General features: G+C 40.2%; 35 protein-coding genes, 1 tRNA gene and 3 pseudogenes. 35 read left to right on the top strand and 4 right to left on the bottom strand.

All coding sequences use genetic code 11. The features are described from left to right. The 3 genes and pseudogenes from B5D46_RS07195 to B5D46_RS07185 form a co-directional block, all read right to left on the bottom strand. Positions 1-180 (bottom strand): annotated as a pseudogene (locus B5D46_RS07195) (hypothetical protein); the annotation flags it as partial. 187 nt (positions 181-367) lie between these two features. Beyond that, a complete protein-coding gene (locus B5D46_RS07190) occupies positions 368-1972 on the bottom strand; it encodes a C69 family dipeptidase (protein ID WP_078928887.1) in 1605 nt (534 codons plus the stop codon). 12 nt (positions 1973-1984) lie between these two features. Beyond that, entirely contained in the window at positions 1985-3625 is a 1641-nt protein-coding gene (locus B5D46_RS07185) for a C69 family dipeptidase (protein ID WP_159443048.1), read from the bottom strand. 514 nt (positions 3626-4139) lie between these two features. Here B5D46_RS07185 and B5D46_RS07180 point away from each other — a divergent pair. From B5D46_RS07180 to B5D46_RS07105, 17 genes and pseudogenes are all read left to right on the top strand, one after another. Continuing rightward, entirely contained in the window at positions 4140-4955 is an 816-nt protein-coding gene (locus B5D46_RS07180; protein WP_078928885.1) for an nSTAND3 domain-containing NTPase, read from the top strand. After that, positions 4952-5371 carry a Holliday junction resolvase RuvX gene (gene ruvX, locus B5D46_RS07175; protein WP_078928884.1) on the top strand — a complete coding sequence of 140 codons (420 nt, stop codon included), beginning with the start codon at positions 4952-4954 and terminating at the stop codon, positions 5369-5371. Before B5D46_RS07180 ends, ruvX begins: the two co-directional genes overlap by 4 nt. After that, entirely contained in the window at positions 5364-5699 is a 336-nt protein-coding gene (locus tag B5D46_RS07170) for a YqcC family protein (RefSeq protein WP_078928883.1), read from the top strand. The genes ruvX and B5D46_RS07170 overlap by 8 nt, the downstream gene beginning before the upstream one ends. A gap of 170 nt (positions 5700-5869) precedes the next feature. Then, the gene (gene flhA, locus B5D46_RS07165; RefSeq protein ID WP_078928888.1) at positions 5870-7954 is read left to right on the top strand and encodes a flagellar biosynthesis protein FlhA; all 2085 of its coding nucleotides are present in this window, start codon (positions 5870-5872) and stop codon (positions 7952-7954) included. Positions 7955-8264: 310 nt separating this feature from the next. Then, the gene (gene flhF / locus B5D46_RS07160; protein ID WP_078928882.1) at positions 8265-9740 is read left to right on the top strand and encodes a flagellar biosynthesis GTPase FlhF; all 1476 of its coding nucleotides are present in this window, start codon (positions 8265-8267) and stop codon (positions 9738-9740) included. 31 nt (positions 9741-9771) lie between these two features. Continuing rightward, positions 9772-10611: a MinD/ParA family ATP-binding protein gene (locus B5D46_RS07155; RefSeq protein WP_078928881.1), complete on the top strand. Its 840-nt coding sequence runs from the start codon at positions 9772-9774 to the stop codon at positions 10609-10611. Between the two features lie 57 nt (positions 10612-10668). Beyond that, positions 10669-11409: an RNA polymerase sigma factor FliA gene (locus B5D46_RS07150; RefSeq protein ID WP_031492287.1), complete on the top strand. Its 741-nt coding sequence runs from the start codon at positions 10669-10671 to the stop codon at positions 11407-11409. Between the two features lie 108 nt (positions 11410-11517). Beyond that, complete coding sequence (gene cheY, locus B5D46_RS07145) at positions 11518-11901, top strand: chemotaxis response regulator CheY (RefSeq protein ID WP_031492288.1); 384 nt, start codon at positions 11518-11520, stop codon at positions 11899-11901. A gap of 8 nt (positions 11902-11909) precedes the next feature. After that, a complete protein-coding gene (locus tag B5D46_RS07140; protein ID WP_078928880.1) occupies positions 11910-12668 on the top strand; it encodes a protein phosphatase CheZ in 759 nt (252 codons plus the stop codon). Positions 12669-12687: 19 nt separating this feature from the next. Then, positions 12688-14748 (top strand): chemotaxis protein CheA, encoded by a 2061-nt coding sequence (locus B5D46_RS07135; RefSeq protein ID WP_078928879.1) that lies wholly within the window; start codon positions 12688-12690, stop codon positions 14746-14748. Positions 14749-14757: 9 nt separating this feature from the next. Then, positions 14758-15993: a protein-glutamate methylesterase/protein-glutamine glutaminase gene (locus B5D46_RS07130; protein WP_078928878.1), complete on the top strand. Its 1236-nt coding sequence runs from the start codon at positions 14758-14760 to the stop codon at positions 15991-15993. 21 nt (positions 15994-16014) lie between these two features. Next, positions 16015-16770: a flagellar motor protein gene (locus tag B5D46_RS07125; RefSeq protein WP_074942625.1), complete on the top strand. Its 756-nt coding sequence runs from the start codon at positions 16015-16017 to the stop codon at positions 16768-16770. Between the two features lie 20 nt (positions 16771-16790). Beyond that, positions 16791-16920: pseudogene (locus B5D46_RS12365) on the top strand (flagellar motor protein MotB); the annotation flags it as partial. Beyond that, entirely contained in the window at positions 16899-17993 is a 1095-nt protein-coding gene (locus tag B5D46_RS12440) for an OmpA/MotB family protein (RefSeq protein ID WP_412556293.1), read from the top strand. The pseudogene B5D46_RS12365 and the gene B5D46_RS12440, both read left to right, overlap by 22 nt. 21 nt (positions 17994-18014) lie before the next feature. Then, positions 18015-18920: a ParA family protein gene (locus tag B5D46_RS07115; protein WP_078928876.1), complete on the top strand. Its 906-nt coding sequence runs from the start codon at positions 18015-18017 to the stop codon at positions 18918-18920. Positions 18921-18937: 17 nt separating this feature from the next. Next, positions 18938-20260 carry a chemotaxis protein CheW gene (locus B5D46_RS07110; RefSeq protein WP_078928875.1) on the top strand — a complete coding sequence of 441 codons (1323 nt, stop codon included), beginning with the start codon at positions 18938-18940 and terminating at the stop codon, positions 20258-20260. A 109-nt stretch (positions 20261-20369) separates the two neighbouring features. Further along, positions 20370-20876 (top strand): chemotaxis protein CheW, encoded by a 507-nt coding sequence (locus tag B5D46_RS07105; protein ID WP_031492296.1) that lies wholly within the window; start codon positions 20370-20372, stop codon positions 20874-20876. 156 nt (positions 20877-21032) lie between these two features. On the opposite strand, the gene B5D46_RS07100 is transcribed toward B5D46_RS07105, so the two are convergent. Continuing rightward, a complete protein-coding gene (locus B5D46_RS07100; RefSeq protein WP_078928874.1) occupies positions 21033-22115 on the bottom strand; it encodes a porin in 1083 nt (360 codons plus the stop codon). A 768-nt stretch (positions 22116-22883) separates the two neighbouring features. Here B5D46_RS07100 and B5D46_RS07095 point away from each other — a divergent pair. The 18 genes and pseudogenes from B5D46_RS07095 to B5D46_RS12355 all read left to right on the top strand — a co-directional run. Continuing rightward, on the top strand, positions 22884-23954 hold the full coding sequence (locus B5D46_RS07095) for a substrate-binding domain-containing protein (RefSeq protein WP_078928873.1): 1071 nt from the start codon (positions 22884-22886) through the stop codon (positions 23952-23954). 68 nt (positions 23955-24022) lie between these two features. After that, a complete protein-coding gene (gene mmsA / locus B5D46_RS07090; RefSeq protein WP_078928872.1) occupies positions 24023-25597 on the top strand; it encodes a multiple monosaccharide ABC transporter ATP-binding protein in 1575 nt (524 codons plus the stop codon). A 5-nt stretch (positions 25598-25602) separates the two neighbouring features. Then, entirely contained in the window at positions 25603-26766 is a 1164-nt protein-coding gene (gene mmsB / locus B5D46_RS07085) for a multiple monosaccharide ABC transporter permease (RefSeq protein WP_078928871.1), read from the top strand. A 105-nt stretch (positions 26767-26871) separates the two neighbouring features. Continuing rightward, positions 26872-29049 carry a xylulokinase gene (gene xylB, locus B5D46_RS07080; RefSeq protein WP_078928870.1) on the top strand — a complete coding sequence of 726 codons (2178 nt, stop codon included), beginning with the start codon at positions 26872-26874 and terminating at the stop codon, positions 29047-29049. A 76-nt stretch (positions 29050-29125) separates the two neighbouring features. After that, positions 29126-30160: a LacI family DNA-binding transcriptional regulator gene (locus B5D46_RS07075; protein ID WP_078928869.1), complete on the top strand. Its 1035-nt coding sequence runs from the start codon at positions 29126-29128 to the stop codon at positions 30158-30160. 215 nt (positions 30161-30375) lie between these two features. Next, positions 30376-30642, top strand: coding sequence for a 30S ribosomal protein S15 (gene rpsO / locus B5D46_RS07070; protein WP_412556292.1), 267 nt, complete (start codon positions 30376-30378; stop codon positions 30640-30642). A 574-nt stretch (positions 30643-31216) separates the two neighbouring features. Then, complete coding sequence (gene pnp, locus B5D46_RS07065) at positions 31217-33472, top strand: polyribonucleotide nucleotidyltransferase (RefSeq protein WP_078928867.1); 2256 nt, start codon at positions 31217-31219, stop codon at positions 33470-33472. A gap of 70 nt (positions 33473-33542) precedes the next feature. Further along, positions 33543-34934 (top strand): sodium-dependent transporter, encoded by a 1392-nt coding sequence (locus tag B5D46_RS07060; protein WP_078928866.1) that lies wholly within the window; start codon positions 33543-33545, stop codon positions 34932-34934. 23 nt (positions 34935-34957) lie between these two features. Beyond that, the gene (locus tag B5D46_RS07055) at positions 34958-36346 is read left to right on the top strand and encodes a sodium-dependent transporter (RefSeq protein WP_078928865.1); all 1389 of its coding nucleotides are present in this window, start codon (positions 34958-34960) and stop codon (positions 36344-36346) included. Between the two features lie 26 nt (positions 36347-36372). Beyond that, entirely contained in the window at positions 36373-37758 is a 1386-nt protein-coding gene (locus tag B5D46_RS07050) for a sodium-dependent transporter (protein ID WP_078928864.1), read from the top strand. Between the two features lie 101 nt (positions 37759-37859). Then, positions 37860-40124 carry a transglycosylase SLT domain-containing protein gene (locus tag B5D46_RS07045; protein ID WP_078928863.1) on the top strand — a complete coding sequence of 755 codons (2265 nt, stop codon included), beginning with the start codon at positions 37860-37862 and terminating at the stop codon, positions 40122-40124. A 72-nt stretch (positions 40125-40196) separates the two neighbouring features. Continuing rightward, a tRNA-Leu gene (locus tag B5D46_RS07040) sits at positions 40197-40281 on the top strand. Between the two features lie 331 nt (positions 40282-40612). Beyond that, on the top strand, positions 40613-40966 hold the full coding sequence (locus B5D46_RS07035) for a helix-turn-helix domain-containing protein (protein WP_078928862.1): 354 nt from the start codon (positions 40613-40615) through the stop codon (positions 40964-40966). Further along, entirely contained in the window at positions 40966-41505 is a 540-nt protein-coding gene (locus B5D46_RS07030) for an ImmA/IrrE family metallo-endopeptidase (protein WP_078928861.1), read from the top strand. Before B5D46_RS07035 ends, B5D46_RS07030 begins: the two co-directional genes overlap by 1 nt. A 165-nt stretch (positions 41506-41670) precedes the next feature. Further along, positions 41671-41823 (top strand): hypothetical protein, encoded by a 153-nt coding sequence (locus tag B5D46_RS12155; protein WP_159443047.1) that lies wholly within the window; start codon positions 41671-41673, stop codon positions 41821-41823. A gap of 1 nt (position 41824) precedes the next feature. After that, positions 41825-42016 (top strand): hypothetical protein, encoded by a 192-nt coding sequence (locus B5D46_RS07025; protein ID WP_078928860.1) that lies wholly within the window; start codon positions 41825-41827, stop codon positions 42014-42016. Next, positions 42016-42300, top strand: coding sequence for a hypothetical protein (locus tag B5D46_RS07020; RefSeq protein WP_078928859.1), 285 nt, complete (start codon positions 42016-42018; stop codon positions 42298-42300). Before B5D46_RS07025 ends, B5D46_RS07020 begins: the two co-directional genes overlap by 1 nt. A gap of 555 nt (positions 42301-42855) precedes the next feature. Beyond that, positions 42856-43094, top strand: a pseudogene (locus tag B5D46_RS12355) (hypothetical protein); the annotation flags it as partial.

The following is a 43094-nucleotide window of genomic DNA, read 5'->3' as shown; positions in this document are numbered from 1 at the left end:
ATGATAACTGGTAGTGCCACCACCTTTGTAATCTTTAAGAATATTGGAGATATCAAGTTTATCAACAATTGTACTTACGAGTCTGACGGGATCTGAAGGGGAGATAAAATCACCAATACAAGGAGGAAGTAAGGCTAAATCATCTTGAATATAGGGTTTGAAAAGATCTTCTTTATCCATAACTATATTACCAATAATATAACTCTTTATATTATTAAGTATAGTATATTAACTTTGTATATCAAGGAAATAGATAAAGTTTTAATATAAAAATATTATCAATAATGTTAATAAAACCACAAAATTTAGGTAAAAATAGAGGGCGACCTTTTTAGTCACCCTCCTTCCCGATATCTTTTCAAATAATCTAATTCTCAATTTTCTCGTATGAGGTTGGAGCATAGTTCCTTGGGATGTGTCCCTTCTGATACTTTAGGCTATCTGTATCTAAAATAGCTAAAAGTCTATGATAGAGAGTAATCCACTCCTCACGATTGGCCTTAGCATTCTCCAGCAGGACTTTATTAAATTCCTCACCGGAAAGACCAAGAGAGCTTTCAATCAGATCCTGTGATGCTTTTTCAATTCTATGAGCTGTATTCTTTACCTCTGGAGCCAGAATTGAATAATATGCACGAGTCAGATTTCCAACATTTGAAACGTTCCAGTAGAACTTGGAGTCATCATACTGTTTTCTGTTTACTCTGCTGTAAAGTTCTGTAATAGGTGCAACAGGCAGAGGAACGTAAAGACTCTCAGCTGGTGATGTATATGCAAGCCATGAAACAGGTGCTGGCAGTCGGTCATTATTTTGGTTAATCCAGATATATGAAATAGCAGGGGTACTTAAGACTCTTTCCTTATCATAAGCTGCATGACAGTATGGGAATCCATACAGTCCACCTGTAGCCTTGGTAGCGAACTCAAACTCTGTACCAGCATATGAATCTCTGTGGATCTCCATAATCTGATTTAGTGTAATTGGCTTGTCAGGTTTTACAGAGAATGGATAAGCCTTGGTGTCATATCCTTCAACCCATGCAGGATAGTGTTTTGATGGAGCCACAAGATCCATTGCTCTCCAGACTCGACGCAGGCAGTAGTATGGGTGAAGATGTTCAATTGATTTAATTGAACGCAGCCAGTCAAGTCTGCCATCCTTGTCAAAGGCGGCCCAGCCGATGGCTTTTAAATCTTCAATCAGATGATCTGAGAAGATCTGATCGGGATTATTTGCATCAAGTTCTCGGATTCTGAACTGATTTGCTGCAATAAAGAATTCTCCGTCAGGAACCTTCTGTGCAACCCAGAAGCCACCTTTTCCAGATGGATTTGGCATCATCTCCAGAACCCAGCCTTCTTCCTTATCTCCTACGATAAGGGTTTCAGCGGTTCCCCACAGACCATATTCATCAATAAGTTCTCCCATCAGAAGAACAGCTTCCTTTGCGGTAGTGCAGCGTTCTAAAGCAACACGACCTAGCTCTGAGGAGTAAAATAGACCGGTACCTGCATCAGGTCTTACATAACCCATGTACTCAGAATTATCTGTACATTCACCAAGCATCAGACCCTTTTCATTGATAATACCGTAGTTACTGTCCAGATATGCGTAGGTATGTTCAACCTGAGGTATCTCTCCTAGAGATTCGGTAATAGGAACACCGGAGAATGAATAGTCAGGACCTCTTCCTTTTACATTTAGTCTTGGAGTATAGTCGCAGTTGTAGTCTGGATATGCCTCTCTTGCACAGGCAGAAGGGTAGACCTGACGCATTTCTCCTTTTCTGTGGTCTGCAGCAGGAACATAAACAACAGAAGTATCTCCTGTATAACCGTCATTCGAATGGGTTATATAAAGTGAGCCATCTGCAGATGCTCCCTTGGTAATAATCATTGTGGTGCATGCATATGATGAATTTATAGCGCATGCAATAAAGCCTGCAATAACTGAAACTATATATTTCTTCATATCAATCCCTTTTTATTTATTCTTTTGGTCTTTTTCGTTCTGTTTTTTCAGATACTCTGAGGTTGTGCTTATAATCTTTGAGAAAACATTCATATCAATCTTGTCTGGCATTTTCTCAAGACCGATTGCGTTGTAGAAAGGAATTCCTCCTTTCTTTGCACTGGTGGTAGATTCAGTCTTAACCTGAGTTTCAACCTCTGCTTTTTCCTTTTCTTTATCTACGTGGACAACCTCATGCTTCTTATAGCTGTCTACAGGTATGAATTTAGGATTATGACCTTCTGCGTAACGGAGCATATATCCACCGTCATGTTTTTCCAGAAGGTTTTCATACAGTTTCTGCATTCTATTGAAGGCAGTTCGTGAATTGTTGGCAATAACTTTATTGAATCTCTCCTTAGGAAGTCCCTTGGAATGATTGATTAGAGTAAGAGAATGCTGCTCCTGCTCCAGGACTCTGGTTTTGAGCATATCCGAAAGACTTGAGTAGTAGCCTACAGTCAGATAGGAAATACGTTTGGAGAGCCACCACATTTTTCGTTCGTCATATTCTGTTCTGCTTGCATCAGCATAGACTGATGGAATTTTATCGACACAAAGCGGAACATAGGTTCCTTGACCAGAAGGACCTAAAGACAGCCAGGTGATGGCAGAAGGTGTAAGCTTATTTGCCTGACTTATGAATGTATAGGTTGTATTCTCATTTGAAATAGATCTTTCACCGTAATTCTCATGAGTGTAAGGTGTTGCAAAAAGACCACCTGTTCCTTTTGTTGCATTGTCAAACTGTGTACCAGTATAGGTATCTCTGGTTAATGAGATTAAATCTAAAAGAGACACTTTATTATCTGGCATTACAGAAAAAGGATAAGCTGTGGTAGCCCAGCCGCTTACCCAAGGAGAAAAGTTCTTGGATGGGGCGACATTAGCCATAGCTCTCCAGACTCTGCGCAGAGAATAATAAGGTCTAATCTCGGTACCTTTTACTGAACGCTGCCAGTTAAGATTGCCTGAAGTAAGCTGCGCAATCTCCTCCTGCTTCATTCTTGAGACAAGATTTTCATTGAAGATAAAATCGCTGTCATTCTTATCTACAGCCTGAATTCTGAACTGATCTGCAGCCACAAAGAAATGTCCCTGTGGAATTTTTCTTGCTACATGGTAACCGCCGGCTCGAGTTATTCCAGGCATAAGCTCAATAACAAAACCTTCTTCCTTATCAGCTACAACCAGGGTGGCTGGTGATCCGTAATATCCGTAGGTATCAATCATCTGGCCAATCATGGCAATAGCATCTGCAGCTTTTACGCATCTCTCAAGAGTCAGTTTTGTAATCTCCTGCAGAGAGAGAATTGCTTTTTCAGATGGTTTTGAATTTACCTTGAGCGCGGTTGTGTTTTCACATAACCCCACCATCAGCGAGTTTTCATTGATGATTCCGTATTCGGTCTTGATATAGGCAAAAGTATGATTAACCTGAGGAATCTGTCCTAGAAACTTGAGAGAAGGATCTCCGTTCTCATAAATCTCTCGCATTTCATCTGATTCGTGATCTGCTGCTTCAACGTATAGAACATTTGGAGAAACCTTTTTGTCTATACTGAATGAAAGATATGCTGTACCGTTGTCACTTGCCTGAGGTGACACATACATAACTGTTCCTGCGGAGGCTGTGCTGAGGATAGAGGTTGTTGAAAGTACAAGTGCCGTAAATAATTTATTTAACTTAATCATATGCTGTGAATATATTTTTCTTTTTCGTATTTTTAATAAGACTAGAATAAGTTTTCTTGTAAAAAAATCATATTCAAAGGTGAAAATACTGTGACTTAACACAGCATGAATTTTTTATTTTTTGATATATATCAGCCTTGGCGACTATCAAATTTTTCCTAATGCGAAAATAAGTCACCTGGACTAGCCTATAATCATCTCTTAAAGTACAATTTCCAGTTGTTCAATATAGGATAAACTTTTTTCGACTTTAATGTTAAAACACCTGCTCGGACACGGTGATACATCACGAAAAAATATATAATCTGTTACACTTGTGATAGAGATTCTCAAAAAACAGGCAGGATTTATGAAAGAATTGATCCTGGCGTTAATATCAGTTTGTAGTTAATACTCTGGAACGCGGCAGAATACACAGAGCAAAGAGTAGTCTATGTCAGATTTAAAAAAGAAAGGTACCGTTAAAAACGGTTTTAAAACTTTAGTAAATGCAATTGAGCAACTGTCAGGTCAGCATTTTGACTTTGACTCAGTTGACAATTCTGATCTTGATATCAGAGAGATTCGTAGAAGGGAAGCAATTGAGGCCAGTAAAGAGATTGCCCAGAGAAGATCTGAGAATCACAGAAATTTTATAAATTCTGTATATGAGTCTCACAGAGTCAATCCTGAATACACTTTTGACAGGATTCAGATGGACCAGTTCAATAATCAGGCTGTAACAACCGCTCAAGGCTTCTGTGCTTCATCTTCACTTGCAGTTCAGCTTGACTCGGAGCCTCAGCTGTTTCTTCTGTCAGGAAATCCTGGTTCGGGTAAGACAGTGCTTTCAAACTGTATAGCCAACTATTACCTGAACAAGTTATGGAAGGATGTTGAGATCTGTTCCTATCAGGAGATAAAGCGCTGCAGAACTCCAAGTTCCACTGATACAACTGTTGATGTGGAGGAGAAGTCTACAAGATGGGATCGTCTGAGCTCAGTTGATCTTCTGATTATCGATTCTCTGTGTCAGAACAATGAGAAGATTACAGCATTTGATAAGCAGGTTATTCCTGATCTTCTAAGAACACGCCGTGCCAGAAGACTACCTCTGGTTATCACTACTACGGTTGTTCCTAATGCTCTGCATGGAATGCTTGGAGATGAGATCTTCGAATCACTAAAGGAATACAACGTTATGGGAGCAGCCCTTTTCGGTAACTCACGCAGATCACCTATATCCTTTGCAGGAGCGAATTTAATTTGAGTACGATCCTCGCTTTTGATTTTGGCCTTCATCATATTGGTGTGGCCACAGGAAATACCACCACCAGGACCTGTTCTCCTCAGAAATCTATTCAGGCCAGGGATGGAATTCCAAATGCTGATGCTTTAGATAAGCTTGTTCGAGACTGGCTTCCTGCTGTTTTTGTTGTAGGTCTTCCTCTGAATATGGATGGAACAGAGCAGGAGATGACCTTTAAGGCCAGAAAGTTTGGCAACCGATTAAAGGAAAAATACAAAAAAGAGGTTGTCTTTATTGACGAGCGACTTACTTCGGCCTCTGCAAAGGAGGAGATATTTGAGCGCGGTGGATTCAGAGCTCTTGCAAAAGACAAGGGGGCTATTGATTCTCTGTCAGCAGTTACCATTTTAGAACAGTATTTTTCAGAACATGTCTAAGTTAACTAAAGAAGCAACAATTATTCTGGCTTTGTCTGAGATAGAAAAAGAACTTAAGAATCTTAATCTATGGTCTGATGCTGAAAACAGACCTGCTGATGAGGCATTTTTGAGTCAGACCCCGTTTTTTATGGACACAATGGAGTTTCATCAGTGGCTTCAGTTTGTTCTCATTCCTAAAATGATTGAGATTGTAAACAGCAGTGCACCTTTGCCTAAAAATGTTAGCATCCATCCGTATGCTCAGGAAATATATAGAGGTAAGTGGCAAGAATATAAACTGCTTATTCAAAAACTCATGGAGTTTGATAAACTTTTCAAAAGCTAGGCACACTATTTGCTTCTAAGTCTTGTAACTATATAGTCTGAACGGAATTTTGACACGTGGCACTTAAAGATAAAGTAAATTTTCTAGGACCTGCACTTACTAAGGCAAAGAGTAATCAGAAAGTTGCAAAAGGCCTAGAAATCGGCTCGACAACGCTAAAGAAAGTATCAATGCTTAAGGTTGGTACTCCTATTCTGGTATTAGCCTGTCTGGCCATGATTACTCTGCCAATGCCACCTTTTCTTCTGGATATTCTGTTCTCTTTCAACATTGCCTTGTCAATGATTGTGCTTCTGGTTTCAATCTATTCCCAAAAGCCTCTTGATTTTGGTTCATTCCCTGCAGTTCTTCTGATGGCGACAATTCTACGTCTGTCTTTGAATGTTGCATCAACCCGTGTGATTCTTCTAAACGGTCAGAATGGTACTGCAGCTGCAGGTAAGGTTATTGAATCCTTCGGTAATGTGGTTATGGGCGGTAGCTATACCGTAGGTATCATTGTTTTCGCCATTCTGATTATCATTAACTTCAAGGTTATTACCAACGGTGCCGGAAGAATTGCTGAAGTTTCCGCCCGTTTTACTCTGGATGCTATGCCTGGTAAGCAGATGTCCATTGATGCTGACCTTAATGCCGGTATCATTGATCAGGATCAGGCACGTGAAAGACGTCTTGAGGTTACCCGTGAGGCTGACTTCTACGGCTCCATGGACGGTGCCTCGAAATTCGTTAAAGGTGACGCTGTAGCAGGTCTTCTGATTATGGCCATCAACCTTGTTGGCGGTATTATTATCGGTACCTTCAACTTTAATCTGACAGTTGCTGAATCTGCATCTATTTTCACCTTGCTGACAATCGGTGACGGTCTGGTAGCACAGATCCCATCACTGCTTTTGTCTGTAGCCTCTGCAATTATCGTCAGCCGTCAGAGTAGTTCAAAGCAGGAAATGGGCCAGCAGGTTGTAACCGATCTGTTTTCAAAACCTAAAACACTGCTTATTTCTGCTGGTATTCTCTTTGTTATGGGTATAGTCCCAGGCATGCCTCATGTAGCTTTTCTGCTGTTATCTTCTTTATGTGCTGCTATCGGTTTAGCTCTGCGCTATGTCGAGAATAAAAAGGCTCAGGCAGAAAAGGATAAATCAATCGCAACCGCTGCTGCCAAACCAACTCCTGATATGAAGGAGCTGTCATGGGATGATGTATCAGAGGTTGATGTCATCGGACTTGAGGTTGGCTATCGTCTTATTCCTATGGTTGACAAGAATCAGAGCGGTGAGCTTTTAAACCGTGTTAAGGGTGTAAGAAAGAAGCTGTCTCAGGATTTAGGCTTCCTGATCCCTCCTGTTCACATTAGAGATAATCTGGATTTAGGTCCTAACTTCTACAGAATTACTCTTATGGGCGTGACCTATGGTGAGGCTGAAATTCAGCCTGAAAGAGATATGGCCATCAACCCGGGGCAGGTATTCGGTGATATTCCCGGCATAAAGGCAAAAGATCCTGCCTTTGGTCTTGATGCTGTATGGATCAGCAAAACAGATAATGATAAGGCTTTAGGTTTAGGCTATACCGTTGTTGACTGTTCAACCGTTATTGCAACACACTTGTCTCAGATCCTTGCTAACAACTGTGCTTCACTTATCGGTCAGGAAGAGGTTCAGAATATTCTTGATATTGTTGCAAAATCTCAGCCTAAGCTTGTAAATGGTCTGATTCCATCTGTTGTAAATCTTGGTCTTCTAACCCATATTCTGCAGAACCTTTTAAATGAAGGTGTGCCAATCAGAGATATGCGTACTGTGCTTGAGACTCTGGTAGAGTATGGTCCTAAGAGTCAGGACCCTGAGGTTCTTACCGCAGCCTGCCGTATTGGTTTAAGACGTCTGATTATTCAGGATATTGTGGGCTCAGAGAATGTAATTCCTGTAATTACACTTGCACCTGAACTTGAGAAAGTCCTTCACAAGTCACTTGAGACTGGAGGTTCTGAGGGGATCGGTATTGAGCCTGGTATGGCTGACAGAATTCAGAGATCTCTTATGGATGCAACTCAGGCCCAGGAAATGGAAGGAGAACCTGCAATTCTTCTGACTTCTGGAATTCTGCGTTCAACCTTATCAAGATTTGTAAAGAACACTATTCCTGGACTTAGAGTTCTTTCATATCAGGAAATCCCTGATGATAAACAGATTAAGATTGTTTCTGTTATCGGTAACAACCAGAATCAGCAGAACATCGGAATCGGAAGATAGAAGATATTTTTATAATTTTTTTGGTAAATCTGAAAAAATGTTCTATTTTTCAGAGAGCACTTAAATATATTTTACATTTATCAGCAATTGCTTAATGTACTTAACAATATTGATATTTTTCTAATTTGCCTTTATTGACTTGTTTTTATTTTTTATTGAAAATCGTAACTAGATGAAAAACAAAATTTTTATTTTATAATTAGTTAAAATAGAATAAAAAAACGTCAGATACGGAAACAAAACATAATACTTTTTGGAGGCAGTGTGTATTTTCATTGATTATATTTCGTGAGAAACATACTGATAGAGAATGAAACTTAAGCGCTTTGTTGCAAAGGACATGCGAACTGCACTGGCTAAGATAAAGGAAGAGCTGGGTGCAGAAGCTGTAATCATGTCTAACAAACGCGTTGGTCCTAACGTCGAAATTATCGCAGGCGTTGAAGGCGATATTGCCCCAGTACCAGTGAAAACTTCAGCAAAGCAGAAAGGACAGATTACCTCCAATATTCATGACGATTCACCATTATCAAGAATTATTGCCGATGATGAGGTAACCCTAAGCGCATCATCAAAGTCAAAGCCTGAGAGTAAGCTTTCTTCAAAGACTGTTGGTGGCAGTAAGTCAGAAGCTTTTGCCAAGAGTCTCCTGGAGATTTTAGAGCGCCAGCAGCAGGGTAGTGAGCAGACAGTTCAGAAAAAGACTGCCACTGCCAAGGCACAGCCTCAGAAGACAAAAGCCAAAGCACCTGCACCTTTATCAGAACAGACCGGACTTCGTGATCTGTTTATTAAAGAGGACGAGAAGAAAAAGGAAAAGAAGGTTGAGACTTCTCACGGTATTTCCTCTTACATATCAAAAGAATCTGAATCAGAAAAAACAGAGATTGAACAGCTTCGCCACGATGTAGACTCCATAAGACGTCTTCTGCAGTTTGAGCTTGCAGGACTGATGTCTGATACCAAAAAGAGAGAGGAGCCTGTCAAGGCAATGATTTATGAGCTATTGCTGTCATCCGGCTTTGATAAATCAATCTCAAATGAATTATCTGAGAGTATAGATTCTGATGCCTCATTCAATTTTGCATGGCGTCAGCTTGCTCAGAATCTTGAAAGAAGAATTAAAACCGGTAGCGATGAAATTGTGACTGATGGCGGTATCGTTACCTTAATTGGGCCTGCAGGTGTTGGAAAAACAACCACTATTGCAAAGCTTGCTGCCAGATTTGTCATGAAATACGGACCTGACAGAGTTGCCTTAATTACAGCTGATCATTACAGAATAGGCGCTGTTGAACAGGTAAAGACTTACGGTCGCATCATGGGATGCTCGACCTTTGCTATCAAGTCAATCGATGAACTTCCAGAAATGCTTTATACCCTGAGGGATAAGAGTCTGGTTCTAGTTGATACCGTAGGTGTTGGTTTGCATGATGAGAGATTTGAAAGTCAGGTAAATGCCCTGAAAAAGCAGTCAAGACTCAAAATGAAACACTATCTTGTACTGCCTGCAACAGCTCAGAGAAAGGTTTTAGAGCATGCCTATGAGCATTTCTCAAATATCGGACTTAAAGGAATAATTCTAACTAAAATTGATGAAAGCGAGTCTTTGGCTGATGCCTTATCCTTATGTATCAAGCAGAAACTTATGCTTTCATATGTTACAGACGGACAGAGAGTGCCGGAGGATCTTGAGGTCCCTGATGCCAGGGCACTTGCAATCAAGGCTTTAAGCAGTGTTGAAAGTGATGTAGCGAAGTTTGCCTTAGAGCATTCTGTCTTATAAAAGATTTTATTTAATATTAGAAGGTAAGCAAATGGCTATCGACGAAAAAACCAACAAACGTAAAGTAAAGGTTATCACTGTAACAGGTGGCAAAGGCGGTGTTGGTAAATCAAGCGTGTCTTTAAATATTGCTGTTGCCTTAACTCTTCTGGGAAAAAAGGTAATGCTTTTTGATGCTGACTTAGGTCTTGCGAATATTGACGTTATGCTTGGTCTTAAAGTAGACAAGAATCTTGGTCATGTTCTCAACGGTGAGTGTGAGCTGAAGGATATTCTGCAGACAGGACCTCACGGACTGAGAATCGTTCCTGCTTCATCTGGTCTAAAGCAGATGGTTGAGCTGACTGTGGAACAGCATGCAGGTCTGATCAGAGCTTTCTCTACTTTAAATGAAGATATCGATTACTTCATCGTTGATACTGCCGCAGGTATTTCTGACATGGTTCTTTCCTTCTGCCGTGCTGCTCAGGATGTCCTGATGGTTGTATGCAATGAGCCTACATCTGTAGCTGATGCCTATGCGCAGATGAAGGTTCTATCAAGAGATTATGGTGTTAAGAAGTTCAAGATTATCGGTAACCAGCTTCATTCTCTTGATGAAGGTAAACTGATGTACCAGAAACTGGTTGCAGTAACAGAAAGATTTATTGATGCTACCTTAGAGCTTGTGGCCTGTATTCCTGTTGATATGAATATGAGAAAGTCCATCAGACAGCGTTCTTGTGTGGTTGATCTGTTCCCGACTTCTCCTGCTGCAAGAGCATTTAAGACTCTGGCAAACAGAATTACAACCTGGCCAATTCCTGATGTAGCGGGCGGTCATTTGGAATTTTTTGTTGAAAATTTGATCTCCGCCGACAAGAAAAATTAATAATAACAATTATTCTTATATATATAAGATATTAAATTTAAAGAAAAAGAAAGTGTTATGGCAGGATTGGTAAATGGCGCTAAGGCCTATCAGGCACAGGTCCAGATTGATATGGCCCAGATGGTGGATACATATGCGCCACTGGTCAAAAGGATTGCCTTGCATCTTAAGGCCAGATTGCCTGCCTGCGTAGAACTTGATGATTTAATCCAATCAGGAATGATTGGACTTATGGATGCGATAACCCACTTTGAAGATGGGCGTGGTGCTGTATTTGAAACATACGCTTCCATAAGAATAAGAGGTGCGATGATTGACGAAATGCGACAGAACGATTGGGCACCACGTTCTGTTCATCAGAATGCGAGAAGTATCTCGAGCGCAATAACAAAACTATCTCACCAGTTAGGTAGAGAACCAAAAGATATTGAAATAGCAGACGAACTGGGAGTAGATCTGGATAAGTACAACCAGATGCTACTGGATTCATCATCTAGCCAGATGGTTGGTATTGAAGATCTTGGAGTAACTGACGATGTAATAGCAGAGGGGAATGACAACAGAAAAGATAAACTGTTTGATCTTCTTGCAACATCTAAGTTTAAACGTTCACTTGCAGAAGCTATACAGAAACTACCGGAGCGAGAACAGCAGGTTCTGGCACTGTACTATGACGAAGAACTAAATCTAAAGGAAATAGGGCAGGTACTGGAGCTTAGTGAATCAAGAATCTGTCAGCTGATGTCTCAATCGATGGCAAGATTGCGATCAATGCTAAAAGATTGGAGTGGAAAATAGGTTTAATTTAACACTTTTATACTATTTAAGTGGTTTTTTAACGACTTAGGCCCTATAAGTATAGAGGTATACCAATATTACAGGCTTAACTGTAAAAAGGAGACTATCTTGGATAAGAATATCAAGATACTTATTGTAGACGACTTCTCAACCATGCGTCGAATCATCAAAAATCTTCTTCGTGATCTTGGATTTAACAACACTCACGAGGCTGATGATGGTGCAACTGCGCTTCCTATGCTTGAAGCTGGTGACTTTGATTTCGTTGTTACCGACTGGAACATGCCTATTATGCAGGGTATTGACCTGCTGAAGGCTATCCGTCAGAGTCCAAAACTTAAGGCAATGCCAGTTCTGATGGTTACCGCAGAGGCTAAGAGAGAGCAGATCGTTGAAGCTGCTAAAGCTGGCGTTAACGGATACATTGTTAAGCCATTCACAGCTGCAACCTTGAAGACAAAACTAGATAAGATCTTTGAACGATTCGAGTAAGGATTGCTATGTCTAGAGAAGAGCACAGAAAGTTAACTGTGGCAGATCTAGAAGAAATCAAGGACTTGCTCGAAAGTGGTATGCAGGAGCAGGCTGAAGATAAGCTTCTGGTACTTTCAAAGAATTTTAGTCAGCAGAAAAATGATGAGGTTTATGAGCAGGTTGGTAATCTGACTAGAGATTTGCATGAGGCTATCAAAAGGTTTGCCGAGGACGAGCGCTTAAGAGTTATTGCGAACGTTGATATGCCTAGAGCGTCAGAGAGACTAACCTCAATAATTCAGATGACGGATGCAGCAGCTTCAAAAACACTTGATGCGGTTGAGGCATGTGCTCCGATGGTGAAAACACTGAATGATTCGGTTGAAAAACTTCTACCTGCATGGGATTCGCTGATGAAAGGCAGAATCAATAGAGATAATTTTGTGTCTCTGTGCAGGAATGTTGATACCCTGATTCATGATACGAAGGATAATGCAGCAAGTGTTTCTGAACAGTTGAATGTGATTCTGCTTGCTCAGGACTATCAGGACTTGACCGGACAGCTGATTCAGAACGTGATTACTCTTGTATCTGAGGTTGAAGACAAACTGTTGCAGTTCTTAACCCATTTTAGTGATGAGGAAAAGAACTCAATCCTTGAGAACAGCGATGCTGTTAATGGAATTACTCCACAGGGACCTGCAACTGGAGATGTTCTCAAGTCAGATAAAATTGCCGCAACTCAGGATGATGTGGATGATTTGCTGGCAAGTTTAGGATTCTAATAATAACGGAGACCTGAAAATGGATGAGGAAATTCTACAAGACTTTATAGTAGAAGCTGGTGAGATTATTGAAAATCTTAATGAACAGCTAGTCCAGATCGAAAAAACACCTGATGATAAGGATTTGCTTAATGCTATTTTCAGAGGTTTCCATACTGTAAAAGGTGGTGCTGGATTCCTTCAGTTAACAAATCTGGTTAACATCTGTCATGCTGCAGAAAGCTTGTTCGATGAACTGCGTAATGCCCGCATTGCAATGTCTCCTGATCTGATGGATGCCGTTCTTCAGGCATATGATGAAATCACATCAATGTTCGATACCGTTAAGAATGCTCAGCAGCCTGATCCTGCACCTCAGGACCTTATCGACAGATTACATGCTCTAGCAGCCGGTGGCGCAGCTCCTGCAGCTGCAGCTCCAGCTCCCGCTCCTGAGCCTACCCCAGCTCCTGCTCCAGAGCCAGAACCTGCTGCACCAGCAGGTGATGTTGATGATATTACCGAAGATGAATTCGAAGCTCTGTTAGATCAGTTGCATGGTAAAGGTCATGCTCCTGGCGCTGAGGGTGATGAAAATAAGGCCGCAGATGCGACCGATGCCGATTTTGATAAGATGCTCGCAACTGCACAGTCTGAGGCAGCAAAGAACGCTGCTCCAACTGCTGCTCCAGCCGCAGCACCTGCACCTGCTCCAGCACCAGCACCTGATCCAGCACCAGCTCCAGCTCCAGCTGCTGCTCCTAAACCAGCCGCTCCTGCTGCTAAACCAGCAGGCAAGACTGATGCTGCAAAGGCAGCTCCTGAAGTTGATACTACCGTACGTGTTGAAACACAGGTTCTTGACGATATCATGAATCTTGTCGGTGAGCTTGTTCTTGTTCGTAACCGTTTGGTAAACATGGCTTCCAGACGTTCTGATCAGGATATGTCAAAGGCAATTTCCAATCTGGATGTCGTAACTCTTGAACTTCAGAATTCTGTTATGAAGACCCGAATGCAGCCTGTTAAGAAGGTATTCGGTAGATTCCCTCGTGTTGTTCGTGACCTTGCACGTAAGCTTGGCAAGAAGATTGAGCTAAGAATGGAGGGTGAGGATACAGAATTAGATAAGAACTTGGTTGATGCTCTGGCTGATCCTATGGTTCACATGGTTCGTAACTGCTGTGACCACGGTATTGAGGATCCTAAGGATCGTGTTGCAGTGGGCAAGCCAGAAACCGGTGTGGTTTTATTGAGAGCTTCTCAGCAGGGTGACCATATTCTTCTACAGATTCAGGACGATGGTCAGGGTATGGATCCTGATATCTTAAGAACTGTCGCTGTTAAGAAAGGTCTGATGGATGAAGGTGCAGCAGACAGACTTTCAGATGCTGAAGCTTTAAATCTGATCTTCGCACCTGGTTTCTCAACCAATACTGAGATTACAGATATTTCTGGTCGTGGTGTGGGTATGGACGTGGTTAAGACCAACATTTCCAAACTGAATGGTACTGTAAATGTTATCTCTACCTACGGTAAAGGCACTACCATCGAGATTAAGGTTCCTCTGACACTGGCAATTCTTCCTACTCTGATGATTTCTGTTTCAAACAGAACCTTCGCTTTACCACTGACATCTGTTTCAGAGATTTTCTATCTTGACCTTGATTCAATGAGAAACGTTGATGGTCTTAATACCATCGTTATCCGTGACAAGGCTATTCCTCTGTTCTTCTTAAAACAGTGGTTTGAAAAGGTCTCAATCAAAGAATATCTGGAGAATAAGGCTCATATTGTTCTGGTTCAGGTTTCAGCTGCACAGCTTGTCGGCTTTGTTGTAGACGAACTGTTAGGTCAGGAAGAAGTTGTTATCAAACCTCTTGATGAAATCCTGCGTCATACTCCTGGTATGGCAGGTGCAACCATCACATCTGACGGTGGAATTGCACTGATCCTGGATATTCCTGGTCTGATGAGAGCTTATGCTCACAAGGATGCAGAACGTGTACCTCTGCAGACAGACAAGCATGTAGAACATGAACAGAATACTGAGAATGCGCCAGCAAGCATTCCTGAAATAACTAATAATAACGAAGAATAAGGATAACCTATGACCAAAGTTTTGATTGTTGATGATTCTAGCTTTTTCCGTAAGCGCCTAAGAGAGATTGTTGAATCAGACCCTACTATGGAGGTTGTAGGAGAAGCTAAAGACGGAAAGGAAGGAGTTGAACTAACTACTAAATTACGTCCTGATGTAATTACAATGGACGTTGAAATGCCTGTAATGGATGGTATTTCAGCTGTTGCCGAGATCATGAAGAAGAATCCTACTCCGATTCTTATGTTCTCATCTCTAACTCATGAAGGTGCTACTGCAACTTTTAAGGCTCTGGAAGCTGGTGCAGTTGATTTTATGCCTAAAAACTTCGATGACATCGCTCACCGAAGAGAGGATGCAATCAAAAATCTGATTGCTTCTATTAAGGCTGTATCTCGAAGTCGTGTAAGAGGTTTCAGACCTTCTGCTCCTTCGCCAACCATTGCAACCAAGACTGTTCCTTCATCTGCAACTGTTGCTAAACCAGCTGTAACTGCAACTCGAGCACCTATAGGTGCAACTGCAAGTACTCCAGCACCAACTGCTGGTTCTGCAAAGGAAGCCTATAATCAGATCAATGCAATGCTTGCTGCAAACCCAGGCACTCCAGCAAGTGCACTGAAGTTTACCTTTGGCAACCATAAGTCAGAGACTACTACTTTTAAGAAGTCAGGCAAGCCTCATTCAATTGTTGCTATAGGAAGCTCAACTGGTGGTCCTATTGCTCTTCAGGATATTATTCCTAAGCTGCCTAAGCTGAATGTTCCTGTTGTAATTGTTCAGCATATGCCTGCATCATTCACTGCTACCTTCGCTGCAAGACTTGATGCTATTTCAAATCTGCATGTGGTTGAGGCAAAGGATGGTGACATTCTTGAAGCTGGTACCTGCTATATTGCACCTGGCGGCACTCAGATGATTTTTGAGAAAGTCGGTGTAAAGGTAAGATGCCGTGTTATCGGTGACACTGGAAGAACAACATATAATCCTTGTGTTGATGTTTCCTTTGCATCTCTTTCAAAGATTTACGGTGGTAAGGTCCTTGCTATGGTTTTGACCGGCATGGGCTCAGATGGCTGCGAAGGCTGCACAATCTTAAAGAAGCTAGGTGCTGTCATCTGGGCTCAGAATGAGGAAACCTGTGTTGTTTATGGTATGCCTCAGGCTATCGTGAATGCTGGCGTTACAGATCTGGTCCTTCCTTTGGGAGAGATTGCAGATTGTATCGTTAAAGAACTGGGTTAATAACAGAAAAGGCAGGTCTCTATGAACTTTTTGGGTATTTTTCTTGCGTGTGGATGTATTGTATGTTCTATGATGCTAGAAGGTACATCTCCTGCAATGATGTTAGAGTTGCCTGCTTTCTTGGTTGTGGTAGGTGCTTCCTTCTTCGCATGCTGGGTGCAGTTCCCTCTGCCTCAGATTATCGGTGCATTCAAGTGTATGCTATGGACACTTGCTCCTCCACGTATCGGTTTTGAATCTCAGGTTGAACTTTTAGTTGGTCTTTCAACAACTGCTCGTCAGCAGGGGCTGTTGGCTCTGGAAAATTCTATTTCATCTGCATCTGATGATTATACCCGTGATGGTATTCAGATGATTGTGGACGGTGTGGATAAGGATGCTCTGAAAGAAATTTTAGAGCAGGGTATTGCTGTTGAAGAAGCTAAATACGAACCTTACGCAAAGATGCTTGAAGCTATGGGCGGTTACTCACCTACCATGGGTATTATCGGTGCGGTGCTAGGTCTGATTCACGCTATGTCCCTGTTGGACCGTCCTGACGAACTAGGTCCTGCTATTGCGGTGGCATTCGTTGCAACCATTTACGGTCTGGTTTTGGCAAACATTATCTGTCTTCCAGCTTCTAACCGTGTTAAGGGTATTATTGCTGAAATGGGCCTGTATAAGTACATGACCTTAGAGGGGCTTGTATCTATCGCATCAGGTGAGAACACCATGATGTTAAAGCGCCGTCTGGCAGTTTACACCGGTGGTGATAAGACTGAAGGCGGAAGTTAATATAATAATAAGGCAATGATATGAAAAAGAAGCCGCCAGAGCCCGAAAACCTTGAACGATGGATGGTGTCCTATGCAGACTTCATGACTCTGCTGTTCGCTCTGTTCGTGGTTCTTTATTCCTTCGCTATGGCTAAGCAGTCCGAAGCCAAATCTATGGTTGAGAGTATTGCTCAGGCCTTCAATGAAACTGCAATCAGTTCTCCTGGTGGTGCTCTGCTAGTGCCAGGTTCTCTTGCTCAGCAGCTTGCTCAGGAAGTTCAGGAAGCTGTTCAGTCTATGCAGTCGGCACAGGGTGATACAGGAAAGCAGATCATCGAAGATGGTGGTGTGATGATGAATTTCCAGATCACATCAACTCAGTCAAATCAGGAAAGAGATGATACTACATCTGGTTCTGACGACGAGATGGATGGTCAGAATAATGCTGATTCAGCAAATGCATCAGGTGATCTTGTAATTTCTGATAACAGTACTGTATCTAAGAACGTTAATCCAAAATCCAATGCTCCAGACGGTGGTTCACAGTCTGGTGAAGGTGGTTTCCAGGCTGGTGGTAGCGCTGATCACTTTGAGCAGGGCGGTCAGTCTGATGTTAATGCTGACAGTATTGGTGAGGGTAAGGTTGGAACTCAGTTTGATGCTGTAAGAAGATCTATTTCTGAGGCTATTCATGATACCGGTATGGAAAAATACATCGATATGGAGGAAAATCCACACTGGCTGTCAATTAACGTAAATTCAGGCTTACTGTTTGCTGAAGGCAGTGCTTCAATTCTGGCTGCATCAAGGCCAATTATCCAGAGAATTGCAGTTGCTATCTCAAACATTAATAACTACATCAGAATCCGTGGCTATACTGATAATTCCTTTATTCCAAATGGAATCTTCATAAATAGCTGGGATTTATCTGCTAATCGTTCACTTTCTGTTTTAACTGAGCTGGAGCGAGCCGGAATTGTGCCTGAGCGCATGGCAATCGAGGCATACGGTGAGTATTCTCCAACTTATTCGAACAAGACTGCTGCTGGCAGAGCAATGAACAGAAAGGTTGTTATCGCAATTTCAAGGTATGCAATGGACAGAAAGACTCCTCTTAACGCAACAGAAATTGATCAGGATTTACTAAACGGTGGCAGTGAACCAAGCATAAATGCCGGTCAGGGTGATGTAGAAGTTAAGCGTGGTGAAGGTAATACAATCGAACTTGATTTCGGTTTATAAAAATGAATTAAGGAGCCTTTTGTGCTAGTTTGGTCAATCGCAAGTCAGAAAGGCGGTGTTGGTAAAACAACAACAGTCGCATCATTAGCAGGTTGGTTACAGAAAGAGAACCTGAATGTTCTCATAATCGACACCGATCCTCATGCCTCTTTGACTAGCTATTTAGGTTTTGACTACAATAATATTGAGAAAAGTCTCTACGATCTGTATACACAGGAAAATTTTACAAAAGAGACTATTCAGTCCTATATAACTCATACAAATTTTCCTAATCTCGATATCATAGCCTCAAGTATGACTCTTGCAACTATCGACAGAAAGCTGTCGGGGCGTTCAGGAGTCGGTCGTATTCTAACCAATGCACTGAAGCTTCTTGAAGATGATTATGATGTAGTTCTTATTGATTGTCCTCCTGTATTGGGCGCTCTGATGGTGAACGCTCTTGTTGCAAGCACATCAATTCTGGTTCCAACTCAGACCGAGTTCCTGTCACTTAAGGGACTTGAAGGTATGGTACGGACCTTTAACATTATGCGCAAGGCTGATAACGGATGCATTATTAACTATACTGTTATTCCTACAATGTACGATAAACGTACCAAAGCAAGCAGAACTTCGTTAGAATATCTGAATGCTCATTACAAAGATAACCTGTGGCAAGGTCAGATTCCTGTGGATACTTTATTTAGGGAATCTTCACAAAAAGGCCTTCCAATCACAATGCTAGATGAGAAATGTCGTGGTGCATTAGCTTATCGTGAATTATTATTACAACTATTATCAAAAGAGCTTGAGCTTAATCCGGAGAGAATATCTCCGAAGGCAGCTGCAATAGTTTCTTTATCTTCAGGTGAAAAAAATACAAAATCTGACGTTAATAAGGATATGGATATTATTGCTGGTGATGTTGATGCTATGCTCAGTTAATTATAAAGGACCTTTTTATGTCATTTAATGATATTGATGACACCCTTGTAGCGTACTTCAAGCAGATGCTTGAAGAAGAATGTGAACAGCAGGATCCTGAGGTACAAGCTCAGGGGCCAGATGATTCTATTGTCCAAGAAGAAGTTCAGGCTCAGAGTGAAAACGATGTTGAGGTAACTGATTCTCAGGCTGAAGAGCCAGAGGCAGAACAGGAAGTTCAGACTGACGAAATGGAAATGGCTGAATCAGCTGATGAGGGGGCAGCCGCAGAAGATGCTGTACAGCCTGACGAAGCAGTTGAAGCTGAAGCTGAGGAGCCAGCTGAAGAAGAGCTTGCTGCATCTGAGGATGAGGTTCCTGCAGATGAAGAAGTTGCTGTTGAAGATAAAACTGTTGAAGCTTCAGCTGATGAAGCTGAACCAGAGGTACAGGAAGAAGTTGTTGCTGAACCAGAAGATGTAGCTGTCGAGGCTGAATCTTCTGAGGTTGAGGTTCAGGCAGAAGGCGCAGCCGATGAAATTGATTATGCTGCCGACGACTATGTTCCTGAGGATACCACACAACAATCAGAAGTTCATGAGCTGCAACCACAGTTACAGACTGTAGAGGAGAAGAGTGAGCCTCTTCCATTTGCAGAACACAAGAGTCTTGAAAGTCTTTTGGAGTCAGTTCCTAAGACTCAGGTCGAAACTGAAGTTGCCGTTGAAACAGCTGTACAGACAGAAACAGAGGTTCAAACCGAAACAGCTGTAGAGACTGTTGTTGAAGAGCAGACAGAAGTCGAACAGGCTACAGCTTCTGAAGCAGTAGTTGCTGATGAGAATGTTGCTCAGGCTGAACAGGAACAATCCAATGACGAGGCTCCTTACAACTGGACCAACATTGAGATGCCAGATGAATTCCAGGTTCTGTTCTTCCTGGTTAAAGGTATTCGTTTTGCTGTTCCTCTTGTAAATCTTGGCGGTATCTTCCAGTGTGATAAGGTTACTCCTTTATTCGGAAAGCCTGACTGGTTCCAGGGCATTGCTGATATTCGCGGCAGAAAGATGAATGTTGTGGATACTCTAAAATGGGTAAAGAGTGATGCTCCTCAATCCGATAAGTATGAGTATATGATTTCCCTTGATAAGACATTATGGTCAATTGGCTGTGATGTTCTTGAAGGAAACAGAATTTTAAATAAAGAAAACATTACCTGGAGGCAAACTGCAGGAAACAGACCTTGGCTTGCAGGTATTGTTAAGAAGGAAATGTGTGCTTTACTGCATGTAAAGGCTTTGATCAAGATGTTTGAAAATGGAGTTAATCTCAAAGATCTTGATGCACAAATGAGTGCATGATCAAAGTTTTAACTATGTAACCTCTACAATTTGTTAAAGTTTATTAAAATAAAATTAAAAGAGTAATTGCGCCATATCATTGTGTGGTGTGTATAACGAGGATTAAGAGATGTCAAAAGAAGATTCAATCGCAGAAAATCCAATCGACGTTAATGCAAAAAAAGGTGAATTGCTGCGTTGGGTTACCTTCAAGCTAGGTAATGAAATATATGGCGTCAATGTTATGCAGGTTCGAGAGGTATTGCGTTATACAGATATTGCACCTGTTCCTGGAGCACCTTCTTATGTGCTTGGTATTATTAATCTGCGTGGTAACGTTGTTACCGTTATTGATACCAGAGCTCGTTTCGGTATTCCTCCAGCAGAAGTAACAGACAATACAAGAATTATGATTATTGAGTCTGATAAGCATGTTATCGGTATCCTTGTGGATTCCGTAGCAGAAGTTGCAGATCTCAATACTAATGATATCGATGATACTCCAAATGTTGGTACTGAGGAGAATGCTCAGTTTATCTCTGGTGTATGCAACCGTAAGGATGATCTGTTGATTCTGATTGACCTGACCAAACTGTTCACAGAAACAGAGTGGAAGGAAGTAACCAACTTAGGTTAATCTAAAAGTTTTTTACTCCTTGACTAATGTATGCGGCATGTTTTTATGTCGCATATTTTTTTTGTCTTCTCAAAAAAACATCGGTGGGTAGGTAAACCTTCACCGATGATTTTTTTTGGGAGTCTTCCTTATGTTTTTATTCTAGATTTTCTGAAATTAGAATGTATATCTAGCTCCAACTGAGAATATAGATCCAGTATTATCATGGTAGTAGGCGTTGCCGAATTTAGGAGTGCTTCCTGCTGCAAATCTGGCCTCAGCCCAGATGTTGAAATTTTCGTTGGCGCTGTAGTTTACGTATACAGGAACTGTTCTTGTAATTAGGCTTGGCATTTTGTTTCCATTTGCGTCTTTCATGGTTTCATAAGCTGATTCAAAACCTGCGAATGCACTTATACCATTGTCAAAACCGTATCCAGCTACAAGTTCGTAGCCTTTTGTGTATCCATATATGTTTCCAGTGAATTTCCATTTCTTGTCAGTGTATAGTGCTGCAAGATAAGGACCTGAATCTGTTGAACCCCAGGCTACAGATGCTGCAACATTTCTTCCGTTAACAACATACATGTTGGATTCTGGAATACCAGGTCTCATACCATCATCATTCTGAAGTCTGATATAGCTGTATCCTAGATTGAAAGCAAGTGGTCCAAACAGAACATCATCAAATGTATAGCCTGTTGATAGTGCAAAACCAGAATCAACGTTCATTGTATCGTCTTCGCCGTATACAGGTTGAGAATCAGCTGCTGTCTGAAGTGAAGCTGAAGCATAGATTCCGTGATTATCATACTCGTACTTTAAAGTACCGTTTCTGAAATCATCAGACTCAGGCTGAGCAAGACCACCATCATCCTCGAATACATCGGTAGCTTCAATTACGTGTTTAACTGCATCATAGGTCTTACCGGCATACAGTTTACCGTAGTCATTAAAATCAGCTCCAACATACTGTTCACGTGCTGTAACCTCATCCTTGCCGTCTGCCATATCCCATTCTGCAAAGCCAAAGCCTGAAATAAAATCATTCAGCTTTGTTTTTCCTCCAATAGAGAAACGAGCTGAATTTTTTATTGTTGCATCATGATCGCCAGCTGCTTTTTCGTGTTTTGTGCTGTATAAAACAGACTGAACTCGACCGCCTAGCTCTAGAGAACTTCCATCCTTCTCATAAACTGTTGCTGCCTGTGCACATAGACTTGATGTTATGACTGCTATACCTAAAACTGTCTTTTTCATTTTTATTTCCTGAAGTTATTATGAAGATTGTAGTAAGTTTTAACTAACTTAAGTTAGCATAAGCTAACCAAATCGACATTATAAACACTTTTAACAAAAAAGAAAGAGAAGATCATAAATAGGGCATATAAGACTAACATGCTGTCAAATAAGACTTTTTTATATAGACATCTTTAAATCCAGAAAAAAACAACAGTAATAACTGGTAATTCTGTCCATCTGAAAACTGTAAGATGCACGCAGAAAAGCACGATAAATGCACTTTTTGACAAAAAAGGCCTCAATTGATCAAAGGATCAGCACAATAACCTTAAGAAAGAAATAATAGATTTTATGTAAATAATTCTTTTTAAAAACTGAAAATGCACTAATTTATAAAAAAAATTAAACCAAAAACTATACAATATTAAACCATATTTAATAAGTTTACTAAAGAAACTAAATATGCATATGTGCTTATTGCACAGCCTAACGCACAATTATAAAAATATTTAAAAACAAAGAAATATATATTTGTTTTCTTGCAAAACTAAATGTTTACAAAACCGTTTGCAGTTAAAAATTTTATACAATTTATGAATATTCAGTTTATACAATTTTAAGTGGAGTTTTATAAAAACACCTATAAAACAAATAGATAAATAAAAAGTGAGAGTTGAATCTAAAATAATAATCAATTTAAAAAGAAAATAATGCTTTTTTTTTAGATCGGAATTAGTATGATTTTGTGCACGTGCACAATTGAAAACAATAAACATGAGGTTTACTATGAAGATTAAGACAACTTTAACTACTCTTTGCTGTGCTGTACTAGCATGCACTGCTTTCGCATCAACTGCTAACGCAGCTAAAATCGGTGTTTCAATGCCAACTCAGTCATTACAGCGTTGGAACCAGGATGGTCACAATCTAAAAGACCAGTTAGAAGCAGCAAATCATAAAGTTGAACTTTTATACGCAGGCGATAACGATATTCCTACACAGTTATCTCAGATTGAGAACCTAATTGCAGCAAACTGTGAAGTTCTTGTTATTGCTCCTATCGATGGTGGTTCATTAACTCAGGTTCTACAGGGCGCTAAAGAAAAAGGCATTCCTGTTGTATCATATGACCGCTTAATCATGAATTCAGACGCAGTTTCATACTATGCAACTTTCGATAACTACAAGGTAGGCCAGATTCAGGGTAACTACATTGTAGACGCTCTAAAGCTAAAGAATGATGCTACACCTCCTAAGAACATCGAATTCTTCACCGGTTCTATCGATGATAACAACGTTAACTTCTTCTGGGGCGGTGCTATCGACGTTCTACAGCCATACTTAGATTCAGGCAAGTTAGTATGTAAGTCAGGTCAGACCAAGAAAGAGCAGGTTGCTACTCAGAACTGGTCAACCGAAGAAGCTCAGAAGCGTATGGAGAACTTAATTTCTTCAGTACAGTATGGTCCTCAGGGCGTTAAGTTAGACGCAATTCTATCTTCAAACGACTCAGTAGCAAACGGTGTAACCAATGCTCTAGTTGCTGAGGGTTACAACAAGGACAACTTCCCAATCCTAACTGGTCAGGACTGCGATAAGCCATCAGTTAAGAACATCAAGCGTGGCCTACAGACCATGTCAGTATTCAAGGACACCCGTGTTCTAGCTGACCAGGTTGTTAAGATGGTTAACGCTATCGTAGACAAGAAGGAAGTTCCTGTTAACGATACCACCACCTACAACAATGGTACCGGTGTAATTCCTTCATACCTATGTACTCCTATCGTTGTAACTAACTCTAACTTAAAGGAAGTTTTAGTTGACTCTGGTTACTACACAGAGAAGGAAATCAAATAATTTTAAGTAGTTAAAGTACTATTTCAGGCCGGAATTCAACCGGCCTGTTTTGGAGAAGAGAACACGTTATGACCGAGCAAAAAGTATTGCTTAAGATGAAAAACATCACCAAACGTTTTGGTAAGGTTACAGCCTTAAAAGACGTTAACTTAGAGGTGAAAGAGGGCGAGGTACACGCACTGGTAGGTGAAAACGGTGCTGGTAAGTCAACCCTTATGAATGTCTTAAGTGGAATTTACCCTTATGGCTCTTATGAAGGTGACATTATTTTTGATAATGAAACCTGTAAGTTTAATAAAATTCATGATTCCGAGGATAAAGGTATTGTTATTATCCATCAGGAATTAGCATTAGTACCTTATCTATCAATCGCTGAGAATATGTTCTTGGGAAATGAGCGTGTAAGCTCAATGAACAAGGGTGTTGTAGACTGGCCTAGAACATACCAGCGTGCAAAAGAGTTACTTGATTTAGTTGGTTTGGATGAAGATCCTCATACCCTAATTAAAGATATCGGTGTTGGTAAGCAGCAGCTGGTTGAGATTGCAAAGGCTGTTTCTAAGAACTGCCGTCTTCTGATTTTGGACGAGCCAACCGCATCTTTAAACGAAGATGATTCTCAGAAATTACTTGAACTTATTGCAAAGTTCAGAAAAGAGGGTATGACCTCAATCATTATTTCTCATAAGTTAAATGAGATTTCATACATTGCAAATTCAATTACTGTTGTTCGTGATGGTTCAACAATTGAGACACTAGATAATTCTAATCACAACGTTTCTGAAGACAGAATTATTGCTGGAATGGTTGGACGTGCTCTAACCGATCGTTTCCCTAAGAGAGATCCAAGTCATAAGATTTCTGATGAGGTTCTTCTAGAGGTTAATAACTGGACCGTTCATCATCCTTTGAATCCTAAGAGAAAGGTAAATGACAACGTTTCAATTAAGCTGCACCGTGGCGAGGTAGTTGGTCTTGCCGGTCTGATGGGCGCAGGTAGAACCGAATTTGCCAAGTCTTTATTCGGTCGTTCATATGGTGTAAACATCAGCGGCGAAGTAAAGATGAATGGCAAACCTGTTCAGTTCAAGTCTGTAGTTCAGGCAATTAAGGCTGGTTTAGCTTATGTAACAGAAGATCGTAAGGGCGATGGTCTGGTTCTTGAGAACCCAATCGCAGCCAACATGACCCTGGCAAATCTTGAAGAAGTTTCTAAGAACCTAGTTCTAGATAAGAACCTTGAGATTGTTAAGGCTAAGGAACTTAAACAGGATCTTAACGTTAAGTGCGCATCTGTAATGCAGAATGTAGGTAACCTGTCTGGTGGTAACCAGCAGAAGGTTCTACTTGCAAAGTGGATGTTAGCTCATCCAGAGGTTCTGATTTTGGACGAACCTACTCGTGGTATTGACGTTGGTGCAAAATACGAAATTTACTGTCTGATCAACAAGCTAGTTGAATCAGGAAAGGCTGTGCTGATGATTTCCTCTGAGCTGCCTGAAGTTTTAGGTATGTCAGATCGTATTTATGTTATGAACGAAGGAAAGATTGTTGGAGAAATGCCTCGTTCAGAAGCAAGTCAGGAATCAATCATGGGTGCAATCCTACGTACATCCGGTAAGAAACATATTGTGGAGCAATAATAAAAATGGCTTATATTTTAAACATGTTCAAACGTAATTCTCTGTTAATTGCGTTAGTTTTAGTAATGATCTTCTTTGAAGTTCTGATTCAGTCAACTGACAAGGGATCTCTATTCTCACCTCAGAACTTTACTAACATTATTTACCAGAACAGTTACGTTATCATCTTAGCCGTAGGTATGTTATTCCTGATTATCGGTTGCGGTAACATCGATTTGTCTGTTGGTTCTATCGTTGCCTTAATCGGTGCTGTTGCCGGTGTATTGATGGTTAACAACGAATACAACATTTATATGTCAATGGCAATCTGTATCTTATTAGGTATCTTGATTGGTGCTTGGCATGGTTTCTGGATTGCTTATATCCGTATTCCATCATTCATCGTAACTCTAGCTGGTATGTTACTGTTCCGTGGTTTAGCTCTGATTGTTCTAGATGGTATTACAATCAACCCATTCCCATATGAGTACTTACAGCTGTTCACCTCATTCGTTCCAGCAAACCGTGCTGATGCATATGCAACCACTGTTGCTGTAACCATGGTTATCGTTGCTATCTACGTAATTGGTGTTCTATACGGCCGTATTTCAAAGCTTAAGAAGGGTTATGAAGTTGAGCCTCTATCAGGCTTCCTATTCAAGCATTTAATCGTATTAGCTGCTCTGATTGCTTCAAGCTTACTATTAGCTCAGAACAAGGGTATTCCAGTTATCTTAGTTCTAATCGCTGCTGTAGTTATCATCTACGCATTCATCGCTAACAAGACTGTTGTTGGTCGTCGTATCTACGCTTTAGGTGGTAATGAGAAGGCTGCTAAGCTATCTGGTGTTAATACAAACCGCTTACTATTCCTATCATATGTAAACATGGGCTTACTAGCTGCTGTTGCTGCTCTAGTTTGTGTGGCTCGTTTCAACTCAGCATCTCCAATGGCAGGTACTGGTTATGAGCTTGATGCAATCGGTTCATGCTTCATCGGTGGTGCATCTGCATACGGTGGTGTTGGTACTGTTGGTGGTGCTGTTATCGGTGCTATCTTCATGGGCGTGCTAAACAACGGTATGTCTATCCTTGGTGTTGACGCTAACTGGCAGAAGGCAGTTAAAGGTCTAGTTCTTCTAGTTGCTGTGGTTGTTGACGTTATGTCAAAGAAGCGCGTAACTAACTAATAATTAAGAGGGGGCTTTTAAGCCCCCCATTCATTCTCTAATAAAGATCTTATTAAGCAAATAAACTTTTAGTTACTTTTCTATAATAATTAGGACAACTATTTTATGCGTTATTTATTGGGTGTTGACCTAGGTACATCTGGTACTAAAACAGTTTTATTTGACGAAAACGGAAATACTCTATCATCAAAGACAATCGAGTACCCATTATTACAGCCAAAGAATGGCTGGGCAGAACAGGATCCAAAGTTCTGGTACGATGCAACTATCAATTCTATCAAGTTTGTTTTAGAAGACAGTAAAGTAAATAAGGACGATGTTGTAGCCTTATCAATTGCAGGTCAGATGCATGGCCTAGTAATGTTAGACGAAGACGGAAAGGTTCTTCGCAATTCAATTCTCTGGTGTGATGCCAGAACTCAGAAGCAGTGTGATGAAATTACAGCTTTAGTAGGAAAGAAGAGACTGATTGAGATTAATGCAAATCCTGCTCTGACTGGTTTCACTGCTCCAAAGATTTTATGGGTTCGTGAAAACGAGCCTGAGATTTACGACAAGTGTCGTACCATCCTTTTACCAAAGGACTATGTCCGTTACATGTTAACCGGAAACAGAGCAATGGAAATCTCTGATGCTTCTGGTACAAATCTTCTGGATATTACCAACAGAGTATGGTCAGACGAGATTCTAGAAAAACTGAACATTGATAAATCTCTGTTACCTCCAATTATTGAGTCTAGCTCAGTTGCAGGTCATATTACTCCTGAAATTGCAGCTTTAACCGGACTAAGTGAGAAAACAATCGTAGCTGGCGGTGCTGGTGATAATGCAGCTGCAGCTTTAGGTACCGGTGTATGTAAAGAAGGTGATGCTTTTGTTACCCTAGGTACCTCAGGTGTTATTTTTGCTCATACCAACAAGCCATCAATCGATCCTCTTGGCCGTGTACACACCTTCTGTGCTGCAGTAGAGAATTCATGGACTGCAATGTCATGCACATTAGCTGCAGGTTTATCTTTACGCTGGACCCGTGATGAACTGTATTCATTTGAAAAAGAGCAGGAAGCCAAAGCTGGCAGCGATGTTTACAATCTTATGACATCAAAGGCTTCAGAGTGTCCTGTCGGTTCAGACGGTCTGATTTATCTACCTTACCTGATGGGTGAAAGATCTCCAGTATTAGATCCAAATGCACGTGGTGTATTCTTCGGCTTAAGCGCAAGACATACCAAGGCTCATATGACCCGTGCTGTTCTTGAAGGCATTACTTTATCACAGCGTCATAACCTGGATGTGTTACATCAGATGGATATCAATCCAGTTAAACTTACCGCATGCGGCGGTGGCGCTCAGTCTCCATTCTGGCGTCAGCTTCTGGCTGATATCCTAAAGTGTGAGATCGTAACCACAACCTCTAAGGAAGGTCCTGCTTTAGGAGCTGCTATTCTTGCAGGTGTTGCTGCCGGTATCTTCAAGTCAGTTGAGGAAGGCTGCACTAAACTGGTTAAGACCTCTGACAAGAAGTCATCAACCAATGCTTCTGTAGCCAAGATGTATGACGAAGTATATAAGATGTATTCATTCTTATATCCAACATTACGTCCTGCATTCTCAAAGCTTGATACTATGAGAAAGAAGCTTGATGGTGAAGAGGTAGCTAAATACAAGGAAGTAACTGATGTCGAATTTGAAAGATACGGCAAGGTTATTACTGATATTGATACCTCAAAGCTTCTGTCCTTAATTGAGAAGACTCCATTGATTCCTGGTACAGATTACAAGGCATCCGTAGATTATCTTGAGGATCCTTCTGTAATGCCTGTTCTAAAGAATCAGGTATTTGGTGGTCTGAATATTCAGTTTGGTTACTGCAATGGTGATAACAAGGGACTAAACTGCCTTGAGTACCACAGAAACAGTGAACTTAACATTGCCGCAACAGATGCTGTACTGATGGTAGCTCCTATGACTGCAGTGCATGACGGAATCATTGATACAAATGACGTAGAAACCTTTATCGTAAGAAAAGGTCAGGCTGTTATGTTCTATGAGACAACTCTGCATTATGCACCTTGTGTTGCTCCTGGATATGATCACTTCAAGGTTGGTGTAGTATTACCTAAGGATACAAATACTGACAGACCACAGGGCGTAAGCCATGAAGGTGAGTCAGGCTGTTTAACACACAACAACAAGTGGTTATATGCTCATAAGGACTCATCAGAGGCTAAGGCAAACATAACTACAGGCAAGCTTATCGGAAAGAATCTTTTCATAGATTAGTTTGCTTTTATAGGAGGACCTGTGTCCTCCTATTTATAAATTTAAAATATAACAATAATAATTTGGGATTTTCACGATGACAGTAACAGTTAAAACTTTAGCAAAGGCCGCTGGCGTATCAAGAGGAACTGTTGATAGAGTACTGCATAATCGTGGTTCGGTAAAAAAAGAACTAGCATTAAAAATCAAGACTCTGGCTAAGGAATTAGGATACGTTCCAAACAGAGCAGGTCGTGCTTTATCAGGAATTAGAGATCGCTTTAAAATCGGTGTTCTTCTGCCTAGCGTTGGTAACATCTTTTTTGAAGGTGTAATCGAGGGAATAGAGAAGGCTTGTTCTGAATACGAAGAACTTGGCGTAGATGTTATTTACAAAAAGGTTCAGGGATACGAAGAGAAGACTCATCTTGATGCTATTGATGAGTTAAAGCAGATGGGCTGTTCTGCTTTATGTCTTGCAACTATTGATACAGAATTAGTAGCACAGAAGATTAACGAATGTGAATTACTTGGCATTAAGGTGATTCTTCTGAATTCTGATGTAAAAAACTGCAAGAGAGTCTGTTATGTCGGCTCAGATTATCAGAAGGCAGGAAAAACCTGTGCCGGTCTGTTATCTCTGATTTCCAAATTTGATAAGCTCAATATTCTTGTGGTTACAGGTTCAAGCCTGATGCACGGTCACAGAAAACGTATTGAAGGATTCATTGAAGAGCTGAAGAATCTTAATGTTGATTTTGAAATCTGTGGACAGATTGAGTCTAACGATTCTGATATTCAGGCACAGATTCAGACTTCAAAATATTTAAATGAACATAAGGAAGTAAACTGTGTATACGTTACCGGTGCAGGTGTTCAGGGCGTAGGTGCCTCAATTATTGCGACCGGACGTGATGATATCATTGGCATAGCTTTTGACGATATATACACAACTGTAGAGATGGTTCGAGCCGGTATATATAAGTTTGTTATCTGTCAGCAGCCGGATAGACAGGGCTATCATGCAATCAAGAGAGCTTATCAGGTTCTCTCTGGTACCGTCGCAGAGTCAGTATTTACAGATTTTTATACAGATACCATCATAAAAATTGCTTCAAATATCGGTAAATAGTAGACCTTTATACCTTGCAGCAACAGCTGTGAGGTATAAATTTCTTCTATTATCAATAAGATATTCCTAAATTCAATCTTTTTTCAATTCTTGTAAAATATAAAGCTAAATTTGTATAAAGATTCTTTCTTTTATGATAGAATTAGCACGCTTTCAACTGAGTTTGTGATCGGTATGGAAGTTTTATTTTTCACAAAATATGGAGCATATAAATTATGTTAACAGTAGAAGATAAGGCAAAAATCGTTGCTGAGTTTGGTCGTAACCCACAGGACACTGGTTATCCAGAGGTTCAGATTGCATTACTATCTGCAAGAATTTCTGACCTACAGCCTCACTTTGAGACTCACAAGAAGGATCACCACAGCCGTCGCGGTCTACTACGCTTAGTTGCTCAGCGTCGTAAGCTTCTTGACTACTTAAAGACTTCAGACCTTGCACGTTACACTGCAATCGTTGAGAAGTTAGGTCTCCGTCGCTAATCTGCGGCAGGGAAGGGCGGCTTTGGTGCCGCCCGAATTTTATGTTTCATGTCAATTTGCAGTTCTTTCTGCAGTAAGTCTGTTGTTAGATTTACTTTTCTTTTGCTGAATTCATTGGTTCAGATTTAAAACTGATGATTGGATATTTGGATTTGTCATAAGTTTTTTGGATACTCTATTCTTCAATCCTCAGAATTTCTTAATTTTAAGGCGAGAAAGATCTCAAAACTTACAAAAACATTATCTAAAGCAAGGATTTGAAATTTTATCTGTGTGATAATTCACGGATAAACTTGCTTGTTAATACAAATTGAAAGTAAAAAAGATCTTTTTAGAGCTTGGCAATCAGTTTGTTTTACTGTTTAGAAGTAAAAGTAATTTTTTAAGGATGAATTTTTATCCTTGAGGATATGCTGAAACTAGTTTCAGCTTTTTTATGTAACACTGTTGGAATAAAGGAAATTCCCTTTTTTAGGAAGAAAAAGTAGAAAAAAGGGTACCGGTATCTGGTAGTGAAAATGAGATCCCACGAAAGAGGCAAACAAAAGTGGGAATATAGTGGAGAAAATAATCGATGAATTTAAAGCCAATAGTTCACACCTTTAAATATGGTCGTCATACTATTACCTTAGAAACAGGTGCAATTGGTCGTCAGACAGATTCAGCTGTTATGGCATCAATGGACGATACTACTGTATTTGCTACTGTAGTATGCAATCGTAAAGAAGAAGTTGAAGGCAGAGATTTCTTCCCTTTAACTGTTAATTATCAGGAGCGTTCATACGCAGCAGGTAAGATTCCTGTAAGTTTCTTCCGTAGAGAAGGTCGTGCAACTGAAGGTGAAACTCTTATTTCACGTCTGATTGACCGTCCACTACGTCCATTATTCCCAGATGGTTTCGTAAATGAGGTTCAGGTTGTTGTTACCGTTATGTCAGCAAATCCTGAAATCCCAACCGATATCATTTCAATCATCGCTGCATCTGCAGCTTTAGCTTCATCAGGTCTACCTTGGAACGGTCCTCTAGGTGCAGCTCGTGTTGGCTACATTGATGGTCAGTATGTTCTAAACCCATTAACCTCAGAGTCAAAGGTTTCAGACCTTGATCTTGTTGTTGCTGGTTCTGAGAAGGCTGTTGTAATGGTTGAGTCAGAGGCTAACTGCCTACCTGAGTCAGTAATGCTTGGTGCTGTTATGTACGGTCACGAGCAGCAGCAGACTGTAATCAAAGAGATTGAAGAGTTCGCTAAGAAGGTTAACCGTCCAGTATGGGATTGGGTAAAGCCAGAAGAGAATACTGCTCTTATCGAGGCTGTTAAGTCTGATGCAGAGCAGGCTGTTGGCGATGCATTCAGAATCGTTGACAAGCTAGAGCGTCAGGATAAGCTTGCTGAGATTCAGAAGAATACAACTGAGAAGTTAAAGGCTGAACACGAAGAGTGGGCTGAGAAGGATAATGAAATCGCAAAGATTTTCTTCGAGTTAGAGCGTAACATTGTTCGTGAGAGAATCCTTTCTGGCGAGAAGCGTATCGATGGCCGTACCTTAAGAATGATTCGTCCAATCACCATTGCTACAGGCATTCTTCCACGTGTTCACGGTTCTGCACTGTTCACCCGTGGTGAGACTCAGTCAATCGGTACCTGTACCTTAGGTTCAGAGAGAGATGCTCAGACCTTTGAGGATATGGCAGGTGTTCGTTCAGACAGATTTATTCTTCACTACAACTTCCCTCCATACTGCGTTGGTGAGATTGGTCTGATTGGTTCCCCAAAGCGTCGTGAAATCGGTCACGGCCGTCTGGCTAAGAGAGCTCTAAAGGCTGTTCTACCTGAGATGGAGAAATTCCCATATTCAATCCGTGTTGTTTCAGAAATCACTGAGTCAAACGGTTCTTCATCAATGGCTTCAGTATGTTCAGGCTGTTTATCTCTAATGGATGCAGGTGTTCCTATTAAGGCTCCAGTTGCTGGTATTGCAATGGGTCTTGTTAAGGAAGACGACAGAGTTGCAATTCTGACCGATATTATGGGCGATGAAGATCACTTAGGTGATATGGACTTCAAGGTTGCTGGTACCCGTGATGGTGTTACTGCACTTCAGATGGATATTAAGACCGACGGTATTACCCGTGAGATCATGCAGAATGCATTAACTGATGCTCATGCTGCAAGAATTCACTTACTGAATGTAATGCAGAAGGCAATTCCAGGTCCTCGCGAGACACTGTCTCCTTATGCTCCACGTGTTGTAACCATTAAGGTTCCTGCAAACAAGGTTAAGGAAGTTATTGGTAAGGGTGGCTTCAACGTTCGTTCAATCCAGGCAGATACCAATTCACAGATTGATATCGAAGATGATGGTACTGTAAAGATTTCTGCTTCATCATTAGCATCAGCAGATGCTGCAATTAAGCGCATTAATGATCTTTTAGTTGAAGTTGAAGTTGGTCAGGATTATGATGGAAAAGTTGTAAGAATCACTGATTTCGGTGCCTTTGTTAACATTCTTCCTGGCAGAGATGGTCTAGTTCATATTTCTCAGATCACTGAGGAGCGTGTTGAGAACGTAAATGATTATCTATGCGTTGGTGATGAAGTTCGCGTTCGTGTTCTTGATATTGATAACACCGGTAGAATCCGTCTATCAATCAAGGCATTAGCTGAGGCTGAGAATGCCAAGGCAGAGGCTGAGGAGCAGAAGGCTGAGCAGGATTCAGCACCAGAGGTTGATTTAGACGAAGATGCTGAGCCAGCAGAGAACACATATGTTCAGGCTTCTTCAGAGGATTTACCAAATCCGTATGAGAATAGCCCACGCGAAGAGTAATTCTTTGCTCGTGCTATGTTAAATAAAACAAGGCTCGTTAATAATACGGGCCTTTTTTGTGAGAAAAAAAATGACAAGTACTCAAAATAGTAATAGAGAACAGTTTACTTCCAGACTCGGTTTTTTACTTATTGCAGCAGGATGCTCAATCGGTCTTGGTAATGTATGGCGTTTCCCTTATATCACTGGTCAGTATGGTGGCGCTTTATTTGTACTTATCTATATAGCTTTCCTGATCCTTCTTGGTATTCCTTTAGTGACTATCGAGCTTTCAGTTGGTAGAGCTTCAAGAAGATCTATTGGCAGATCCTTCGAGATTCTGACTCCTAACAAGAAATGGTATATCTGCAAGTATTTCATGATTCTTGGTAATTATGTTCTGATGGCTTTTTATACCATGGTTACCGGTTGGATGTTCTACTATTCAACCAAGATGCTATTAGGTGAGTTTACTGCCTCTCCAATGAGTCAGAATGATTCTGGCGCTATCTTTGGCGGAATGCTTGCTGATCCTGTTACTCAGATTATCTGTACTGTTATTGTTACCGTGGTTGGTTTCTCTGTCTGTGCTTGCGGTTTAAGAAATGGTGTTGAACGTATCACCAAGCCTATGATGGTTTTACTGTTCTTGCTGCTGCTATTCCTGTCTGCAAGATCATTCTTCCTTCCTGGTTTTGAAAAGGGCTTAGAGTTCTATCTAATGCCTGATTTTTCAAAGATTACATCTCAGAATCTGTATGAAGTTCTTTATGCTGCTCTAGGTCAGGCATTCTTTACCTTAGGTTTAGGTGTTGGCTCTCTGCAGATTTTTGGTTCATACATGAATTCTCATAAGTCAATTACTTATGAGGCAGCTGTTATTACTCTTTTAGATACTATTGTTGCGATTTTAGCCGGTATCATTATTTTCCCAGCATGCTTTAGCTACTCTGTTGAGCCTGGTCAGGGACCTGGTCTGATTTTCGTTACTTTGGTTTCTGTATTCTCAAATATGGCTGCAGGTCAGATCTGGGGTAGTATTTTCTTTATCTTCATGCTGTTTGCTGCTGTTTCAACTCTGATTGCAGTGTTTGAGAACATTGTTGGTATCAGCATTGATGTTTTTAATGTTTCAAGAAAGAAAGCTGTTGTATATAACTGTCTAGTTATTCTGATATTAGCAATGCCTGTAATTCTTGGCTTCAATGTATTATCAGATGTACATCCTATGGGAGAAGGAACAGTAATACTTGATTTATATGACTTTATCCTTTCTCAGAATATTATCCAAATTGGTGCAATTATCTACGTTTTGTACGTCTCATGGAATTATGGCTGGGGATTTGATAAATATTTAAAGGAAACAAATAAAGGTTCTGGATTTAAATTAACCGGAAAATTTAAATTCTATTTCAAATATATATTGCCTTTAATTGTTGTTTTCCTTCTAATTCAAGGCTATATATCAGTTTTTAATAAATAATAATAACGAGAAAAATAATTGTTATGGATACAAAGGTAAGAACAAGAGAGGTCTTCCGAACAAGATTAGGTTTCCTTCTGATTGCCGCAGGATGCGCTGTTGGTATTGGAAATGTTTGGAGATTCCCTTACATCGTAGGACAGTATGGTGGAGCGTATTTCGTCCTTTTATATCTGTTTTTTCTATTGTCTGTAGGTATTCCTTTACTTACTGTTGAACTTGCAATCGGCAGAGCTTCAAGAAGTTCAATGGCATACTGCTATGAAAAGCTTGAACAGCCTGGCACTCACTGGCATTTCAATAAGTGGTGGCAGTTCTCTGGTAATTACATCCTGATGGCTTTCTATGTAGTAGTTGCCGGCTGGATGCTTTTCTATTTCTGCAACTTTGTTTCCGGAAATATCACTCCTGGTATGACAAGAGAAACTGCAGGTCAGAATTTTGGTGAACTTCTGGCTAATCCAGAAACCATGTTCCTGTGTGTATTCATTACAGTTCTTTTCTCATTTACTATTGTTGCCTTAGGCGTTATCAAAGGTGTTGAGCGTTTTACCAAGCCTCTGATGATTGTCCTGATTCTGCTTCTGTTTTTTATGGCCTGCAGATCATTTACTTTGGATGGTTTTGAAGAGGGTATTAAATTCTATTTAAAGCCTGATTTTGAGAAATTTGAGCAGAATATCGGTGAGGCAATCTGGGCTGCAATGGGCCAGGCATTCTTTACCTTATCAGTTGGTTTTGGTGCTATCGCTATCTTCGGCAGCTATATGTCAGAGCGCCACAGAATCTTAAATGAGGCTGTATTTATTGCCACATTTGATACCATTATCGCCTTATTATCCGGTTTTGTAATTTTCCCTGCATGTTTCACATATGGCATCAATCCAGATGCTGGTCCAAATCTGCTGTTCATTACCATGACAGTTGTATTTTCAAATATGACTTTTGGTACCATTTGGGGAAGTCTGTTCTTCCTATTCATGCTGATTGCAGCTGTTTCAACCATGATTGCTGTATTTGAGAGCTCAATTGCAGGATGTATTGAGCTGTTCAAATGGTCAAGAGTCAAGGCTGTAGTTATAAATTTCGTAGTAATTATTGCCTTAAGCTTACTGCCAATGCTTGGCTTTAATGTTCTGTCAGATGTTCATATCATCGGTTCTAATACCGGTATTCTGGACTTCTTTGATTTCCTTGTATCTAACAATATTCTTCCAATTGGTTCAATTGTGTTTGTATTGTTTATCTGCTCAAAGAGCGGAATGCAGTGGGACAGATACATCAAGCAGTGCAATATTGGCAAGGGCTTTAAAATGCCTACCGCACTGTTCTTCTACTATAAGTACATTCTGACAACTATGGTTATCATTGTACTGGCAGTTGGATACTACAAGATTTTCGGTAGAGCTTAAAATAATTCACGATTTAGGATATTCAAATGAACGAAAAAAGAGAGCAGTTTAAAACCAGACTTGGTTTTATCTTGATTGCAGCAGGATGTGCTGTGGGTATTGGTAATGTCTGGCGTTTTCCATACATCACAGGTCAGTACGGCGGAGCTATCTTCGTACTTATTTATCTGTTCTTCCTGATTGCAATGGGTATTCCTCTTTTAACTGTTGAGCTTGCAATCGGTAGAGCTTCAAGATCATCTATTGCAAAGTGCTACGAGAAATTAGAAGAACCAGGCACAAAGTGGCATGTCAACAAATGGTGGCAGCTTGCCGGTAACTATATCCTGATGTCATTTTACGGAATCATTACAGGCTGGATGCTTTACTACTTCCTGAAGTTTGCATTTGGAACAGTTGAGTCAAATCTACCTAAGGATGTCGCTCTTGAGGGCTTTATTTCCTTACTGGCTGATCCTGTTACTCTGTATATGTGTATGGCAGCGGTTGTAGCTTTTTCATTTATGATTGTTGCTCTAGGTCTTGTTAAAGGTGTTGAACGTTATACCAAGCCTTTAATGATGATGCTGATTATTCTTCTGGTATTCATGGCAGTTCGTTCATGCACTATGTCAGGTTTTGCTGATGGTATTTCATTCTATCTGAAACCTGATTTATCAAAGCTTGAGAATAATTTTGGTGAGGCAATATGGGCCGCAATGGGGCAGGCATTCTTTACCTTATCTACAGGTATGGGCGGTATCGCAATTTTCGGTAGCTATATGTCAAACCGTCACCGTCTTTTAAATGAGGCTGTATTTATTGCTGGTCTAGATACTGCTATCGCTCTATTATCTGGCTTTGTAATCTTCCCAGCATGCTTTACCTATGGTATCAATCCTGATGCAGGTCCAAATCTGCTGTTCGTTTCAATGACAACAGTATTTTCCAATATGTATCTGGGCTCTATGTGGGGAACTCTGTTCTTCCTGTTCATGCTGATTGCTGCTGTATCAACTCTGATTGCTGTATTTGAGAACATTATTGCTGCAAATCTTGAGATGTTTAACATAAAGAGAAAGAAGGCTGTTTTAGTTAACTTTCTGGTTATTCTGATCCTGGCTATTCTTCCTGTATTAGGCTTTAATGTTCTATCAAATGTTTCAATCCTTGGTAATGGAACTTGTATTACAGATTTCTGTGATTTCTTAATCTCAGCAAACGTATTACCAATTGGTTCTTTAGTATTTGTTCTGTTCATTACCTCAAAGCGTGGTATGAAATGGGAGCGCTATATTAAAGAGTGTAATACAGGTATCGGTTACAGAATTTCTGAGAAGTTATTTGTTTACTACAGATACATTCTTACAACTGTAATTGCTGTGATCTTATTTATCGGATACTTAAAGGTATTTAATATAAGTCTTTTCTAATTGTTGATTATTAAACGAATTTAGAAAATTTTTTCTATAAAACCAGCTTTTACTTTGTATAATGGGACAGATACTATTACAAAGATTAAGCTGGTTTTTTTATGAAATTATCAAACATCGTAAAGTCTCTGCTGCTAGGAACCGCAGTCTGTTTCCTATCAGTAAATTTTAATTGCTCATATGCTGCCCAGGATAAAGGAAAACAGACTGTACAGACACAAAAGAAAGTAAAGAAGACTAATTCTGCTAAAAAAAACAATAAATCAAAGACAACCAAGAGCTCTAAGAAATCAAAAAGCACAAAAACCGTCAAAGCAAAAAAAACTAATTCTTCATCAACAGCCAAGAAAGCTCCTAAAAGTAACAAGAACTACTATAAGACTCCAATTGCAAAGGAAAATATCAGACAGAGCTATATCGCTGGAGATTTAACAACAGAGAACCCTTTAATTCCAACTACACCAAAGCTTATAAATCAGAGAAAGTATTTCAAGGACGCTGAGACAGCAGCTAAAAAAGGCGATACTGATGAGGCAATGCGTATCAAGAGAAATCATCTTGAGGACTATCCTTTAGCTTTATGGGTTGATTACTGGTATCTGACCAACAACATGGATGTTTCAAAATATCCTAAGGTTGTGGAATTTATAAACAGCAACGATCATAGAGAGTTAAGTGCCATCCTTAAAAACAAGTATATTGATTTCATGGCAAGACATGGAAAGTACAGGCAGGTATCAGATCTTATCGGCAAGAAGAAACCTTACAATGACAATCAGGAACTGACCGCTTCACAGCAGGCTCTGCAGTGCAGATACTATGAAGCTAGATGGCATCAGGGCCTTGCGGATATGTCTGCACAGATTTTTGCCAATAAGGTTTATATGCAGCTTAAACCATATCCATCAGGATGTTCTGGTTTGATCTATGTTTGGGGGCAGAACGGAAATCTGAATGATACAAACCGTATGGATAAGTTTGAGCGACTATATATCCAGAGAAGATATGCTGATTCAACAAGAAATCTTGCGGCAGAATTTTCTCCTGATTCTAAATTCAAAAGACGCATCGATCTTGCAATGGATTTATACGAGACCCCATCCAAGATCCTGACTGATGAATATCAGCCATCAACAGGTGATGTTCATCGCGTAGCTGTATTGGCATTCAAACGTTTTGCTAACCTGAATCCTGAAGAGGCAAATCCTCATTTTGAATACTTCTGCAAGAAGTTTAGCGTTACTCCTACAGAGCGACTGGATATTATTCAGATTATTTCAAGAGGCTTCCTGGGAAGAAATGCTACCTTAGAGGAAGTTACCTGGGTTGATAAGCATCTGCCTGCAATTGAATGGTCTGATGAAATCAAGATCATGCGAATGCGCAAGGCAATCTGGTTTGCTCAGTGGCAGGTCGTTTATGATCTTTACAATCATCTGAATCCAAATGATAAAAAGGAAATCAACTGGAAATACTGGAAGGCCAGAGCTGCTTACGAGATAGGACAGAAAGATCAGAGTATTCACTTAATGAAGGAAGTTGCAAAAGATCGTAGCTTCTTTGGCTTCCTTGCTGCTCAGGAATTAGGTCAGCAGCCACCGTTTAATCACGAACGTCTTTCAACTACTGCAAAATGGCCTGATACTGTTCTTTATAACAAGGCTGCAATAAGATTCTTTGAATTTAAGGCATTAGACAGCGCAAATGCAAGCATTGAGTGGAATGAGGTTGCAAAATACGGAACCAATGATGAAGCTATGGTTATGGCTGACTGGGCTTTATCTTCAGGAAACGTTAATTATGCAATCATGTCTGTTATAGCAGGAAAGAGATGGGATGCTCTTGATTACAGATTCCCTAAGGCTTTCCTGAATCTTTATAAGAAGTACTCTTCATCTACCAATGTTCCAATTTCTTTCCTGTATGGAATTTCCCGTCAGGAGAGTATGATGAATCCAAATATTAAATCACCTGTAGGTGCAGTTGGTTTAATGCAGCTGATGCCAGAAACAGCAAGAGTGGTTTCTAAAAAGAATAATTGGGATTATAACGGACCTAGAGATCTGGTAATTCCTGAAAACAATATTCGTCTCGGTTCTGCTTATCTGAAGGATATGTTAGAGAGATTCGATAATAACAGAATTCTTGCTGCAGCTGCTTACAATGCAGGACCAAACAGAATCCCAAGATGGAAGTCTGCCGATGGAAAGAAGCGCGATACTCCAATGTTTATAGAGAACATTCCATTTAAGGAAACCAGACTTTATGTTCAGAATGTTCTACTGTACGATGTGATTTATAAGAAGCTTCTGACCGGTAAGACAGATCTTCTATTAAAGGACAATGAAAAGAAATACAGATACTAGAGTTAACATACTGAGTTTTAACGCATAATATCTTTACAAAAAGTTAAAATTTGGTATTATATTACCTGTTGTGCCCAGGTGGTGAAATTGGTAGACACGCTACTTTGAGGGGGTAGTTCTTCCGGGAGTACGAGTTCAAGTCTCGTCCTGGGCACCAAAAGTCTCGATCACTTTGTTTCACTTCTGTTAATTTCCTTTCATAACCTATCTTTTTGACCTATAATAAACCCAAGAATCATGCGGTTTTTGAATTTTGGGCACTTGTCATTCTGTTTCACTTTTGATCACTTTGTGTAACTCTTTTTGCACACCAAAATTACCCATTTTTTGACTTTGCTCCCTAAATTGCACCCTTTTTTTACGAGCCCACTTTGATGTGGGTTTAGTTTTATAAAAAGATTTACAAAATTGTAAATAATTAACATTGATTATATAGAAAAATTTACTATAATTATAGATAGTAAAAACTAACCAAAGAGGTCGTGTCTATGAGACTAACAAGTTTTGGAGTTTTTATTCGAAAATTTAGGTTAGATCATTCCATTACTCTAAAGGATATGGCGGAAGTCTTGGGAATAAGTTCTCCGTACTTGTCTGGTATTGAATGTGGAACAAGGTCAATACCTGAAGGTTTTGAAGAAAAGCTTTTAAGTGCCTATAAGCTGACAGGCAATGTTGCTACTGAATTTAAAGAAGCAATTGATCAGTCTAAAAGGCAATTTACTTTGACTCCCAATGACAATTTGGATAAAACCCTTGTTGGTTCATTGAACAGAAATCTTTCATCTCTTGATGATGAAAGAAAAAAAATGATAATAAAGATACTGAATGGGGAATTATAGTGTCAGACATTTTTTACGCAGACAAAGGAGTTCGCGTTTATCCTAGAAGCATAGCAAAAATTGCTTCTTTAGCGGGGCTGTTTCGTTTACAGAATAATGAATTTGTAGATAAGAACGGTCGTATTGACATGTACAGAGTATTGGAAAAACATGCCCTTTATAATGTATTGGAGGATGATTTGCTTCCATCTAATATTGAGGCTTGCTCTTCTCAGGATGGAACGATTCTGATTTCAGAGACGACTTTCAATAATTTATGTGATGGTCAGCATAGAGCTCGTTTTACCATTGCTCATGAATTCGGTCATATTATGCTTAATCATTTCTCTGAAATATCTTTGAATAGAGGTAGCGAGGGGGAAATTAAAACATTTTGCAACAGCGAGTGGCAAGCGAATGAATTTGCCGGATGGTTGTTGGTAGATCCGTTGGATCTGAAAACAAATGCAGCTCTTCCTATACCATTATTATCAATGAAATACGGAGCAAGTAATGAATGCATAGAGAGAAGACTATCTAAACTGGATAAGGTGCTCTGATGTTGTTACTAGCAACACCAGAGCCTTATAGGTCAGGTCTAGCTTGAGAGCTCACTACCTGAACCGACATTAAGAAAAATTCCTAATGTGAACGTAGAACACTCACATTATAGTTTCCTTCTTAATGATTTTCAAATGTGAGCTCGCAATTTGGAGGGACTTTTTATGTCCAGATCTCTAAAGAGTTGCGAGATCTCTCAAAATACTCCCAACGAAGATGATTTTGTTTTCTGTCGTTTTGTAAGACGTAATGGCAAGATCATTTACCCAAAGAATGCAAAATTCTTTAGATTTCCAAAACGTAAGGTAGGTGAATAATATGGCTACTAATACCAATAATAACTATAGAAGGGGCTCAGTAAAGGAGCGTACTCAAACCTACAATCCTAAGAATGATACCTATGTAAAAAGAGACGTTGACTCAGGTCAATTTCTTGATGTGAAACAGGATGGGACTCCTTTCAAAGGAGTTGCTAAAGAAAGAGACCATAGACGTAAAGGAGGACGATAATGCAACCTGTAACTCATTGTACAGCTTATGATTGGTATATCGTTGGTAAAATTTTTGAACGATATAACGTATCTAAATGGCTTCCGTATTGGTTTAACCGAGAGTATAAAACTCCATACACCTGCAGTACTCAGGGGTGTTTTAACAATGCAACCGTAGAGGCTCATGTTGCAAATATACACATGAAAAGGTTGGGGGAGTGCATTGTTCCTTTATGTCCAAAATGTGCAAGGCTAAAATATCTGTTTAATATTAAACTAGGTATCCCTGTTTTCAAGGCATAACGCATTCGAGGCCGTAGTTTTTTGCTACGGCTTTTTTGTGCGCTCGGCATACGAGTAATCCAACGGGTTTAAGTCCCCAAGTCAGCCAGTTCAGGGCAAGACTAAAGCGAACAACAAGGTTTTCATCGTGAGATGTGGGCTGAAGGAAGTTGCTAGCATCTATCTGAACCTACGAACAGAAACTGCATATGAGGCAGTATGTGAATCAAGGTAAGTCTGCAAAAGAAGATGAAGCCTGATACTGAACCGTAGCACATAATGTAAATGCAGAGGTTTCATGGATAGAGAGGATTATCTCGTTTACCCGAGGAGAACTGACAAGAGGTTTCGACCTTAGCAACAGCGAATTGTCAGTAGTCAGCAGAGGTCATAGTAATCGAACGAGAAGAACGATGAAGGACCGAACCTATTGGTTGTAGACCTATTTAGTTGGGAGTATGCATATAGAATAGCAGAAAACAAAGGAAACCTATTAGATAAAAGGATAGGCGTACCGAAAGTATTATCTAAAGGAGCTAAGCATACTAACTATGAGAAAGGAATAACTACAACAGAATGATTACGCTAGAAAGCATCTTCTCCAAAGAGAACCTGAAACAAGCATTAAATCAGGTTATCAGAAATAAGGGAGCACCAGGGATAGACGGGATGACCGTAGATGAAATTATCCCTTGGATATATGCGCACCCAAATCAGCTTACTAACGAAATCATGAGTGAATCATATCGATTCAGCCCCATCAGAAGGGTATACACCCCTAAAGCAGATGGCAAACAGCGCCCGCTGGGTATCCC

It is taken from the genome of Succinivibrio dextrinosolvens DSM 3072 (genome assembly GCF_900167015.1).
Classification (GTDB): Bacteria; Pseudomonadota; Gammaproteobacteria; order Enterobacterales; family Succinivibrionaceae; genus Succinivibrio; species Succinivibrio dextrinosolvens.
Note: the sequence above shows the minus strand (reverse complement) of the source record. Positions and strands in the feature narration are given on the sequence as shown.

Excerpts from the sequence above, each read along its gene's own strand:
- B5D46_RS07190 (WP_078928887.1), bottom strand. The coding sequence starts at position 1,972 with ATGAAGAAATATATAGTTTCAGTTATTGCAGGCTTTATTGCATGCGCT.
- B5D46_RS07185 (WP_159443048.1), bottom strand. The coding sequence starts at position 3,625 with ATGTATGTGTCACCTCAGGCAAGTGACAACGGTACAGCATATCTTTCA.
- B5D46_RS07180 (WP_078928885.1), top strand. The coding sequence starts at position 4,140 with ATGTCAGATTTAAAAAAGAAAGGTACCGTTAAAAACGGTTTTAAAACT.
- B5D46_RS07170 (WP_078928883.1), top strand. The coding sequence starts at position 5,364 with ATGTCTAAGTTAACTAAAGAAGCAACAATTATTCTGGCTTTGTCTGAG.
- flhA (WP_078928888.1), top strand. The coding sequence starts at position 5,870 with ATGCTTAAGGTTGGTACTCCTATTCTGGTATTAGCCTGTCTGGCCATG.
- flhF (WP_078928882.1), top strand. The coding sequence starts at position 8,265 with ATGAAACTTAAGCGCTTTGTTGCAAAGGACATGCGAACTGCACTGGCT.
- B5D46_RS07155 (WP_078928881.1), top strand. The coding sequence starts at position 9,772 with ATGGCTATCGACGAAAAAACCAACAAACGTAAAGTAAAGGTTATCACT.
- B5D46_RS07150 (WP_031492287.1), top strand. The coding sequence starts at position 10,669 with ATGGCAGGATTGGTAAATGGCGCTAAGGCCTATCAGGCACAGGTCCAG.
- B5D46_RS07140 (WP_078928880.1), top strand. The coding sequence starts at position 11,910 with ATGTCTAGAGAAGAGCACAGAAAGTTAACTGTGGCAGATCTAGAAGAA.
- B5D46_RS07135 (WP_078928879.1), top strand. The coding sequence starts at position 12,688 with ATGGATGAGGAAATTCTACAAGACTTTATAGTAGAAGCTGGTGAGATT.
- B5D46_RS07130 (WP_078928878.1), top strand. The coding sequence starts at position 14,758 with ATGACCAAAGTTTTGATTGTTGATGATTCTAGCTTTTTCCGTAAGCGC.
- B5D46_RS07125 (WP_074942625.1), top strand. The coding sequence starts at position 16,015 with ATGAACTTTTTGGGTATTTTTCTTGCGTGTGGATGTATTGTATGTTCT.
- B5D46_RS12440 (WP_412556293.1), top strand. The coding sequence starts at position 16,899 with ATGGCTAAGCAGTCCGAAGCCAAATCTATGGTTGAGAGTATTGCTCAG.
- B5D46_RS07110 (WP_078928875.1), top strand. The coding sequence starts at position 18,938 with ATGTCATTTAATGATATTGATGACACCCTTGTAGCGTACTTCAAGCAG.
- B5D46_RS07105 (WP_031492296.1), top strand. The coding sequence starts at position 20,370 with ATGTCAAAAGAAGATTCAATCGCAGAAAATCCAATCGACGTTAATGCA.
- B5D46_RS07100 (WP_078928874.1), bottom strand. The coding sequence starts at position 22,115 with ATGAAAAAGACAGTTTTAGGTATAGCAGTCATAACATCAAGTCTATGT.
- B5D46_RS07095 (WP_078928873.1), top strand. The coding sequence starts at position 22,884 with ATGAAGATTAAGACAACTTTAACTACTCTTTGCTGTGCTGTACTAGCA.
- mmsA (WP_078928872.1), top strand. The coding sequence starts at position 24,023 with ATGACCGAGCAAAAAGTATTGCTTAAGATGAAAAACATCACCAAACGT.
- mmsB (WP_078928871.1), top strand. The coding sequence starts at position 25,603 with ATGGCTTATATTTTAAACATGTTCAAACGTAATTCTCTGTTAATTGCG.
- xylB (WP_078928870.1), top strand. The coding sequence starts at position 26,872 with ATGCGTTATTTATTGGGTGTTGACCTAGGTACATCTGGTACTAAAACA.
- B5D46_RS07075 (WP_078928869.1), top strand. The coding sequence starts at position 29,126 with ATGACAGTAACAGTTAAAACTTTAGCAAAGGCCGCTGGCGTATCAAGA.
- rpsO (WP_412556292.1), top strand. The coding sequence starts at position 30,376 with ATGTTAACAGTAGAAGATAAGGCAAAAATCGTTGCTGAGTTTGGTCGT.
- pnp (WP_078928867.1), top strand. The coding sequence starts at position 31,217 with ATGAATTTAAAGCCAATAGTTCACACCTTTAAATATGGTCGTCATACT.
- B5D46_RS07060 (WP_078928866.1), top strand. The coding sequence starts at position 33,543 with ATGACAAGTACTCAAAATAGTAATAGAGAACAGTTTACTTCCAGACTC.
- B5D46_RS07055 (WP_078928865.1), top strand. The coding sequence starts at position 34,958 with ATGGATACAAAGGTAAGAACAAGAGAGGTCTTCCGAACAAGATTAGGT.
- B5D46_RS07050 (WP_078928864.1), top strand. The coding sequence starts at position 36,373 with ATGAACGAAAAAAGAGAGCAGTTTAAAACCAGACTTGGTTTTATCTTG.
- B5D46_RS07045 (WP_078928863.1), top strand. The coding sequence starts at position 37,860 with ATGAAATTATCAAACATCGTAAAGTCTCTGCTGCTAGGAACCGCAGTC.
- B5D46_RS07035 (WP_078928862.1), top strand. The coding sequence starts at position 40,613 with ATGAGACTAACAAGTTTTGGAGTTTTTATTCGAAAATTTAGGTTAGAT.
- B5D46_RS12155 (WP_159443047.1), top strand. The coding sequence starts at position 41,671 with ATGTCCAGATCTCTAAAGAGTTGCGAGATCTCTCAAAATACTCCCAAC.
- B5D46_RS07025 (WP_078928860.1), top strand. The coding sequence starts at position 41,825 with ATGGCTACTAATACCAATAATAACTATAGAAGGGGCTCAGTAAAGGAG.
- B5D46_RS07020 (WP_078928859.1), top strand. The coding sequence starts at position 42,016 with ATGCAACCTGTAACTCATTGTACAGCTTATGATTGGTATATCGTTGGT.